General features: G+C 58.3%; 57 protein-coding genes and 4 tRNA genes (1 of these 61 only partly in view). 33 read left to right on the top strand and 28 right to left on the bottom strand.

The features are described 5' to 3' along the window. The 4 genes in view from ACOWVD_RS07780 to ACOWVD_RS07765 are tightly spaced (at most 54 nt apart) and all read right to left on the bottom strand, a layout consistent with a single transcriptional unit that may run on beyond the window. A protein-coding gene (locus ACOWVD_RS07780) for an Ldh family oxidoreductase (RefSeq protein ID WP_004927988.1) crosses the window boundary here: on the bottom strand, positions 1 to 572 show its 5' portion. 442 nt of this gene lie to the left of the window's left edge; only the first 572 of its 1,014 coding nucleotides appear in the window; its start codon is at positions 570 to 572; its stop codon lies beyond the left edge, outside the window. A 19-nt stretch (positions 573 to 591) separates the two neighbouring features. Then, positions 592 to 2,157 carry an APC family permease gene (locus ACOWVD_RS07775; protein ID WP_421105568.1) on the bottom strand — a complete coding sequence of 522 codons (1,566 nt, stop codon included), beginning with the start codon at positions 2,155 to 2,157 and terminating at the stop codon, positions 592 to 594. A gap of 44 nt (positions 2,158 to 2,201) precedes the next feature. Next, positions 2,202 to 3,818, bottom strand: coding sequence for an aldehyde dehydrogenase (NADP(+)) (locus tag ACOWVD_RS07770; RefSeq protein ID WP_421105567.1), 1,617 nt, complete (start codon positions 3,816 to 3,818; stop codon positions 2,202 to 2,204). Positions 3,819 to 3,872: 54 nt separating this feature from the next. Further along, positions 3,873 to 4,793, bottom strand: coding sequence for a dihydrodipicolinate synthase family protein (locus tag ACOWVD_RS07765; protein WP_197799804.1), 921 nt, complete (start codon positions 4,791 to 4,793; stop codon positions 3,873 to 3,875). 29 nt (positions 4,794 to 4,822) lie between these two features. On the opposite strand from ACOWVD_RS07765, the gene ACOWVD_RS07760 reads away from it, so the two are divergent. Further along, complete coding sequence (locus ACOWVD_RS07760; RefSeq protein WP_154612852.1) at positions 4,823 to 4,969, top strand: hypothetical protein; 147 nt, start codon at positions 4,823 to 4,825, stop codon at positions 4,967 to 4,969. A gap of 31 nt (positions 4,970 to 5,000) precedes the next feature. Here the strand turns inward: ACOWVD_RS07760 and ACOWVD_RS07755 are convergent, their stop codons facing one another. Next, positions 5,001 to 5,855 carry an AraC family transcriptional regulator gene (locus ACOWVD_RS07755; protein ID WP_031300114.1) on the bottom strand — a complete coding sequence of 285 codons (855 nt, stop codon included), beginning with the start codon at positions 5,853 to 5,855 and terminating at the stop codon, positions 5,001 to 5,003. Positions 5,856 to 6,244: 389 nt separating this feature from the next. On the opposite strand from ACOWVD_RS07755, the gene ACOWVD_RS07750 reads away from it, so the two are divergent. From ACOWVD_RS07750 to ACOWVD_RS07735, 4 genes are read left to right on the top strand one after another with little or no spacing between them, the layout of a single operon-like run. After that, positions 6,245 to 7,192, top strand: a complete 948-nt coding sequence (locus ACOWVD_RS07750) for a 4-hydroxyproline epimerase (RefSeq protein WP_049239696.1) — start codon at positions 6,245 to 6,247, stop codon at positions 7,190 to 7,192. After that, positions 7,192 to 8,316 (top strand): FAD-dependent oxidoreductase, encoded by a 1,125-nt coding sequence (locus tag ACOWVD_RS07745; RefSeq protein ID WP_197763602.1) that lies wholly within the window; start codon positions 7,192 to 7,194, stop codon positions 8,314 to 8,316. The genes ACOWVD_RS07750 and ACOWVD_RS07745 overlap by 1 nt, the downstream gene beginning before the upstream one ends. Next, positions 8,313 to 8,573 carry a (2Fe-2S)-binding protein gene (locus ACOWVD_RS07740; protein ID WP_004927966.1) on the top strand — a complete coding sequence of 87 codons (261 nt, stop codon included), beginning with the start codon at positions 8,313 to 8,315 and terminating at the stop codon, positions 8,571 to 8,573. Before ACOWVD_RS07745 ends, ACOWVD_RS07740 begins: the two co-directional genes overlap by 4 nt. Further along, positions 8,566 to 9,834: an FAD-dependent oxidoreductase gene (locus ACOWVD_RS07735; protein ID WP_015377400.1), complete on the top strand. Its 1,269-nt coding sequence runs from the start codon at positions 8,566 to 8,568 to the stop codon at positions 9,832 to 9,834. The genes ACOWVD_RS07740 and ACOWVD_RS07735 overlap by 8 nt, the downstream gene beginning before the upstream one ends. Before the next feature lie 40 nt (positions 9,835 to 9,874). Here the strand turns inward: ACOWVD_RS07735 and ACOWVD_RS07730 are convergent, their stop codons facing one another. Further along, positions 9,875 to 10,234: a hypothetical protein gene (locus ACOWVD_RS07730; protein ID WP_015377401.1), complete on the bottom strand. Its 360-nt coding sequence runs from the start codon at positions 10,232 to 10,234 to the stop codon at positions 9,875 to 9,877. A 544-nt stretch (positions 10,235 to 10,778) separates the two neighbouring features. Here ACOWVD_RS07730 and ACOWVD_RS07725 point away from each other — a divergent pair. Together ACOWVD_RS07725 and ACOWVD_RS07720 are read left to right on the top strand one after the other, a co-directional pair. Beyond that, entirely contained in the window at positions 10,779 to 11,093 is a 315-nt protein-coding gene (locus ACOWVD_RS07725; protein WP_033633390.1) for a hypothetical protein, read from the top strand. Between the two features lie 171 nt (positions 11,094 to 11,264). After that, positions 11,265 to 11,696, top strand: coding sequence for a hypothetical protein (locus ACOWVD_RS07720; RefSeq protein WP_028128013.1), 432 nt, complete (start codon positions 11,265 to 11,267; stop codon positions 11,694 to 11,696). A gap of 17 nt (positions 11,697 to 11,713) precedes the next feature. Here ACOWVD_RS07720 and ACOWVD_RS07715 read toward each other — a convergent pair whose 3' ends face one another. Together ACOWVD_RS07715 and ACOWVD_RS07710 are read right to left on the bottom strand one after the other, a co-directional pair. Continuing rightward, positions 11,714 to 12,055, bottom strand: a complete 342-nt coding sequence (locus tag ACOWVD_RS07715; protein ID WP_004927953.1) for a GlpM family protein — start codon at positions 12,053 to 12,055, stop codon at positions 11,714 to 11,716. Between the two features lie 123 nt (positions 12,056 to 12,178). Continuing rightward, positions 12,179 to 12,403, bottom strand: coding sequence for a DUF2594 family protein (locus ACOWVD_RS07710; RefSeq protein WP_004927950.1), 225 nt, complete (start codon positions 12,401 to 12,403; stop codon positions 12,179 to 12,181). A 704-nt stretch (positions 12,404 to 13,107) separates the two neighbouring features. Between ACOWVD_RS07710 and uvrY the strand changes: the two genes are divergently transcribed. The 6 genes from uvrY to ACOWVD_RS07680 all read left to right on the top strand — a co-directional run bounded on the left by uvrY (position 13,108) and on the right by ACOWVD_RS07680 (position 17,299). Further along, the gene (gene uvrY, locus ACOWVD_RS07705; protein ID WP_004927947.1) at positions 13,108 to 13,764 is read left to right on the top strand and encodes a UvrY/SirA/GacA family response regulator transcription factor; all 657 of its coding nucleotides are present in this window, start codon (positions 13,108 to 13,110) and stop codon (positions 13,762 to 13,764) included. Next, on the top strand, positions 13,757 to 15,589 hold the full coding sequence (gene uvrC / locus ACOWVD_RS07700; protein WP_004927940.1) for an excinuclease ABC subunit UvrC: 1,833 nt from the start codon (positions 13,757 to 13,759) through the stop codon (positions 15,587 to 15,589). The genes uvrY and uvrC overlap by 8 nt, the downstream gene beginning before the upstream one ends. Before the next feature lie 58 nt (positions 15,590 to 15,647). Further along, positions 15,648 to 16,196: a CDP-diacylglycerol--glycerol-3-phosphate 3-phosphatidyltransferase gene (gene pgsA / locus ACOWVD_RS07695; RefSeq protein WP_004927937.1), complete on the top strand. Its 549-nt coding sequence runs from the start codon at positions 15,648 to 15,650 to the stop codon at positions 16,194 to 16,196. A gap of 144 nt (positions 16,197 to 16,340) precedes the next feature. Then, positions 16,341 to 16,416: transfer RNA gene (locus ACOWVD_RS07690), tRNA-Gly, on the top strand. Positions 16,417 to 17,129: 713 nt separating this feature from the next. Continuing rightward, positions 17,130 to 17,203, top strand: a tRNA-Cys gene (locus ACOWVD_RS07685). Between the two features lie 10 nt (positions 17,204 to 17,213). Next, a tRNA-Leu gene (locus ACOWVD_RS07680) sits at positions 17,214 to 17,299 on the top strand. 165 nt (positions 17,300 to 17,464) lie between these two features. Here the strand turns inward: ACOWVD_RS07680 and ACOWVD_RS07675 are convergent. Further along, complete coding sequence (locus tag ACOWVD_RS07675) at positions 17,465 to 18,805, bottom strand: anaerobic C4-dicarboxylate transporter (RefSeq protein ID WP_004927934.1); 1,341 nt, start codon at positions 18,803 to 18,805, stop codon at positions 17,465 to 17,467. A gap of 237 nt (positions 18,806 to 19,042) precedes the next feature. On the opposite strand from ACOWVD_RS07675, the gene ACOWVD_RS07670 reads away from it, so the two are divergent. The 3 genes from ACOWVD_RS07670 (at position 19,043) to ACOWVD_RS07660 (ending at position 20,436) form a co-directional block, all read left to right on the top strand. Continuing rightward, the gene (locus ACOWVD_RS07670; protein ID WP_004927931.1) at positions 19,043 to 19,495 is read left to right on the top strand and encodes a PaaI family thioesterase; all 453 of its coding nucleotides are present in this window, start codon (positions 19,043 to 19,045) and stop codon (positions 19,493 to 19,495) included. A 142-nt stretch (positions 19,496 to 19,637) separates the two neighbouring features. Beyond that, positions 19,638 to 19,919, top strand: a complete 282-nt coding sequence (locus tag ACOWVD_RS07665) for a hypothetical protein (RefSeq protein WP_004927927.1) — start codon at positions 19,638 to 19,640, stop codon at positions 19,917 to 19,919. Beyond that, on the top strand, positions 19,885 to 20,436 hold the full coding sequence (locus ACOWVD_RS07660) for a hypothetical protein (RefSeq protein ID WP_421105566.1): 552 nt from the start codon (positions 19,885 to 19,887) through the stop codon (positions 20,434 to 20,436). Before ACOWVD_RS07665 ends, ACOWVD_RS07660 begins: the two co-directional genes overlap by 35 nt. A gap of 58 nt (positions 20,437 to 20,494) precedes the next feature. Here ACOWVD_RS07660 and ACOWVD_RS07655 read toward each other — a convergent pair whose 3' ends face one another. The 6 genes from ACOWVD_RS07655 to ACOWVD_RS07630 form a co-directional block, all read right to left on the bottom strand. Then, entirely contained in the window at positions 20,495 to 20,764 is a 270-nt protein-coding gene (locus ACOWVD_RS07655) for a hypothetical protein (protein ID WP_131164381.1), read from the bottom strand. Between the two features lie 96 nt (positions 20,765 to 20,860). Beyond that, positions 20,861 to 20,998 (bottom strand): hypothetical protein, encoded by a 138-nt coding sequence (locus tag ACOWVD_RS07650; protein WP_162138956.1) that lies wholly within the window; start codon positions 20,996 to 20,998, stop codon positions 20,861 to 20,863. A gap of 135 nt (positions 20,999 to 21,133) precedes the next feature. Further along, entirely contained in the window at positions 21,134 to 22,636 is a 1,503-nt protein-coding gene (gene proP, locus ACOWVD_RS07645) for a glycine betaine/L-proline transporter ProP (protein WP_015377406.1), read from the bottom strand. 414 nt (positions 22,637 to 23,050) lie between these two features. Continuing rightward, positions 23,051 to 24,418 (bottom strand): TolC family protein, encoded by a 1,368-nt coding sequence (locus ACOWVD_RS07640; protein ID WP_049241786.1) that lies wholly within the window; start codon positions 24,416 to 24,418, stop codon positions 23,051 to 23,053. Between the two features lie 3 nt (positions 24,419 to 24,421). Further along, positions 24,422 to 26,359 carry a MacB family efflux pump subunit gene (locus ACOWVD_RS07635; protein WP_164095233.1) on the bottom strand — a complete coding sequence of 646 codons (1,938 nt, stop codon included), beginning with the start codon at positions 26,357 to 26,359 and terminating at the stop codon, positions 24,422 to 24,424. After that, positions 26,356 to 27,561, bottom strand: a complete 1,206-nt coding sequence (locus ACOWVD_RS07630; RefSeq protein ID WP_080356240.1) for an efflux RND transporter periplasmic adaptor subunit — start codon at positions 27,559 to 27,561, stop codon at positions 26,356 to 26,358. Before ACOWVD_RS07630 ends, ACOWVD_RS07635 begins: the two co-directional genes overlap by 4 nt. Before the next feature lie 216 nt (positions 27,562 to 27,777). Between ACOWVD_RS07630 and cho the strand changes: the two genes are divergently transcribed. From cho to ACOWVD_RS07605, 5 genes are all read left to right on the top strand, one after another. Then, a complete protein-coding gene (gene cho / locus ACOWVD_RS07625) occupies positions 27,778 to 28,626 on the top strand; it encodes an excinuclease Cho (protein ID WP_421105565.1) in 849 nt (282 codons plus the stop codon). A 112-nt stretch (positions 28,627 to 28,738) separates the two neighbouring features. Then, a tRNA-OTHER gene (locus ACOWVD_RS07620) sits at positions 28,739 to 28,835 on the top strand. 185 nt (positions 28,836 to 29,020) lie between these two features. Next, positions 29,021 to 29,320, top strand: a complete 300-nt coding sequence (locus tag ACOWVD_RS07615; protein ID WP_016928230.1) for a sigma-S stabilization anti-adapter protein IraP — start codon at positions 29,021 to 29,023, stop codon at positions 29,318 to 29,320. A gap of 123 nt (positions 29,321 to 29,443) precedes the next feature. Further along, positions 29,444 to 29,947: a YlaC family protein gene (locus ACOWVD_RS07610; protein WP_047026308.1), complete on the top strand. Its 504-nt coding sequence runs from the start codon at positions 29,444 to 29,446 to the stop codon at positions 29,945 to 29,947. A 69-nt stretch (positions 29,948 to 30,016) separates the two neighbouring features. Next, positions 30,017 to 30,148 carry a hypothetical protein gene (locus tag ACOWVD_RS07605; protein WP_015377413.1) on the top strand — a complete coding sequence of 44 codons (132 nt, stop codon included), beginning with the start codon at positions 30,017 to 30,019 and terminating at the stop codon, positions 30,146 to 30,148. Between the two features lie 62 nt (positions 30,149 to 30,210). Here the strand turns inward: ACOWVD_RS07605 and ACOWVD_RS07600 are convergent, their stop codons facing one another. From ACOWVD_RS07600 to mdoC, 4 genes are all read right to left on the bottom strand, one after another. Continuing rightward, entirely contained in the window at positions 30,211 to 30,339 is a 129-nt protein-coding gene (locus ACOWVD_RS07600; protein WP_016928228.1) for a hypothetical protein, read from the bottom strand. A 240-nt stretch (positions 30,340 to 30,579) separates the two neighbouring features. Then, positions 30,580 to 32,301, bottom strand: a complete 1,722-nt coding sequence (locus ACOWVD_RS07595) for a potassium/proton antiporter (RefSeq protein ID WP_015377414.1) — start codon at positions 32,299 to 32,301, stop codon at positions 30,580 to 30,582. Positions 32,302 to 32,583: 282 nt separating this feature from the next. Next, entirely contained in the window at positions 32,584 to 32,808 is a 225-nt protein-coding gene (locus ACOWVD_RS07590; protein ID WP_049241777.1) for a hypothetical protein, read from the bottom strand. A gap of 302 nt (positions 32,809 to 33,110) precedes the next feature. Then, a complete protein-coding gene (mdoC, locus tag ACOWVD_RS07585) occupies positions 33,111 to 34,241 on the bottom strand; it encodes a glucans biosynthesis protein MdoC (protein WP_033633375.1) in 1,131 nt (376 codons plus the stop codon). A 259-nt stretch (positions 34,242 to 34,500) separates the two neighbouring features. On the opposite strand from mdoC, the gene mdoG reads away from it, so the two are divergent. From mdoG to ACOWVD_RS07570, 3 genes are all read left to right on the top strand, one after another. Further along, positions 34,501 to 36,069, top strand: a complete 1,569-nt coding sequence (gene mdoG / locus ACOWVD_RS07580; protein ID WP_004927882.1) for a glucans biosynthesis protein MdoG — start codon at positions 34,501 to 34,503, stop codon at positions 36,067 to 36,069. Continuing rightward, positions 36,062 to 38,620 carry a glucans biosynthesis glucosyltransferase MdoH gene (mdoH, locus tag ACOWVD_RS07575; RefSeq protein WP_164095231.1) on the top strand — a complete coding sequence of 853 codons (2,559 nt, stop codon included), beginning with the start codon at positions 36,062 to 36,064 and terminating at the stop codon, positions 38,618 to 38,620. The genes mdoG and mdoH overlap by 8 nt, the downstream gene beginning before the upstream one ends. A gap of 163 nt (positions 38,621 to 38,783) precedes the next feature. Beyond that, a complete protein-coding gene (locus tag ACOWVD_RS07570) occupies positions 38,784 to 39,029 on the top strand; it encodes a YceK/YidQ family lipoprotein (RefSeq protein ID WP_015377417.1) in 246 nt (81 codons plus the stop codon). Positions 39,030 to 39,035: 6 nt separating this feature from the next. Here ACOWVD_RS07570 and ACOWVD_RS07565 read toward each other — a convergent pair whose 3' ends face one another. Next, entirely contained in the window at positions 39,036 to 39,581 is a 546-nt protein-coding gene (locus ACOWVD_RS07565) for a GNAT family N-acetyltransferase (protein WP_049241772.1), read from the bottom strand. A gap of 33 nt (positions 39,582 to 39,614) precedes the next feature. Next, the gene (locus tag ACOWVD_RS07560) at positions 39,615 to 39,992 is read right to left on the bottom strand and encodes a MysB family protein (protein WP_004927872.1); all 378 of its coding nucleotides are present in this window, start codon (positions 39,990 to 39,992) and stop codon (positions 39,615 to 39,617) included. Positions 39,993 to 40,201: 209 nt separating this feature from the next. On the opposite strand from ACOWVD_RS07560, the gene leuA reads away from it, so the two are divergent. Next, entirely contained in the window at positions 40,202 to 41,890 is a 1,689-nt protein-coding gene (gene leuA / locus ACOWVD_RS07555) for a 2-isopropylmalate synthase (protein WP_049241770.1), read from the top strand. Here leuA and ACOWVD_RS07550 read toward each other — a convergent pair. Continuing rightward, positions 41,841 to 42,641, bottom strand: coding sequence for an AraC family transcriptional regulator (locus tag ACOWVD_RS07550; protein WP_015377421.1), 801 nt, complete (start codon positions 42,639 to 42,641; stop codon positions 41,841 to 41,843). The genes leuA and ACOWVD_RS07550 overlap by 50 nt on opposite strands. Positions 42,642 to 42,776: 135 nt before the next feature. Between ACOWVD_RS07550 and ACOWVD_RS07545 the strand changes: the two genes are divergently transcribed. From ACOWVD_RS07545 to ACOWVD_RS07530, 4 genes are read left to right on the top strand one after another with little or no spacing between them, the layout of a single operon-like run. Next, positions 42,777 to 43,094: an ArsR/SmtB family transcription factor gene (locus tag ACOWVD_RS07545; RefSeq protein WP_004927863.1), complete on the top strand. Its 318-nt coding sequence runs from the start codon at positions 42,777 to 42,779 to the stop codon at positions 43,092 to 43,094. Further along, positions 43,084 to 43,518: a YeeE/YedE family protein gene (locus ACOWVD_RS07540; protein ID WP_197763598.1), complete on the top strand. Its 435-nt coding sequence runs from the start codon at positions 43,084 to 43,086 to the stop codon at positions 43,516 to 43,518. Before ACOWVD_RS07545 ends, ACOWVD_RS07540 begins: the two co-directional genes overlap by 11 nt. Positions 43,519 to 43,520: 2 nt before the next feature. After that, a complete protein-coding gene (locus tag ACOWVD_RS07535) occupies positions 43,521 to 43,949 on the top strand; it encodes a YeeE/YedE family protein (protein WP_164095229.1) in 429 nt (142 codons plus the stop codon). Then, positions 43,940 to 44,338: a VOC family protein gene (locus ACOWVD_RS07530; protein ID WP_421105564.1), complete on the top strand. Its 399-nt coding sequence runs from the start codon at positions 43,940 to 43,942 to the stop codon at positions 44,336 to 44,338. Before ACOWVD_RS07535 ends, ACOWVD_RS07530 begins: the two co-directional genes overlap by 10 nt. 49 nt (positions 44,339 to 44,387) lie before the next feature. Here the strand turns inward: ACOWVD_RS07530 and ACOWVD_RS07525 are convergent, their stop codons facing one another. The 4 genes from ACOWVD_RS07525 to ACOWVD_RS07510 all read right to left on the bottom strand — a co-directional run bounded on the left by ACOWVD_RS07525 (position 44,388) and on the right by ACOWVD_RS07510 (position 49,161). Next, positions 44,388 to 45,941 (bottom strand): peptide MFS transporter, encoded by a 1,554-nt coding sequence (locus ACOWVD_RS07525; RefSeq protein ID WP_033633366.1) that lies wholly within the window; start codon positions 45,939 to 45,941, stop codon positions 44,388 to 44,390. A gap of 475 nt (positions 45,942 to 46,416) precedes the next feature. Then, the gene (mdtG, locus tag ACOWVD_RS07520; protein ID WP_004927846.1) at positions 46,417 to 47,655 is read right to left on the bottom strand and encodes a multidrug efflux MFS transporter MdtG; all 1,239 of its coding nucleotides are present in this window, start codon (positions 47,653 to 47,655) and stop codon (positions 46,417 to 46,419) included. A 199-nt stretch (positions 47,656 to 47,854) separates the two neighbouring features. Beyond that, entirely contained in the window at positions 47,855 to 48,139 is a 285-nt protein-coding gene (locus ACOWVD_RS07515; protein ID WP_049241761.1) for a YciI family protein, read from the bottom strand. A 101-nt stretch (positions 48,140 to 48,240) separates the two neighbouring features. After that, entirely contained in the window at positions 48,241 to 49,161 is a 921-nt protein-coding gene (locus tag ACOWVD_RS07510; protein WP_015377426.1) for a Kdo(2)-lipid IV(A) acyltransferase, read from the bottom strand. 261 nt (positions 49,162 to 49,422) lie between these two features. On the opposite strand from ACOWVD_RS07510, the gene ACOWVD_RS07505 reads away from it, so the two are divergent. Together ACOWVD_RS07505 and ACOWVD_RS07500 are read left to right on the top strand one after the other, a co-directional pair. Next, positions 49,423 to 49,581, top strand: a complete 159-nt coding sequence (locus tag ACOWVD_RS07505) for a hypothetical protein (protein WP_015377427.1) — start codon at positions 49,423 to 49,425, stop codon at positions 49,579 to 49,581. Positions 49,582 to 49,699: 118 nt separating this feature from the next. Further along, positions 49,700 to 50,767 carry a rhodanese-related sulfurtransferase gene (locus ACOWVD_RS07500; protein WP_031300131.1) on the top strand — a complete coding sequence of 356 codons (1,068 nt, stop codon included), beginning with the start codon at positions 49,700 to 49,702 and terminating at the stop codon, positions 50,765 to 50,767. A gap of 44 nt (positions 50,768 to 50,811) precedes the next feature. Here the strand turns inward: ACOWVD_RS07500 and ACOWVD_RS07495 are convergent, their stop codons facing one another. Together ACOWVD_RS07495 and ACOWVD_RS07490 are read right to left on the bottom strand one after the other, a co-directional pair. Then, positions 50,812 to 51,390 (bottom strand): YceI family protein, encoded by a 579-nt coding sequence (locus ACOWVD_RS07495; protein WP_015377429.1) that lies wholly within the window; start codon positions 51,388 to 51,390, stop codon positions 50,812 to 50,814. A 23-nt stretch (positions 51,391 to 51,413) separates the two neighbouring features. Beyond that, positions 51,414 to 51,968: a cytochrome b gene (locus ACOWVD_RS07490; RefSeq protein ID WP_004927830.1), complete on the bottom strand. Its 555-nt coding sequence runs from the start codon at positions 51,966 to 51,968 to the stop codon at positions 51,414 to 51,416. A 442-nt stretch (positions 51,969 to 52,410) separates the two neighbouring features. Here ACOWVD_RS07490 and ACOWVD_RS07485 point away from each other — a divergent pair, with 442 nt between their 5' ends. Further along, positions 52,411 to 53,469, top strand: coding sequence for an AI-2E family transporter (locus tag ACOWVD_RS07485; RefSeq protein ID WP_021504908.1), 1,059 nt, complete (start codon positions 52,411 to 52,413; stop codon positions 53,467 to 53,469). 593 nt (positions 53,470 to 54,062) lie between these two features. Beyond that, entirely contained in the window at positions 54,063 to 54,578 is a 516-nt protein-coding gene (locus ACOWVD_RS07480) for a DUF2778 domain-containing protein (RefSeq protein ID WP_239504290.1), read from the top strand. Positions 54,579 to 54,701 lie beyond the last annotated feature (123 nt).

Raw genomic sequence — 54,701 nt, 5'->3', positions numbered from 1 at the left:
AATTCGATTTCGCCGCGCGCTGCCGCGCTGGTGGCCATGTCGAACAAAAACGGCGGCCGATCCGGACGCGGCCAGCCGAAGGCGATGGGGTTGGTGCCGAAGAGCGGTCGCGAACCGCCGGCCGGCGTCACCCAGGCGTGGCTGGGCGTGCAGGCCAAGGCCACCAACCCCTGCTCGGTCAGCGGTTCGATATCGGCCCACAGCGCGGAGAAATGCACGCAGCGGTTGATCGCCAGCGCGGCGACACCGTTGGTGCGCACTTTCTCGATAAAGGCCGGCAGAGCGGTGCGGTAGGCCAGCAGGGAAAACGCACCGCCGGCGTCGGCGCGCAAGATGGCCGGCGCCTGGTCGAGCAATCTGGGCATCGCATCGGCAGAAACCTTGCCTGCCCGCAGCGATCGCACGCAGCCCAACAGCCGGTACAGCCCGTGAGAAGCGCAGCCGTCGCGTTCGCCCTGGGTGACATTTTGCGCCACCGCCTCGGCATGCGCCTGATTGAAACCGTTGCTGCGCAGCGTACGCAACGCCAGTTGATAAGCCTGTTCCAGCGACAGCACATGCATGGATGTCATTTCGATGTCCTCCCTGGGTTCATTCTTCTTCATCGCCGATAAAATTGGCCTGGGGTAAACAGGTATAGGCGCCCCAGTAGTAAATCGCCAGCGCAATCACCGCCATGGTGAGGGTGTCCCATGGATGAGCAATAGCGCCGATGCCGCCGAAGCTGCTGAAGTAGGAAAGCCCGATCACCAGCGCATAGAAGACGATCAGCCACAGCGAGGACCAAATTTGCTGCCTGAGGCTAACGGCGTGGGTCGGCACCTGATTCTTGAACAGGATGTAGATGAAGAACATCAGGATCTGCAAGCCGAGCAGCCAGGAGACGGTGTCCCAGCCGGACCAGAAGACGATCAGCGCCGAAATGATAAACGACAGCGGGCCGAGCACGCAGAAACCGCGGACCCGGAACGGACGCGGCATATCGGGCGCATTGCGCCGCAGCCCGGCGGCGGTGACCGGGGCGATGGCGTAGCTCAGCACCAGTGCGGCGGACACCACGCCGATCAGTTTTTCCCAGGATGGGAACGGCAGCGTCCAGAATACCGAGAGAGCGAAGGTCAGCCACAGCGCCGGGCGAGGAATACCTGACTCGCCATCCACCCGGGTGAACAGTTTGAAGAAGGTGCCGGCGCGCGCCCAACCGTAGATCACGCGGGGCGTGGCGTTCATATAGATATTGCCGGTGCCGCTCGGCGAAACGATCGCGTCGCTGACCACCAGAAACGCCAGCCATCCCATGCCCAGCGTGATGGCGATGTCGCGGAACGGCAGGGAGAACTGTTGGCTGATGCCGGCCCAGCCGCCGCTCAGCATCTCGCTGGGGATGCTGCCGAGAAACGCTATCTGCAGCAGCACATAGATGATGGTGGACAGCACCACCGACAGGATCAGCGCGATGGGAATGGTGCGCTGCGGCCGTTGCACCTCGCTGGCGACCGAAATGATCGGCGTCAGGCCGAGGTAGGCGAAGATGATGCCGCCGGCGGAAATGGCGGCCTCAACGCCGGCGGAACCGAAGGGAGCAAAGCCCTGGCTGTGCAGGTTTTCCGGTTTGAAAAAGCTGAACAACACCACGATCACCAACAGCGGCACCAGAAACTTCAGCACGCTGATCAGGTTATTGGATTTGGCGAAGGTTTTGACGCTGTAATAGTTGAGCGCGAAGAAAAAGCACAGCAGCGCCAGCTGCACCAGCCAGCCGATCGCGGTTGGATCGCCGGAACCCGGCTGACTGAGGAACGGGAACCAGGCGGCGGCGTACTGCCGGGCGGCGACGACTTCGATGGCGATCAGGCTGGAGAAGGCGATCAGCGTGATAAACCCCAGCAGATAACCCATCAGTTCGCCGTGCGAGAATACCGGATAGCGAATGATGCCGCCGGCGCGCGGCAGGGCGGCACCCAGCTCGCAGTAGACGATGCCGAGCAGCAGCACCGCCAGGCCGCCGATCAGCCAGGAATAGATGCCGGCCGGGCCGGCGATGGAGGAGACATGGCTGGCGGCGAACAGCCAACCGGAGCCGAAGATGGCGCCCAGACCGATGAACGTCAGGTCGGTGAGCGTAAGCTGCTTCTTGAATTTGCCTTGGGTTGTCATGGTATTACCCTTTTGTTATTGAATGGCAGGCAGATGCGGCCGGGCTAATTTGGGGCAGGTGAAACCAGGGGGGCTCGGGTGTAAACGCCGTTCACCAGCCGCAGCAGGTTGAGCGGGTTGGCGTCCTGCAGCGCCGGCGGCAACAGCGCCGCAGGGGTGTTTTGCAAACAAACCGGCCGCAGGAAACGCTCGATGGCCAGCGTGCCTACCGAGGTGCCGCGTGCGTCGCTGGTGGCCGGGTAAGGGCCGCCGTGCACCATGGCGTCGCACACTTCCACCCCGGTCGGATACCCGTTGAACAGCACCCGACCGGCTTTGCGCGCCAACAGTGTCGTCAGCCCGGCGGCTACATCGAGATCGTCGTCGTCCGCCAGCAGCGTGGCGGTCAACTGGCCTTGCAATGCCGCCAGCGTCGCATGCAGCTGCGCTTCGTTATCCACCGCCACCAGGATGCTGACCGGGCCGAAGACCTCTTGTTGCAGCAGCGGGTCAGCCTGCAGCAACAGCGCCTCTTCCGCCTGATAAAGCTGCGCCGCCGCCCGAAGCATGGGCGTTTCGCTTCGGCCTGCGAGACGCCGCATACCTGGATGGGCATCGAGGACCGCCAGCCCGTGACGGTAGTGCTCCAGCGTGCCGGCATTCAGCATCGGCTGCGGCTCGGCGGCGTTGACCAGGGCGCTCATCGTTTCGGTTAACCGATCGAAGGCGGTGCCGCGCAGCGCGACGATTACGCCGGGCTTGGTGCAGAACTGACCGCAGCCGAGTGTGAAGGAAGAGACCAGTTCCTGCGCAATGCGCTGCCCGCGCCGCGCCAACGCCTTGGGCAGGATCACTACCGGATTGATGCTCGACATTTCTGCGAAGACCGGGATAGGTTGAGGGCGTTGCATCGCCAGATCGAAGAGCGCCCGGCCGCCTTGCAGCGAGCCGGTGAATCCCACTGCCTGAATCGCCGGATGTTGTACCAAATCGGCCCCCACGCGGTTGCCGAAGATCATGTTGAAGACGCCGGCGGGCATCCTTGTGCGTTCCCGAGCGCGTTCGATCGCCTGAGCGGTCAGCTCGGCGGTAATCATATGACCGCTGTGCGCCTTGAACACGACCGGGCAGCCGGCGGCGAGCGCGGCGGCGGTATCACCGCCCGCGGTGGAAAACGCCAGCGGAAAGTTGCTGGCGCCGAAGACCGCCACCGGGCCGAGCGCCGTGCGATATTGCCGCAGATCGGGGCGCGGCAGGGGGGAACGCTGTGGCAGCGCGCAGTCGATGCGCACGCCCTCGACGTCGCCGCGCCGCAGCAGCGTGGCGAACAGCCGCATCTGGCCGCTGGTTCTGGCGCGTTCGCCGCTCAACCGCGCAGGCGGCAAGGCCGTTTCCTGCATGGCGAAGGTGAAGAAAACATCATCCAATGCGTCTAACTCTTCGGCGATGGCGTCGAGAAAGTTCGCGCGTTGCTCTGCACTGAGCTGTGAATAGGGCGCAAAGGCTGCTGCGGCGGCTTCTGCGGCGGCGGCGGTTTCTGCCGCCGTGGCCTGGTGGAAGCGGTAGCCGGTTGGCTGACCGTCGTCGGCGCGCAGGCTACACAGCGACGCTTCCCCTTCGGCGAGGCGTTGGCCGCCGATAAATTGTTGGCCGCTGATGGCGGCGTAGCGATCGTTGGGCATCGGTTCCCCCGGTAGATAAAGCATGATGCCCGGCATGGCCGGGCGGTGAAGGCGTCACAGGCCGACGTTCGGCAGCGCAGGGCGGGTGGCCAGCGCTTTATCGATCACGGTGTTGATCTCGGTGAGCGTTTCTCCCTGCAGCGCCAGGCGAGGAGGGCGAGTGACAGCGCTGCCGCGGCCGACCCGCTGTTCGCAGAGTTTGATGCACTGCACCAGATCGGGGCGGGCATCGAGGTGCAGCAGCGGCATAAACCAGCTGTATAGCGCCAACGCTTCCTCATAGCGTTTTTCCTTCGCCAGCCGGAACAGGGTTTCCCCTTCGCGCGGGAAGGCATTGGACATGCCGGAGATCCAGCCTTGCGCGCCGACGGCGATGCTTTCCAGCACCACATCGTCCAATCCGGCGAACAGCACGAAGCGATCGCCGACTTCATTGCGCAGGTCGATAAAGCGGCGGGTATCGCCCGACGAGTCTTTGAAGCACACGATGTTCTCGCAGTCGACCAGCGAGGTCAGAATGTCGGGCGTGACGTCATTTTTGTAAATGGGAGGGTTGTTGTAGACCATTATCGGCAGATCGGTCGCGCCAGCGACGCTGCGGAAGTGCGCGGCGGTTTCGTGCGGTTTGGCGGAGTAGACCAGCGCCGGCATCACCATAATTCCGTCGACGCCGGCCTTTTGCGCTTCACGCGCCATGTTCTGCGCGAAGGCGGTGGTGAACTCGGCGATGCCGGCGATCACCGGCACTTTACCGTCGGCGGCGTCTTTCGCCACCTCGATCACCGCCAGCTTTTCCTGCACTGTCATCGAGGTATTTTCACCGACGGTGCCGCACACCACCAGGCCGGAGACGCCGTCGCGCACCAGGTTTTTGATCACCGTATGGGTGGCGTCGAGATCCAGAGAGAAATCGTTGCGAAATTGGGTCGTCACCGCCGGGAATACGCCGCTCCAGCTTAGGGTTTTATGGCTCATCGTGTTTGTCCTGTCGTCCGAAAGTGTTAATGAAAAGTGAATCTTTGGTAAGGCTCACCGACAGATTGACCGGTATTGCGCAGGGAGGCTTGACGCTTTTCGCCGATTGCCGCGACGAAATTGGCACAATAGCGGCGGAAAGCGGGCGTGAAAAATCGGGCGTCGGTACGCCGTGAGAAGAGAGGGTTAACGGGGTAAATCAGCGCGTTAAGCGGAAAGCGTCAGGCGAAAATCGCGCGGCGTGGAGCCGGTCATCGCTTTGAACTGACGGCTGAAGGCGCTGTGATCGGTATAGCCGCACTGCAGCGCGATGTCCGTGATCGGCAGATCGCCGGCCAGGAGTTCCGTGGCCTTTTCCAGCCGCACTTTGTGGATCATCTGGCGCGGGGTGAGGTGGAAGATACGTTTGCAGTAGCGTTCGATCTGCGCCACCGATAACCCGGTCAGCGCCGTCAGCTCTTCAAGCGCGATCGGTCTGGCGTAGTGGCGGCGGATATGCACGTCGATCGCCGCCAGCCGCTGGTAGGCCGGATGATTGGCTCTGGCCTCCTGCAGATCGTGAGAAATACCCGCCATACCGATGATTTTTCCCTGCGCGTCATACAGCGCCAGCTTTTGCGTCAGGCACCAGCCGGTTTCTCGGCCGTTGTACAGGTGCATTTCCAGCTGATCCTGGATCAACACGCCGTGGCGTAATACCCGCAGATCCTGCTCGGTATAGCCGGATCCGAGCTGAGCGGGAAAAACGTCGGCGGAGGTTTTGCCCAGCAGCGGCGTCACGGTTTTGAAACCGCAGCGCCTGGCCAGCGTCAGGTTGGCCAGCAGGTAGCGAGCCTGAGCGTCTTTGATAAAGAACACCACGTTGGGGATCGCGTTCAGCAACGGCGCGATCAGCGCCAGCGTATTCAGCAGATCGCGCAGGTTGTTCGGGCGCTGCTGCGCCAGTCCGTCGCACAGGCGCGACAGATGTTCGACGGCAAAAACGTCCTCCTGCTCCGGCAGCCCCACAAGCGAAGGCGGCGAGAGAGAAACCGGAGGCGGGTAGTCTGAAGTGGATCGCATAACAGTCCCTTTTCGGTCGTTAGCCGGAAAAACAGGCGGGCCAGGTTGGCGCTTTCGCATCAATATTAACTTTTTTGTAACGAAGCAAGCGCTATTTCCGGCGGGCTGCCAAATATGCGGATTGCCGCATACTTTTGCCGGACGGTGTTTGGCGGTTGCTTGAAAACTGCGGCGTTTCTCGCTACACAAGGGTTTAGCATGAAAATAACGACATGATAAATAAGTCATTATTATGACAACCGTTAAACTCATACCCGCGACGCGTCAGGCCTGACGTTTGTCACTGTGCTGATTTCTTCATTCGCTGCGCCGAAATGCATCAAGCCGTCATGCTCACATTCGTTCAGGCTAATGCCATTGGTAACATCTCATTAACCCAGGAGACGCCGATGGCACTTTCTGCGCATATCACCGCTTTGCGGGCGATCGATTCTCATACCGGCGGAGAGCCGACCCGCCTGATCGTGGAAGGTTTTCCCGATCTCGGCGAGGGTAGCATGGCGGAACGGCGGGCGCGTTTCGCACAACATTATGACGATTGGCGCTGCGCGGTGATGCTCGAACCGCGTGGCAATGACGTGCTGGTGGGGGCGTTGCTGTGCCGCCCCTGCTCGCCACAGGCCACCGCCGGGGTGATCTTCTTTAACAACAGCGGCTATCTGGGCATGTGCGGGCACGGCACTATCGGGCTGATCGCTTCGCTGGCTCATTTGGGGCGCATTCACGCCGGGCGCCACCTGATCGAGACCCCGGTCGGCCCGGTAAGCGCCACGCTGCATGATGACGGCAGCGTCACGGTGGAGAACGTGTCGGCTTATCGCTACCGCCGCCAGGTGCGGCTTGAGGTTGCCGGTCACGGGCCGGTGACGGGTGACATCGCCTGGGGGGGCAACTGGTTTTTCCTGATCGGCGAGTCACCGTTGCCCATCGATAAACACAATCTGGAGGCCTTGACCGCGTTCACCTGGGCGGTGCGACAAACGTTGGAACAGGCGGGCATCCGCGGTGAAGACGGCGGAGCGATAGACCATATCGAACTGTTCGGTGACGATCCGCAGGCCGACAGCCGCAGCTTCGTGCTGTGCCCCGGCAAAGCCTATGACCGTTCTCCGTGCGGTACCGGCACCAGCGCCAAACTGGCGTGTCTGGCGGCGGACGGCAAACTGCCGCCGGACACGCAGTGGCGGCAGGCCAGCGTGATCGGCAGCGAATTCCAGGCCTATTATCGTTGGAACGGCGATCGCATTGCTCCCTTTATTCGCGGGCAGGCCTATGTGTGCGCCGATAGCCAACTGCTGCTCGACGAACGCGATCCCTTCGTCTGGGGGATACGCTGATGGGCGCCGAGCGGGGAGCCGATGTCATCGTGGTCGGTGCCGGTATCATCGGCGCCGCTTGCGCCTGGCGGCTGGCGCGGGAAGGGTATCGTGTCTCGGTGGTGGACGATCGCCGCGCCGGCGCCACCGCCGCCGGTATGGGGCATCTGGTTTGCATGGACGATAATCCTGCCGAGCTGGCGTTGAGCGCTTATTCGCTGCGGTTGTGGCGCGAAGTGACGGGGCGCATGCCGGAAACCTGCGCCTGGCGTGGTTGCGGTACGCTGTGGTTGGCGGATCAAGCGGATGAAATGGCCATCGCCGAGCAAAAGCAGGCGCGGCTGGCGGAGCAGGGCGTGGCCGCGGAACTGCTGACGGCAGAGCAGATCGCCGTCATGGAGCCGATGCTGCGGCACGGCCTGGCCGGCGGACTGCGGGTGCCGGGCGACGGCATTCTGTATGCGCCGCTCGCGGCTCGCTGGCTGTTGGCCGACGGTGGTGCGGCAATTGACGTGGTGCATGGTGAAGCGACAGCGTTGGAAGAGGAAGCCGTGCGGCTGGCGGACGGCAGGCGTCTGGCAGCGCCGGTGGTGGTCCTGGCCTGCGGCCTTAGGGCCAATAGCCTATTACCGCAGACTTTGCTTCACGCCAAGAAGGGCCAACTGGCGATCACCGATCGCTACCCGCGGCGGGTGCGGCATCAACTGGTGGAGCTGGGGTATGGCGCCAGCGCGCATGCCAGTAACGGCACGTCGGTGGCTTTCAATGTGCAGGCGCGGCCCACCGGACAATGGCTGATCGGCTCTTCCCGCCAGTTCGACGCCGTTGATTCGGCGTTGGACATGCCACTGTTGGCGGCAATGCTTACGCGTGCACAGTATTTCTTGCCCGCACTGGCGCAGATGAACATCATTCGCTGCTGGACCGGGTTGCGCGCCGCCTCTGCCGACGGGCTGCCGCTGTTGGGCGTGCATCCGCGGCATTCCTGGCTGTGGCTGGCGCTGGGGCATGAGGGATTGGGCGTCACGACTGCGCTCGGCAGCGCTGCGCTGATTACTGCGCAAATTGGCCGGCAAACGCCGGAGATTGACGATTCCCCGTATTTGGCTGCGCGGGCGTTTGCCGCCGAGGAGTTGCCTGTATGAATGAAAGACAAAATACGATCGCGTTGAGCATCGATGGAGAACACCGGCGGGTGCCGGTTGGTCTCAGCGTTGCTGCGGCGCTCAGCCTGTGCGGCGACGATCGTTGTCGGTTATCTGTTTCACACCAACCGCGTGCTCCCTTTTGTGGCATGGGCGTTTGTCAGGAGTGCCGGGTGACCATTAACGGCCTGCGTCGCCTGGCGTGCCAAACGCTGTGCCAAGCCGGCATGCGCATAGAGAGGAACGATGATGAGTAACTTCAGTTGTGAGGTGCTGATCGTCGGTGCCGGGCCGGCCGGCATGGCGGCGGCGCTGGCCGCTGCGGAAAGTGGTGGCCAGGTGCGAATGATTGATGATAATCCGCATCCCGGCGGGCAAATCTGGCGCGACGGGATGCAGGTGGCTTTACCTGAAACGGCGAACCGCTATCGGCAGGCGGTGGCGGCGCGGGAAAATATTGCGCTGCAGTCTGGCTGCAAGCTGGTGGCGCAGTGTGGCGCTAACCGATTGGCATATGAAGACGCCGAGGGCTGCGGCGTGATTCGCTATCAAAAGCTGATTTTATGCAATGGCGCGCGTGAATTGTTGTTGCCGTTTCCCGGCTGGACGCTGCCGGGGGTGACCGGCGCCGGTGGTCTACAGGCGCAAATCAAGCAGGGGTTGGCGATCCGCGGCGAGCGAGTGGTGATCGCCGGCAGTGGTCCGCTGCTGTTGGCGGTGGCCGACAGCGTGAAACAGGCCGGTGGAGAGGTGGTCATGTTGGCGGAGCAGGCGCCGCTTTGGCGGTTGGCGGCGTTTGCCGGCGGCCTGTGGCGCTGGCCGGCCAAGCTGCGTCAGGCGTTTTCTCTGATGCCGCATCGTTACCGTGCCGGTAGCCGGGTGCAGGCGGCGTTGGGGCAAGCACGTTTAACCTCGGTGCGTGTCAATAACGGCGGGCGGGAAAGAACGATCGCCTGTGACAGGTTGGCCTGCGGTTTTGGTCTGGTGGCGAACATTGAGTTGGCGATGCTGCTGGGGTGTCGGATAGAGCATGACGCCGTAGCGGTGAATCATTGGCAGCAAACCAGCCAGGTGCAAATTTTTGCTGCCGGGGAGTGTACCGGCATCGGCGGCAGTGAATTGGCGCTCACTGAAGGCGCCATTGCAGGTTATGCCGCCACCGGGCAGCGGGAAAAGGCAGAGCGCCTGGCGGCGCAGCGGCGGCGGTGGCGGCGTTTCGCCACGGCGGCGGCAAGTGCCTTCGCACTCGATGAGCGCTTGAATTCGCTGGCCAATCCGCAAACGTTACTGTGCCGCTGCGAAGACGTTACGTTGGAACAGGTACGCCATCAGCCGGATTGGAACACGGCTAAGATGAACAGCCGCTGTGGTATGGGGGCATGCCAGGGTAAAGTCTGCGCAACGGCGGCGAGGCAGCTTTTGGGCTGGCCTTTGCCGTCGCCGCGTGTGCCTTTAACGCCGGTCAGGACAGAAACGCTGGTTGCGCTGGGGCTGAACCGATGTGATGACGATGGTTGAATGGGTTAGCGGCATCTCGCCCCAGGCAAACGCCGCCACATTACCATTGCGGCCAATAGTAGGTTTTCTCCCGCCAGCCTTTGCCGTACATACAGGCTTCGATGGTGGCGTCTCGGGCGGACTGATTGCGATCGGTCTGCACTGTTTTAATCGACGGCTCCTTGTCGTAGCGGTATCCCGATGGACAGTCTTTCTTATTCTTCTCGCAAGGAATGTATTTGTTTTCGTAGCTGAACTCCACGTCCCGCACCACGTCCGGGGGGAAGCGATCGTATCCGCGGCTGCGGCATTCGGCATATTCGGCATTCCGGGTACTCTCAACCGCGCCAGGCCTTTCCCATTGGGTGCAGGCGGTCAACATCAATAACGGCAAAACAATCAAACAACGGAAATTCTTCATGGTGTCCCTAACTCTTTCTCTATCCTGAGGCTCGCAGCCTAGGAATGTTCCTAACTGACGAGGTGGGAAAGTGTAATAAACTGGCGGAACAATTGGAAATGATAATGGTTATTGTTTAGGTGTGATTGAGGAAGTGCCGCGTTGAGAGAGGATGTGGTGCATTGAGGGCAGTCTGTAAGGATCCGCGACCTCACGGCGAGGGCTGGACGATGTGGCATTGATTTTATTCATTCTCTTTATGCCGCAATGATCCGACCGCAATTGCATCGTTTTAATGAGGGAAATAATATGCAGGCTAAGTATTTTCTTATCCGGTATGACTATTATTTTTATTTAGGATATTTACCCATGCCAAGGATTTAATGCTCAGTATTAATACCTTATTTTTTTATTTCTGTTTTTTTATTGGGGTTTTATTTTCAGGTTTTTTCTGGGGAAGACTTTTTAGTTACAGGGAATTCATTTGCATTTTAAATTTGGATTTTTTAAATTCATTTTAGAGGAAGGATAACCGTACGAGACAGAGTCAAAAAAGGAGTTTATTTTGTCTGGGATAAAGAAAACGCCTGAAAGTCATGACGGTTTACCTTCACCATCAGAGGATTATGATACTTTTAAGCACCTCTCCGATGTTGGCGCCGTGTTGGGATATGGGCGAACCCGCTTTTATCAGTGGTGCCGTGGGCGCGGATTTCTAACCCCGATGAACGTTCCGTCCCATGAAATGATCAGCCTGGGATATATGGTGGCGGTGTTATCAGAGACCGGTCATACCCGGGTTTATGTCACGCAGGATGGTTTCAGTTACGTCAGTGGTGCTTTTGCGGCAGATATCCAACGTGGCATGATCAAGTTTTAAATCTGCAAGAATCGCCTTTATTTCAATGGCTTTAATGCGGAATCTTCTTATCCCTGCAGGTCCGTGATAGGAGTGGGAAGTTATCCGATTTTTTCGTCTCTGCGGTATGAAGGCTACTGGAGACAGCTATTCTCTTGCTACGATAAGCATTATTTTCTTCAGGAGCCAAGGATGAAGCATTACGCCGCGTTGTTATTTGCCTCTGCACTGCTGACGGGGTGTGCGACTCAAGCCGTACCGCCGCAACAGGCTGAGTTGCCCCCCCCAAGCCGTCTGATGCTCTATCAGAATATCCCGGATACGCCTTACGCTACGGTGGTCGTGGTGCGCGACAGCGGAATGCTGGCGGGCAGCTGCCGCACTGGCGTCTATGTGAATGGGGAGTTTGCCGCTTCACTCGAGGCAAAAGAAAAAGCAGAGTTTCGCGTGCCGCCAGGCAATATTTCGGTCAGTATCGGGCAAGATATGATCGAGAACTCTCTATGTATTTGGCGTGAAACCAGCGGCAGCGTGCCGATGACGCTGCGCGCCGGTGAAAGCCGCTATCTGCGCATCGCCGGCGATCGGCAGCGAGGCTTCGTGTTGCAGGCAGGGCGGCCGTAACAGCCCAGGCAAGGGCGTTAACGCCCTTGCCACCATCCCCACAGCGTAATTAATAGCCACGCCGCCGCAATCCAGCACAGTACCGCCGCCCCCAGCGCTAACGACAGCCGCAGGCTGTTAATCAGGAAATACAGCGAAATCAAATATACCAGGTAGGGCAATACCGCCCACATGCCGAAAATCAGCGTCGTTTTCAGTGCCGCAATTGAACGTTCGCTGCCGACAATGTAATGCGCAATCAGGGCGAAAGTGGGAAAGAGCGGGACTAAACCGGCGATATAATAGTTGCGCGTTTTGGCCAGCAGGCCGATTAGAACCACGACCAGCGCGCCGATCAGCGCTTTGACAAGGATGCCCATAACGGTCTCGGGTGTGGGGGAGAAAGTCAACACACTGCCCGAAAGCACGTGCAAGATCAATGGAGTGTGGCGCAGCGTGGTGAAAAGCAGACCCACAAGAAGTGCGGGTCTGGGGCGCAACGCTTACTGACGGTAAGCGTGCTTGATTTGCTGAATGCTGTTCTTGAAGATTTCTGCCTGAGTCGGATCTTCAATCTGCGCGATGAAACGTTCCATGTTGATGATGACTTTCCCGGCGTCGGCCTGGCCGATCGATTTCAAGATCAGCGTCAGCGTAGCTTTGAGGCAGGCAACCTCAGTCGCCAAGATTTCCGGGTTTGCAGACGTAGTGAAATCAACGTTGCTCATTTTCTCTCCTGATTTTTTGAGGCCGTAGCCTGATACAAGCTGCTTTGGCGCACCGCGCACGGGCTAAAAAGTAGCCCCGGGCGCGGCGGCGAATTTAACTGGGCGCGGAGTATAGCATAGCATGAGTCTGTCATCTGCACCGGGCTTGCTCAGGTCACGCGGGTGGGCAACGTTCGCTCATTGCCTGTCTGAATCATCTAGTCTCGGCAAGTTATTTCGAGGTGGTTAACAAGTATTTTTCCGGTACGTTATTGTTGAACAATCGGGGTTATTATAATTATTGGGGGCGGAGGCGCCGATTTTACCGGCGTTTGCCGGGAATAATAGTTTCGACCGAGGGTTGCCGGACCCACGTTGGCCGCAGATTTTGTTACGCCTTTAAATATCAAATGATTACAAACAGCCAACAGCCGTGTTAATATTATTCATGTCGTGATTGCTTACACAGATTTCTCCCTCGCGGCATGATTGTCGCGCTATCCTGTGTCAGACGCAGCGCGACGAAATTATTTTCGTCGCCAGATCTTTTCCGACGTGACGATTTATCGGCGGCATAGACGGCTAAAATTGAAAAATCAGCTCTGCTCCGCAAAGTTATTCGGAAGTATGTATTAATCTGTATTCATTCTTGTCTGAAAAACAAGTAATATCTCTGGCGAAAACAGAGGCCGATTGCGTTACTCCCTTTTTTTGGAGATTTTTCCTTGATTAGCGTTCTTCTTGTTGATGACCACGAACTGGTGCGCGCAGGGATACGACGCATTCTTGAAGATATCAAAGGTATAAAAGTTGTCGGTGAGGCTCAGTGCGGTGAAGACGCCGTAAAATGGTGCCGTGGCAACGCTGTCGATATCGTACTGATGGACATGAATATGCCGGGCATTGGCGGGCTGGAAGCCACGCGCAAGATTGTGCGTTATGCACCCGACGTCAAAGTCATCATGTTGACCATCCATACTGAAAATCCTTTGCCCGCGAAGGTGATGCAGGCGGGTGCCGCCGGTTACCTGAGCAAGGGCGCCGCGCCGCAGGAAGTGATTAACGCCTTGCGTTCCGTGCATGCCGGGCAGCGCTATATCGCGTCTGATATCGCACAGCAGATGGCCCTGAGTCAGTTGGAACCGCAGGCTGAAACGCCGTTCAGCTGCTTGTCTGAACGCGAGTTACAGATCATGTTGATGATCACCAAAGGCAAAAAAGTGAATGAGATCTCGGAGCAACTGAGTCTCAGCCCGAAAACGGTGAACAGCTACCGTTACCGCATGTTCAGCAAACTGAATATCAGCGGCGACGTCGAATTGACTCACCTGGCCATCCGACATGGATTGTTCAATGCGGAGACGTTGTTAAGCAGTGAATGACCGTTTTGATGCCAAAGCCTTCCTGAGTACCGTCACCAGCCAGCCCGGCGTCTACCGTATGTATGACGCCACGGGTACGGTGATCTACGTCGGTAAAGCCAAAGACCTGAAAAAGCGTCTCGCCAGCTATTTTCGGCAGCAGGTCAGCAGCCGTAAAACCGAAACGCTGGTTAAAAATATCGCGCAAATAGACGTAACGGTTACCCACACCGAGACAGAAGCGCTGCTGTTGGAACATAACTACATTAAATTGTACCAACCGCGATATAATGTTCTTTTGCGAGACGATAAATCTTATCCGCTGATTTTTCTCAGTGCGGATACCCATCCCCGATTGGCGGTGCATCGCGGCGCCAAACACGCCAAAGGCGAATATTTCGGGCCTTTCCCCAACTCTTACGCCGTGCGTGAAACGCTGGCGCTGCTGCAGAAACTGTTCCCAATCCGCCAGTGCGAAAACAGCGTGTATCGCAACCGTTCGCGTCCGTGCCTGCAGTATCAGATCGGCCGCTGTCTGGGGCCTTGTGTTGCCGGCCTGGTGAGCGAAGAAGAGTACCGGCAGCAGGTGGACTACGTGCGGCTGTTTCTTTCTGGCAAAGATCAGCAGGTATTGCACCAGCTGATTGAGCGTATGGAAGAAGCCAGCAAACTGCTTAATTTCGAAGAGGCGGCGCGCATTCGCGATCAAATTCAGGCCGTGCGCCGCGTCACCGAACGGCAGTTCGTGTCGGGCGACAGCGACGATCTGGACGTGATCGGCGTGGCGTTCGATGCCGGTATGGCGTGCCTGCACGTGCTGTTCATCCGTCAGGGCAAGGTGCTGGGCAGCCGCAGCTATTTCCCTAAAGTGCCGGGCGGCACGGATATGGGCGAGGTGGTGCAGACCTTTGTCGGCCAGTTCTATCTGCAAGGCAGCCAGGCGCGTACGCTGCCCGGCGAGATCCTGCTGGATTTCAGCCTGCCGGAAAAAGACCTGCTTGCGGAATCGCTCTCCGAGTTGGCGGGGCGCAAGATCCAAATTCAAAGCAAACCGCGCGGCGATCGCGCCCGTTATCTGAAACTGGCGCGCACCAACGCGGCAACGGCGTTGACCACCAAGCTGTCGCAACAGTCGACGATCCATCAGCGGCTGGCGGAATTGGCCAAAGTGCTGAACCTGACGGAAATCAACCGTATGGAGTGCTTCGATATCAGCCATACCATGGGTGAGCAGACCGTGGCTTCGTGCGTGGTGTTCGACGGAAACGGCCCCGTGCGAGCGGAGTATCGGCGTTACAATATCAGCGGCATCACTCCTGGCGATGACTACGCGGCGATGACGCAGGTGCTGAAGCGCCGTTACGGCAAAGCGCTGGAAGAGAAAAAGATCCCGGATGTCATCTTCATCGACGGCGGTAAAGGGCAGCTCGGCATGGCGATCGACGTATTCAAATCGCTGAATGTTACCTGGGACAAGAATAAGCCGCTGCTGATCGGCATCGCCAAAGGCGCCGACCGTAAGGCAGGGTTAGAAACGTTGTTCTTTGTGCCGGAAGGTGAAGGGATTTCTCTGCCGCCGGATTCGCCGGCTCTGCATGTGATCCAACACATCCGCGACGATTCGCACAATCATGCCATTACCGGTCACCGACAGAGAAGGGCGAAAGTCAGAAATACCAGCGCATTGGAGCTGATTGAAGGCGTAGGGCCGAAACGGCGCCAGGTGCTGTTGAAGTATATGGGCGGACTGCAACCTTTGTTGAACGCCAGCGTGGAGGAAATTGCAAAAGTGCCGGGTATTTCACAAGCATTGGCAGAAAAGATCTACAATGCATTGAAACACTGAGGGCAATGTAGCAACATACTCTTAATTTCCACTCTAGCCAGATAGTTACCGTAGCATTATGCAATTGAATATACCGACTTGGCTTACCCTGTTTCGCGTAGTTCTGATCCCATTCTTTGTGCTGGCGTTTTATCTGCCGTTCAACTGGGCTCCGATGGTTTGCGCCGTTATCTTTGTGTTTGCCGCCGTCACCGACTGGTTTGACGGCTTCCTGGCACGTCGCTGGAAACAAACGACGCGCTTCGGGGCGTTTTTGGATCCGGTCGCGGACAAAGTGATGGTGGCGGTGGCGCTGGTGCTGGTGGCGGAGCACTACCACAGCTGGTGGATCACGCTGCCGGCGGCCACCATGATCGCCCGTGAAATCATTATTTCGTCGCTGCGCGAGTGGATGGCGGAAATTGGCAAACGCAGCAGCGTGGCGGTGTCCTGGATCGGCAAAGTGAAAACCATGGCGCAGATGATGTCGCTGGTGGGCTTGCTGTGGCGGCCGGATCGTTCCGTAGAGTATGTGGCGATTGGCTTGTTGTATATCGCGGCTGTGCTGACTTTCTGGTCGATGTTCCAATATTTGAACGCGGCACGCAACGATTTGCTGGAACCGTGATCGATACGCTGCAAAAAGCGGCAAACGATCGTGGTGTGCCAACAATTTTATTGACTCATCACGTCAGGTAAGTAGAATGCATCGCATCAGACGACAACGATGAATTGCCGAAAGATAGCAAAGAAATCAGTCAGTTCTGGTAATGCGGGAATAGCTCAGTTGGTAGAGCGCAACCTTGCCAAGGTTGAGGTCGCGAGTTCGAGCCTCGTTTCCCGCTCCAAACATTAGCATGTTGAATCCCCGTGATTCGGCAGGTAAGAAAAAGGGGCTTCGGCCCCTTTTTCGTTTTCTATTCCTTTGCCGTCCGGCGAAATCTTTCTTCATCTTCCTGCATCGATTCTTGTCCCTATATCTCCTGCCATTTTCATACCGCAGGTTGCCTCCTGAAAACAGGCACATTTGATTGGACATCGTGTCGATGCTCTGTGGGGTATTGATGCCGGCCCATCGTGCGGCGTACAACCCGATGTGAGTCTCCAGCTCTGCAGTTGCGTTGACCGTTCAGGGCGGCGGCACCGAAGATTGCGCGATGTCCCCATGATGATGCTTTGCCCGGTACCCTATGATCATAAGCAAATGAAAAGCCGGGGAGGGCGCGGGTAAGCGATTCCTGTCGAGAAAAAAGATCCGATTTGCCCGTGAATCCCTGAGCCAATGCATATAAAATCAACATTCCGCTTGCCTTTCCGTTGGCATTGTGAACAGTGCGCCCACAAAATAAGCAGTTGAAAGCGTTAGAGAACTTTTTGCTATTTCGGGGGGTTGCCAAGGTGGGGGGTTTAGTCCATAATGCAGTCCATCGATTCGGCGGTAACGAAATAAATTACTTAAGAATCAGATGATTAAGATGAGCGACTTCAACGTCGCGGTTGAAAAGAATAAAACGAAGTGGGTGAATCACCGGCTTTGGCCTGAAAAGGCAAACAGAATAAAGGCGCGTTAACAAAGCGGTTATGTAGCGGATTGCAAATCCGTCCAGTCCGGTTCGACTCCGGAACGCGCCTCCAACTTTCCCGAGCCCGGGTGGTGAAATCGGTAGACACAAGGGATTTAAAATCCCTCGGCTTATGGCTGTGCGGGTTCAAGTCCCGCCCCGGGTACCAGGGAACAAAAATACCGAATAATCAAAGCAATAAGTAGTAATGTCGTAGACCGCCGAGAGGCGGTTTTTTTGTGCCTGAAATTCGCATTACGCCTGCATTTTTTCCTTTCTTGTCATATGCCGCTACCCTGCCTGCAGGGAGCCCCGCAGGGCTCCACAGTACAGATCATAAGAAACCGAACGCCGCAGCGAGGATCCAGCCGAAGACGCAGGAGACGCTGACGCCGATCAGGCCGGGCAGAATAAAGCTGTGGTTGATCACGAAGCGGCCGATGCGGGTGGTGCCGGAGCGATCGAACTGGATTGCCGCCAGATCGCTGGGGTAGGTTGGCAGAATGTAATAGCCGTAACAGGCCGGCGCCGAAGCGACGATATAGGCGGGGTTAACCCCGATCGCCAGCGCCACCGGCACCAGCGCCGCCAGCGCGGCGGCCTGCGAGTTGACGAATTTCGACACCAGCAGCAGGATCAGCGCATAGGCCCAAGGGTACTCTTTCACCAACACACCCAGTGTGGCCTCGATCTGCGCCAGGTGCGCGCCGAACATGGTTTCCGCCATCCAGGCGACGCCATACACCGCCACGATGGCGATCATGCCGGAACGGAACACCTCGTTTTTAGAGATAGACGCCGGGTTGGTGCGGGTGATGATAACGATCAACGCCCCGGCCATCAGCATGCACATCTGGATCACCAGAACCATGGAGAGCGGCTTGCCGCCGAAGCTGGGCCGCAGGCCGGAAAAGGCCCCCAGCACCGCCACCAGGGCGATGGTGGCGAGGAAAATCCACATGGCGATCCAGTTGCTGCGCGGCAATACCCGATCCAGCAGGGTAGCGGCGTCGCCGTAGACATAGCGATGGTTCTCCGGCACGGAGATGAACTTCTGGAACTCCGGGTCTTTGTCCAGGTCTTTGCCGCGGAACCAGCTGAAGATGCCGATCGCCAGAATGCCGCACAGCGTCGAAGGGATGGTGATAGACAGCAGATCGAGGAATTCCAGGTGGCGGCCATTGAAGGTGTAGCTGCTGAGCATTGCCACCAGTGACACCACCGCCACCGAGACCGGGCTGGCGATAATGCCCATCTGCGCGCCGATCGAACTGGCCGCCATCGGCCGTTCCGGGCGGATATTATTTTTTATCGCCACGTCATAGATGATCGGCAAGATGGTGTACACCACATGGCCGGTGCCGCACAGGATAGTGAGAATACAGGTGACGAAGGGGGCGATGATCGAGACATAACGCGGGTTGCGCCGCAGCATCCGCTCGGCGATCTGCAGCATGACGTCCAACCCGCCTGAGGCCTGCAGGGTGGCGGAGGCCGCCACCACCGCGATGATCACCAGCATCACGTCTACCGGCGGTTTGCCGGGCTGCAGGTGAAAGCCAAACACCAGGATCATCAAACCGATACCGCCCAGTAACCCCAGCGCAATACCGCCCTTACGCGCCCCATACAGCAGGCATGCCAATATAACCGCTAATTGCAGAAAGAAATCCATGATAGATACGCCTTAATAATGTTGAACTTAACTGCGTTAAGTTTCCGGCGGTGTTTACAGTAGAAAGTTGTTTTAAATCTAAAGGCTCTGAAAAATTGTGGTTATTAGCTCTAAAGAGTGATGACGGTCACGTTCAGAGAATCTGAAGAGCAGGCGGCTGACGACATCAGCACGAAAAAGCAAGTTAAGAGGTCAGACCTCTCCTATATAACCGGTTTACCACCAGAGGAGAGAGCAATGGATCCGACAAAAATGACCGGACTGGCGTTATTACAGGCTGCGATGGCTGGCAAGATCCCACCGGCCTCGATCGCTGAAACCGTGCCCATGAAACCGGTCGCGGTGGAAGAGGGGTATATCCGCATCGCGGCGCGGGCCGACGGGCGCCATCTGAATCCACTGGGGGGCGTACATGGCGGTTTCGCCGCCACGGTTTTGGACTCGGTGACCGGTTGCGCGGTGCACAGTACGCTGGGCGCGGGGATTGGCTATGGCACCGTCGATCTGCAGGTTAAAATGTTGCGCCCTGTGCCGAAGGAAACTGATCTGATCGCCGAGGGGCGTCTGGTCTATGCGGCGAAGAACGTCGCTTTCGCTGAAGGCACGCTCAAAACGGCGGAAGGGAAGCTGCTGGCTTCGGCAACCGCCACTTGTTTTATTATTCGCCCCACCGAACAAGCACCGCAATAACCTGCTTTTTTATCGGGCTTCGGGCTATCAACCCGGAGCCGGATGCATTTATCTTCAGCTGCATGCCTTGCTGCGCTACGATGGCAGGCGCGATACGCCATTGTGGTCTAGTATTCTTGGGTGAAAATTTATCGGGGTGATTATGCAGCCGTATAAAGAGGTTGAGTTTGATCATGAGCTTTGTCTGGCGATCGGCAAAGCCGTATTAGACGTGGTGGCGCAGGGGGAAGAAACCAGCGCTCCGGCGGTGATGAACGCGATTGAGCGGTCGGTGGCGCAGGGTCTGAATGACGACGAAACCGCCATCGCCGACGACGCCCTGGATGTGATGGCTCGTCTCATCCACGGTTTCAGATTCATTAATCTCGCGGGTGAAGAGGATACTCCCCATGCATTGGTTGAATTTCAAGCGCTACAAGAGTGACGTTGCCAAACAGGCCGTGCCGCCGCATTTGAATGCGGCTGAGTTTGCGCGGCATTACGCCGACAAGCCGCAAGCCGATACGGAAGAGTACCTTTCGTTGAGCGGGGAGATGTGCTGGGATGCGGTGGTGCTTTGCGCTCACCGTTCAGGCGCGCTCAGCAAGGCGAAATACAAGCAGCTGTGGCTGACGGTGTTCGATAAGCAATATAAACATTTCGTCAGCCCTGATGATACCGAGATCCGCACCATGGCGGATATGCTGCGCGCGCCGCAGGGATGTTTTATCGGTATATTTTCCATGCGCGACGCGGCGGCGCCCCGATTGCTGCATGCCATGATCGGCACCGGTGCGGGATTTGCCGCGGGCAATAAAAATCTTTGCATCGGCGTGGGCGGCGTGGTCGGTTGGGAAAATCTCAATCTGGCGCGCGATCTGCGCTGGCAGCCGGAAGGCGGTTTTTTACGCCAGGGTGACAACGAAGTGCTGCGCATTTTTTATCGGCCTTTCCCCGCCTGAACCACCGGCCGCAGGCTTTTTAGGATAAAAAAACCGCCGCCCGGCGGTTTTTTGTTGCTTACTTAAACCCGCCGTTGCGTATGAACTCGAGACCGGCGGTGGTGATCCGCGTTTGGTGCGGATCGATATCATAGTTGTTCTCGTCGATGTCGCTCATCACATAGGCTTGTATCAGCCCCTTGGTTTTAAGATAGGCGAAGGGATCGGCGAAGGCGTGCGGGCTGGTGGCGTCCTGCTTCCACAGTTCGTAGGTTTTTTCATCCAGCGTGCCGGGGTGATTGACGGCCAGGCGGGTCAGGATCTGATTGTAGAACTCATAGTCGGTCATGATGTGGTCCTCTTTATCGCGAGCGACAGTCTCGGAAAATGGCGTAACGTCTATCAATCATAGCCGAAGTTTCCCACCGCCTGCGGCGGCGTCGGGTTAGCCGCGTTGGCTTTCAATCCAGTGAAACAGACGTGAAATGCTGAAGGTGATATCGCCAATGTTGAAAAGCGCGCCGAGCCACAGGGTCAGCATCACCAGGATGCCGATGATGATGGGAAGGTCCATTTTGCTCATGATCATGTTCTTCATCAATAAAGAGTGTGCGGCAAAGCGTACCACCAATCCTGATTGTCATAAAAATGCGCTGCGCATTATTTCTTTTGAAATCAAAGCAAAAAAGCCACCCAAACGGGTGGCTTTCAGCGGCGATCAGTCCAGCTTGGGGTGCTGGTCTATCAGGATCTGCTTTTTCTTTTCCAGCTCGGCGATCTGCGCGTTGATGTCCTCGACTTTCTGTTCGATGTTGTCGTAGGTCTCCTGCAGCAGTTCTTTCGCTTCGGTACGGTCAGAAGCGGCCGGCGTCGCGCCGCGCAGCGGCTTGTTGGCGGTCTCTTTCATGTACAGACCGGTGATAAGACCGATCACCGCCACAACCATCAGGTAGTAGGCCGGCATGTACAGGTTGCCGGTCGCTTCGACCAGCCAGGCAGCGACGGTCGGTGTTGCACCGGCGATCAGTACCGAAATGTTGAACGAAATCGCCAGCGCGCTGTAGCGGATGTGCGTCGGGAACATTGCCGGCAGAATCGAGGCCATCACCCCGGTGAAGGAGTTGAGCAGCACCGCCAGCACCAGCAGACCGACGAAGATCAGGCCGATGACGTTGCTGTTGATCAAAATGAAGCACGGGATCGCCAGCGCCAACAGGCCGATGCTGCCGCCGATGATGAACGGCTTACGACCGATACGGTCGCTGGTCAGGCCGATCACCGGCTGCACGAACAGCATGCCGATCATGATGGCGATGATGATCAGAACGCCGTGATCCTCCGAGTAGTGCAGGTTATGCGACAGGTAACTCGGCATGTAGGTCAACAGCATGTAATAGGTCACGTTGGTGGAAATCACGATACCGACGCACACCAGCAAACTTTTCCAGTGTTTGGCCGCGATCTCTTTGAACGAGGTTTTCGGCGGATTTTCGATGGCGTTGCGATCCTCTTTCTCCATCTTATCCACGTGCTGCTGGAACGCCGGGGTTTCTTCCAGCGCATGGCGCAGATAGAGACCGATCAGGCCCAGCGGGGCGGCGATGAAGAACGGAATGCGCCAGCCCCAGTCGAGGAAGTTGGCTTCGCCGACGATGCTGGAGATCAGCACCACTACGCCTGCACCCATCACAAAGCCGGCGATGGAGCCGAAATCCAGCCAGCTTCCCATAAACCCGCGTTTGCGGTCCGGCGAGTATTCGGCGACGAAGATCGCCGCGCCGGAATATTCACCGCCGACGGAGAAGCCCTGCGCCAGTTTGGCCAGCAGCAGCAGGATCGGGGCCCAGATGCCGATCGACGCATAGGACGGGATCAGGCCGATACAGAAGGTGCTGACCGCCATGATGATAATGGTGACCGAGAGAACTTTTTGCCGGCCGAACTTGTCGCCCATAGCGCCGAAGAACAGGCCGCCGAGCGGACGCACCAGGAAGGGCACGGAGAAGGTCGCCAGCGCGGCGATCATTTGTACGCCGGGAGAGGCGCCGGGGAAGAAGACCTGGCCAAGCGCATAGGCGACAAAGCCGTATACGCCGAAGTCGAACCACTCCATCGCGTTGCCCAGGGCCGCCGCGGTGATCGCCTTCTTGAGTTTGCTGTCATCGATGATGGTGATGTCGTTAATGTGCATCGGTTTATGTCGTTTTTTTCTTAACTTCATATAATCATCCCTTAATGAATTATTCGTTGTTCGTGAAAGCGTCATCTCCGTTCACTGTTGTTTTCGAGTTATCAAATCGGCTAATCGAATCGCGATTCAAAACGATTCATTATCCACATTTAAGTTGGGATGTGGATCACAAAATATCGTCGTTTATGCCAAGGTTATGTCATTTAGGTGACTAATTATTTTGCATCTATAGCTTAACGTTATATCTTGCGGCGATCAAATTCAGCAGTTTAACTTAAGTATTTGCACCGATTTGGTGCGAGAATAGTCTAATAATTGTGCTATTTGACGGTTTTTCGTCTGATTGACGATGTTTCAAGTATAGAGAGTACGGGAGATAAAACAGGAAAAATTGATGTGTTCACCGCTAAAAAAACGCCTGGCCAACTGGCCAGGCGTTTTGGATTAGGGCGCCGACGAACCGCCGAACTCCAGATAGATTTTCGCCAGGTTCTGGTACTGCGCGAAGCGGTTTTCATCCACCGCCAGTTCCGCCTGACGGCGTTGTTCCTGAGCGTTCAGCCAGTCGGTAATGGTGACGGCGCCCTGTCGGTAACGCACTTCGTTCAACCGCTCCGATTTACGCGCCAACGCCAATGAGGCGCGCAACTGCGTCTCCTGCGCCAGCAGCTGCGTGCGCAGTGACAGCGCATTGTTCACATCGCCCATCGCTTTGTACAGCGCCTGTTTGAACGCCAGCACCTGCTGTTCATAGTCGTTGCGGGCGATCTTGATCTCCACGCCCATTTGCCGCCACTGCAGGAACGGCAGCGTCAGGCCGGCGCCGAGGCTGCCCGTCGGGTTGCGCAGGAATTCCAGCAGCGCGCTGCTGCTGGCGCCCAGCGAGCCGGTCAGGCTGAACGCGGGATAGTATTGCAGCCGTTTCTCGTCGACGTTGGCCAGGGCGGCGCGCAACCGCAGTTCTTTAGCGCTGAGATCCGGGCGGCGGCTCAAGACGCTGGCGGGAATGCCGGTGTTGATCTGCGGCATCGCCGCCGTCGGCAGGCGTGCGGGCGCGATGGCGGCCTGGCCCGAAGGCGCACCCAGCAGCACCGCCTGTTCGTTCAGCGCCTGTTGGCGTTCGTGCTGCAACGCCAGCAGTCGGCTTTCCTGCGTCAGCAAGCTTTGCTCCGCGTTCACCACGTCCAGCGCCGAGATGCTGCCGGCGCGGTAGCGGGCGTTGGCCAGCCGCAGGGTTTCTTTGGCGTAGGCGATGCTCGCCCGGCTGACGTCGATCTGCTGATTGAGGAAGCCGATGCGCCAGTAATTCGTGGCAGCGTCGGCCAGCAGCGTCAGACGCGCCGTTTGCAGATCCTGCTCGGAAGCCTGGCTGGCCCACTCGGCGGCGTCGCGCTGGCGCGCCAGTTTACCCCATAGATCGACTTCATAGCTGGTGGTGAGCGACGCGTTGCTGGTTTTATTCCACGCGGAGGACTCGGACAGCGGGCGATTAATGCTGCTGCCTAATGAGGCGCTGACGTCAGGCGCGGTGCTGATGCCGACGCGTTCCGCCTCGAGCCGCGCGCGGTAGACGCGCAGCACGGCGGCGGCCAGATCGTTGTTGCTGGCCATCACCTGTTGCAGCCAGCGCTCAAGTTCAGGATCGTGGAAATCACGCCAGTCGAACGGCGTCGGCGTGGCGTTTTCGGCGGCGTGCTGCCACCCTGCAGGATAGTTGATCTGCGGCGCCCGGTAGTCGCTTTTCAGGGCGTTGCCGCAGCCTGCGGTGAGCAGGGCGGCGAGGCTTAACGCCAGGGGAGAGAGAATTTTCATGGGTTACTCGCTGGCCAATGAAACGACCGGATCCATCCTTGCCGCTTTACGGGCGGGGAGATAACCGAAGATCATGCCGATTAAGGTTGAACAGAAAAACGCCGTCGCGGCGGCTTGCCAGGAATAGATGGCGGTGAACATGCCGCCCGCCAGCGTGGTGAACAGCGAACCGGCGGCGAACGACAGCGCGATGCCCAAAATGCCGCCGATCAGACAGACCAGCACCGCCTCGATCATGAACTGTTGCATGATATCGCCGCGCCGCGCGCCGACCGCCATGCGCACGCCGATCTCGTGGGTGCGCTCGGTTACCGAGACCAGCATGATGTTCATCACGCCCAGGCTGCCGATCACCAGCGAGATCGAGGCCACCATCAGGATCAGCAGGCTGAGCGTCATCGAGGTGCGTTCGATCGATTTACGGAACTGATCGCGGTTGAACGTCATGAAATCCTTGACGCCATGGCGTTGGGTCAGCAACTGCGTGATGGCGCTGACGGCGGCTTCGCTGGCGACGTCGTCCTTCAGGCGCACGGTGATGCCGCCGAGCGTGGTCTTGCCGACCATACGGTACATCACCGTGCTGTAGGGCATCCAGACGCTGATGCGGTTAGGCGCATAGTTGCGTTCGCTTTTGGCGACGCCGACCACCCGCGCCGGCACCGAGCCGAGAAACACGATCTGGCCGAGCGGCTCGACGCCAAAATCGCCGAACAGCGCCTGGCGCGCGTTATCGTCGATGATCACTTCCTGCAGCGCGTTGCGATCGTCGCGGAAGGTGGCGCCTTGCACCAGCGTGATGCCGTTGACGCGGAAATAGTCGCGCCCGACGCCGGTGATCGAGGCGGTGGCGGATTTGCTGCGAAAACGGATGCTGTCGGACGCGCTGACCTCCGGGCTGACGCTGTCGACGAAGCTTTGTTGTGCCAGCGCGTCGGCATCGGCCGGCACCAGGGTGCGGATGCTGTCGATGGCGTCGTCGAAGAAGTCGCGCCCCGGATAGATGCTCACCACGTTGGTGCCGAGCCCCTTGATATTCTCCAGCGTGCGCTGCTTGGCGCCTTCGCCCAGCGCCACCACCGTAACCACGGCGGCGATGCCGAAGATAATGCCGGTCATGGTCAGCGCGGTGCGCAGGCGGTGGGCGTTCATCGCTTTTAGCGCCATGTGCAGCGATTCGCGGGTGCGGTCAATCAGGCTTTGCCAGCCGCTTTGCCGACTGCGGTTCGGCGGCGGCAGCGCGGCGGCGGGCGCCGATTGGCGGCCGCTGTCAGCGATGATCTCGCCGTCTCGCAGCTCGATGACGCGGTGCGCATGCTGCGCCACGTTCATATCGTGGGTCACGATCACCACGGTGTGGCCGCGCTGATTCAGCTCGCTCAGGATCGCCAGCACTTCCTGGCCGGATTGGGTGTCCAGCGCGCCGGTCGGTTCGTCCGCCAGGATAATTTCGCCGCCGTTGATCAGCGAGCGGGCGATGCTGACGCGCTGCTGCTGGCCGCCGGAAAGCTGGCCGGGCTTGTGGTCTTCGCGGCCCTCCAGGCCTAACCGCGCCAGCAGTTGCGCCGCCCGCAGCCGCCGCTGATCGCGCCGGGCGTTGGCGTAGATGGCTGGAATTTCGACGTTGCCCAGCGCGCTGAGATCGGGCATCAGGTGGTAACGCTGGAAGATAAAGCCGATATGCTCGCGGCGCAGGCGGGCCAGTTCGTCCGGCGACAGGTGGGCGGCGTTCTGGCCGCTGATGTAGTAGTCGCCGCGATCCGGCACGTCGAGGCAGCCCATGATGTTCATCAGCGTCGATTTGCCGGAACCCGAGGCGCCGATGATCGCCACCAGCTCGCCGGCGGCGATGGTCAAATCGATGTCTTTCAACACCGTCAGCGCCTGACCGCCGTTGGTGTAGGTTCGACTGATGCCTTTTAGCTCGATGATCGCGTTCACAGGAAGATGCCATCCTCAGCCGACTTGGCGGCGGGCTGCGACAGCACCACGGTTTCACCGGCTTTCAGGCCGCTGAGGATCTGAATATCGACGTTGTTGGTGATGCCGGTGGTCACTTCGCGCGTTTCCAGCCGCTGATCCTGAGTCAGCACCTGCACCTGCTGCACTTTCCCTTCGGTTTTATGCACCGCCTGGATCGGCACCAGCAGGGTGTTCTTCGCGTCGTCGAGCAGTAAGGAAACCTGCGCGGTCATGGCGATGCGCAGGCGGTTCTCCGGGTTGGGCACGTCCAGCAGCGCGTTGTAATAAACCGAGGCGTTCGAGGTGCCGGAACCAGACGCGGAGCTGGTGCCGGCGAGCGAGTCGTCTTTCATCACCGATTCCGGCGCCAGCTCGATGGTGCGCAGCGTGGCGTCGTACCGTTTATCCGGATCGGAGAAAATCGTGAAGTACGCCTTTTGCCCCGGTGAAATGCGGGTGATGTCGGCTTCGGAGATCTGCGCCTTGATGGTCATCATATCCAACCGCGCCAGTTTGACGATGGTCGGCGCGCTTTGGCTGGAGTTGACCGTTTGCCCCTGCTGCGTCACCACGGCGATGACGATGCCGTCCATCGGCGCGACCACGCGGGTATAGCCCAGATCGATTTTTTTCTTGTCGACTTCGATCTGCGATTGCACCAACTGCGCATTGAGCGCCTGCAGATCGGCGCGAGTGGTGGCGAGTGAGGCTTCGGCGGTTTCGAAGTCTTCCCGCGAACTGGCTTCGTCGTTCAGCATGCGGCGCTGGCGTTTGAAACGCGACTCCGCCTGTTTCAGCAAGGCCTGTTTGGCTAACATATTGGCTTTGACTACGTTCAGCGCCGCCTCGGCGTTGCGCAGATCGTTGCGCTGTTGCTGATCGTCGATGTCGGCGATCGGTTGCCCTTTGGTGACGCGATCGCCCAGCTTGACCTTCAGCGATTTGACTTCGCCGGAGACGCGGGCGCCGACGTTGACGCGTTCGATGGCATCCAGCCGCCCGGTGGCCAGCACGGCGTTTTCGATATCGCCCAGGCGGGCCGGCGCGGTAACGTAATCCTGCTGCGGCGGGCGTTGCCAAAAGATGGCCAGCGCGACGGCGACGGCGATGAAAACGATGGCGGCGATCAACGCCAGACGGCGGGAGGGGAGTTTCAGTGATGACATACCCAGGTTTTCCATAACGATAAAAGCGGCGGTTCCAGTCTGCCATCATGGCAGCGCCAGCTTGAACTGGCGCTAAACGTGAGGCGCTTTCCCGCTGGAAAGGGGATAGTAAAGGCTTTCCCGTTAAAGATCACGGTGAGTTATTATCCGCCGGGTGTGCAACCGGCTGCAGGGCGCGTTATACTGGCTAAAAAACCAGTATTCATTCATCAGCAGGATAATGCCACCGCCATGATGCCAAACCGCCTCGAGCCGGAACTCGACATTTATCAATACCCGGAGCACCTGCGTGCCTGCCTGGCGCCGTTGCCCAAAGGGCCGGGCGTGTATGTGTTTCACGGTCAAAGCGAGAGTCTGCCGCTTTACATCGGTAAAAGCGTCAATATACGCAGCCGGGTGATGGCGCACTTCCGCGCGCAGGAGGAGGCAAAAATGCTGCGCCAAACCCGACGCATCAGCTTTATCGAGACCGCCGGTGAGTTGGGCGCATTGCTGCTGGAGGCGCAGTTGATCAAACAACAACAGCCGCTGTTCAACAAACGTCTGCGGCGCTCGAAACAGCTGTGCGCGCTGCGCTTGCAGGCAGATGTGGTGACGATTGCTCGCGCCAAAGAGATCGACTTCGCCGTCACGCCCGATCTCTACGGGCTGTTTGCCAATCGCCACGCCGCGCTGGAAAAGCTGCGCGCCATCGCCGACGAGCATCGTTTATGTTACGGCAAGCTGGGGATCGACAAGCTGCCGGCTGGGCGAGCCTGCTTCCGCTATAGCCTGCGCAAGTGCGCCGGCGCCTGCTGCGGCGTGGAGTCGGCGCAGGAACATGCGCTGCGGCTCAGCGCGGCGCTTGAACAGCTACGCATCGCCTGTTGGCCGTTCGCCGGGCGCGTGGCGCTGGAGGAGCAGGGCGAGACGCTGCGTCAGTACCATGTGATCCACAATTGGTTTTATCTGGGCTCGGTCGGCAATCTGGCGCAGGCGCAGCGGCTCCAGAGTGCGGCCAGCCATTTTGATAGCGATGGCTACAAGATTTTGTGCAAGCCGCTCATGGCCGGCGATTATCGGATTATTGAGCTGCCGTAATGCCATAACACTATCGATAACCTAAGACTTATCTGTAAATTCAGGGCATTATGCTAAAAAAGCTTGAGTCCATAATGTTGTTATGGATAATGGCACCCCGAAGCGAAGGAACGCGCTATTAACTCAGTTGGCAGAGTGATTGGTTTTATAATGGCTTGTTTTGGCTTGAAAATTGATAGACGCGGGTTCGAGTCCTGCATAGCGCGCCAGCTTTCTTTCCTTCATCTCACCGCGCTTATCGTAAAGCGCACCCGGGTTGATTTGCACTATCGGCTCCTCGTTGGGATTTTCGGGTGTGCTTTACCGTAACCGCTGGCTTTCCTTCCTCTTTCTCTTTCGATCCTTTGCTAAACTGTAATCAGGCAGGCTTGCTGCCCGGCAACAGGAGGTCGATATGTCTCACTCCGAGCAACTGCAGGAGCTCTTGCAACGCGTCGCCGCCCTTGAGGCGAGAGAGAAAGCGCTGAGCGCCGCGTCCAACGCTTACCAGGCGATTATCACCACCATGTTGGGCAATATGGAGAAGACCGAGCGTGACCGGATCATCGCGATGATCGATCAGGCCCATGAAATCGCTTACGCCCGCGCCATTCAACGCAGCAACGAACCGCAAAAGCAGAAGATCAAACAGGCCGACGATGTGGCCCAGCGTATGTTCATGTTTGCACAAGGCAAGGCTGCCCAACCGCGCTGAAGCCGAACTATAACAGTTGCCGCCATTAAGTTGGCTAACTGATCTACCCGGCGAAACTGTACTTGTGTTACTTTTAGCGGTGAGATTTGATGGCAATGCTGTTTCCAGCATAAGGTTGTAACGATGGACGCGATTAAAAGCATCTTGGTTAAAGAGATTGAACAGATCAATCGGCGCGAAGGGCGGGACGGCAAGCCGCGCTTCAACAGCGAATTCGCCCGCACTCACCGCTATCTGTGCCTTGCCATGTTCGCCGGTTATTTCGCGGTGATCGCCGTGATGTATCAGGTGCCGTACATGGGGATGTATGCCTTCCTGGGCTTCACCGCCTTCGTGCTGTTCATGTTCGCCATGCTGCTGATCGAGATCCGGCCGGTGTACCGCTTCGAGGACATCGGGGTGCTGGATCTGCGAGTTTGCTACAACGGCGAGTGGTACTTCACCCGCGCGCTGTCGCCTTATGCGGTGCAGCAACTGCTGGATGAGCCATCTATCGGCGCCGCGCTGAAACAGAAGATGCGGGTTATCATCGGTAACAAGGGCGAAATCGACTTCTACGACGTGTACGACATGGCCTACGGAAAAAAGCCGCAGGATGAGCCGTCTCAGTTGGCGGCGGCGAACTGAAAGGTTTCCGGCCGGCGGCTTGTCGATTATACTCAGCGTTTGAACGCGAAGCAGAATGAGGATCAAGCGATGAGTGATGATATTTTCGATTTTGATATCGATGCCGAACTGGCGAAAGCCGAAGAAAAAGCGGCGCAGAAGGTAAAAGAGGTCCCCGAGTTCCTCGAAGACGAAGCGGACTGCGAAGGTTGCAAGATCTGATTGCCTGCCCCATAAAAAAAACCGCCGCGGCGGTTTTTTTTATGTCTGAGCGTCGCGCGGCGTCAATCCAGCACGAATCCCCAGATCAGGAACGCCGCCACCAGAATCAGGCAAAGCGCGGACACCGTCACCAGTATTTTCCCCAGAATGTCTTTTTCTTGTTCCTGCTGCGTCACGTTGAAATTATCCAATTAAAAGTCTATGGACCAAACCGGCGATGCCGAGATCGAGCGCCGCTACGCCCAGCGCCATGATCACTATCACCGAAAGAAATCGAGTCTTGCCGTTCACTTCCCTAATCCCTATCGGCGCCGTTATATCAAAGGGATATAATTTGGCGGCGCCGTACTGCATACATCGTGATAGAGATTAAGAGCGTTCTTAAGGCCAGAAGTTCCCTCATCTGATAGGCCGGCGCCTGAGCGGCAGCGTTAGTCGGTCACGATCCGCACGCCTATCTTGCTGACTTGATTGCCGTCCATTTCGGCGATGGTCCAGGTCAGACCGTCCCATTCCACCTGGTCGCCGATCACCGGTTCACCGCCGATCAGCTGAATGACGAACTGCCCCAGCGTCTGCTGCTCGTCGACGTCGTCTTGCAGATTGAGACCATAAACCTGCGAGATGTCGCTTAAACGGGCGTCGGATTGCAGGATAAAGTCGCCGAAGAAGCGTTCGTCGAGCGTCACGGCCGGCGCCTGGCTGAACAGCTTGCCGAGGATCGGCAGATCGTGCTCATGGCCGATGACGCACAGAATATCGTTCTCCCGCAGCCGGGTACTGCCGCTAGGATGGAGCAGCTCTTTGCCACGGAACAGGGCGGCGATGCGGGTATTGGGCGGCATTTTCAGCTCACGCAGCGCCGCGCCGACGCACCAGTTTTCCGCCGAAAGCTGATACACGAACTGTTCCCACTGGTTCTCCGGGTGCACGTCCAGCCCAACGCGGGAGATCGGCGTCAGCGCCGGCGGCACGATCACCTTGGCTTTTTTGGCGGCGAATGACAGTGTGGTGCCCTGCAGCAGCAGGGAGACCAGCACCACGAAGAACGCCACGTTGAAGAACAGCTGGGCGTTGGGCAGCCCGGCCATCATCGGGAACACCGCCAGGATCACCGGCACCGCGCCGCGCAGGCCGACCCAGGAAATAAAGCCGCGCTCGCGCAGGGTAAAGCTGCGGAACGGCAGCAGGCCGATAAACACCGACAGCGGGCGGGCGAACAGGATCATCCACAGCGACAGCAGCAGGGCAGGGATGGCGATCGGCAGCAGCTCGTGCGGGTTAAGCAGCAGCCCGAGCACCAGGAACATGCCGATCTGGCTGAGCCAGGCGAGGCCATCGAAGGTTTGTACGATGCCGTGACGGTTGCGGATCGGCCGGTTGCCCAGCAGCAGGCCGCACAGATACACCGCCAGAATGCCGCTGCCGTCCAGCGCGGTGGTCAGCGCGAAAATAAGAATACCGCCGCTTACCGCCAGCAGCGGATAGAGGCCGTCCGCCAGTTTGATGTGGTTGATCAGCGTCAGGAGCAGCCAGCCGCCGCCCAGACCGAAGACGATGCCCATGCCGAACTGCTGCATCAGATGCAGCGGGAAGGTCCAGCTCAGTGCGGTTTCCCCGGCGGCGATCATCGCAATCAGCGTGATAGTGAGAAACACCGCCATCGGATCGTTGCTGCCGGATTCGATCTCCAGCGTGGCGCTGACGCGTTCGTTCAAACCTTTGCCCCCCAAAAGAGAGAAGACCGCGGCGGCGTCTGTGGAACCGATGATGGCGCCGATCAGCAGCCCCTGCAGCAGATCGAGATTGAACAGCCAGGCGGCGGCCATGCCGGTCAGGCCGGCGGTGATCACTACGCCGACGGTGGCGAGAGAGAGTGCCGGCCACAGGGCGACGCGGAAAGAGCTGACCCGGGTACGCATGCCGCCGTCGAGCAGGATCACCGCCAACGCGAGGTTGCTGACCAGATAAGCGACCGGGTAATTGCTGAAGACGATGCCGCCGGGGCCATCGACGCCGGCCAGCATGCCGATCGCCAGGAAGATCACCAGGATCGGAATGCCGAGCCGGGAAGAAAATGAGCTGAGCAGAATGCTTGCCCCCACCAGCACGGCACCGATGACGAACAAACTGTTAATGGTGCTGGCATCCAAAATATTGCTCTCCTGAGGCTGGGAATAGGGGGCACTGCGCGTGTGCCGATGATAACGTGTTTAGTGGGTAAAACGCCAAGGCTGATTGTGAAAACAATTGATCAATTATTGCCCGTTGGTACGTTTGAACTAAGAAAGTGAGGGGAAGAGGGGAAATTCTGCCTTTTATCCAACATTATCAGGCTGCTGTATTTCGGTTTTGGCAACAATGCCGGGTTTGCACAGTGGGAAAAACCATTAAGCCCGCGCAGGCAGGCTTAATGGTTTGCAGGCGCGGCAGGATTAATGATCGAGCGATTCCAGCGCCCGTTTGATCAGCTCGGTGGCCAGCTTGCTTTCCGCTTCAGAAATGCCGTCGAGATTGAAGTTGGAAAGCTCAGCGACCAAAACGCTGCGTTCTTTGCCGCTGATCGAAGCGTCCAGCGCGGACAGCAACCTGCCGAGGATCTTCAGCAGGGTGGCGTTTTCCGCTATGGCTTCTTGAGCCGGGATGTTCTTATCGGTCATTCAAAATCCTCTCTGTCGTGACGGAAGGGAGATGCAGCTAACGCCATCGAATAAATTAAACGATCGCGCAGCCCTTCGGGGGTGCTGAGCCCAATCACTACCGTAAGGCAGGGATCCGGATTTCTACTTATGCATTGCAGTTATAACGGCTAGGTTATCTATGCAGCCGTATCACTTTGCCCGAACGGGCGACGTCAGGCTGAGCAATGCGTGCTCTGCATGCAAACGACCAGTATAGGCTTTTTACGCGGCGGCAATATGACAGAATCCCCCTGCAAACGGTCGGGTTTACAGGGGCAAGGTTATTGCGGTTTGCCGGAGAACAGGAAGCGCAGCGCCGGAATGCGCTTGTGCAGTTCATATAGCGCGAAGGCCAGGGAGAACACAAACAGCAGGCCCAGCAAGAATCCCAACAGGTTGTTGCCGATATACGGCGTCACGAAAGCGCCATATATCAGGGTTAACGGATGGTGCACCAGATATATAAACAGCGAGGCGTTGACCAGATAGGTGATGCGTGGCGAGTGATAATTCAGCAGGTTATGCCCGAAAGAGAACACGACGTTGGTCATCAGGATCCCCATTAGGGTTTTGATCACCACTTCCAGCTCGAACATATAGCTGCTGTGCGCCAACAGCTTTTGGTTCAGCATATATGCGATAAACAGCAGCAGCGAACCTAGCAGCGCCAGCGGCGAGCGGCGCAGAAAAATCTCCTTAAGCCACACATACTTAAACGCATAGGCGCCGAGGAGGAAGAACGGCAGGTAGAACATCGTCTCCATCACCACGAAATTGAACAGGCCGTTGGATAATAGCTGCGGGGCGAAAATTAAAATAATGCGGTGCGCGGCCGAGTAGCATACCGCATAAATAAAGAAATACAGTGAGATGTTTCCTAATCCACGCATTCTGTTTATTAGCGTTGGAATATGTTCACGGGTTTGACGCTTGATTTTACGGAACAGATAAAAACAGGCGCAGGTTAACAATGACAGCGTCAATAAGAACCACAGATGAGAAACCAATTCCCAAACTGTTACATTTATTTTCTGATAGAGAGAAAATTCATCCCAGCCGTTTAATTTGTCGGTGAAATATTTCAGCATGAAAAACTGCGGCACCGTGATCAGCGGGATGGAGCTCAACAGCGGGATCGCCACCCGCTCCAGCCTGACCTTCAGCCACTGGTGGCGCTCGTAGCGCTCGTAAAGCATGTAGGAGAAGTAGCCGGATATCACGAAGAACACCTGCATGCGGAAGGCGTGGATGAAGTCGTTCAGCACCGTGAGCGAGAAGGAGGGCGAAGCGCTGTTCACCGCCCAGGCGTGGCTGGAATAAATCAGGGAGAGGTGAAACGGAATGCCGAGCAACATCAAATAGGCTCTGATGGAGTCGAGGAAAAACTCGCGCTGTTTGCTGCCTTTAGTCATAGATTACCGCTGGTGATTTAATCGAGAGTTCATTAACACGCTTAATAAGTCGTCAAACGTTAAATTGTTATCCGGAACCCTACTATAGCCCCCCGCATTTTTCCATAGCGTCTTGTTGCGCGGCTTGCTACGCTGGTGTTCCATCAGCTGCTTAAACAATGAGCCGTAAACATGAACCATCCATTTATCATGTTGTCGGAAAGCTGAGTAATCCATTAATATGGATTTAAATGCTTTGAGCACACGAATAGGGGGGGATGTGCTAGTTAATATATTATCCGGACAACCACGCGCCGCGAGCGTTCGTTGGTTAGGTGCGACCGTATTGTTCACGCTGTTCAGTTCGCCGGCTTGGGCCTTTTCTATTGATGATGTCGCCAAGCAGGCGCAGGATCTGGCGGCGAAAGGTTTCGAAGCCCCGAAGAGCAACCTTCCTTCTCAGTTCCGCGAGATGAAGTTCGCAGACTATCAGCAAATTCAGTTCAATCACGATAAAGCCTATTGGAGCAAGCTGAAAACCCCTTTCAAGCTTGAGTTTTATCATCAGGGGATGTACTTCGATACGCCGGTGAAAATCAACGAAGTCACCTCCACCAGCGTAAAACAGATCAAGTACAGCCCGGATTACTTCAACTTCGGTTCGGTCAAACACGACCCTGAATCGGTGAAAAACCTCGGCTTTGCCGGTTTTAAGGTGCTTTATCCGATCAACAGCGCCGACAAAAACGATGAGATCATGAGCCTGCTGGGCGCGAGCTATTTCCGCGTGGTGGGTAAAGGACAGGTTTACGGGCTTTCCGCTCGCGGCCTGGCTATCGACACCGCTTTGCCGTCCGGCGAAGAGTTCCCGCGTTTCCGCGAATTCTGGGTTGAGCGTCCGAAGCAGGGCGACAAGCACCTGGTGATCTATGCGTTGCTGGATTCCCCGCGCGCCACCGGCGCTTACCGTTTCACGGTGATCCCGGGCCGCGACACCACCGTGGACGTCGAGTCTAAAGTGTTCCTGCGCGACAAGGTGGGTAAACTGGGCCTGGCGCCGCTGACCAGCATGTACCTGTTCGGGCCGAACCAGCCGTCGCCGACGCTGAACTACCGCCCGGCGTTGCACGATTCCAACGGTCTGTCTATCCACGCCGGCAACGGCGAGTGGATCTGGCGTCCGCTGAACAATCCTAAACACCTGTCCGTCAGCACCTATACCGTCGAGAATCCGAAAGGCTTCGGTCTGCTGCAGCGCGGCCGCAACTTCAAGGATTACGAAGATCTGGACGATCGCTACGATCTGCGCCCGAGCGCCTGGATCGAACCGAAGGGCGACTGGGGCAAAGGCAAGGTCGAACTGGTGGAGATCCCGACGGCGGATGAAACCAACGACAACATCGTCGCGTTCTGGACGCCGGATACCTTGCCGGAAGCCAAAAAGCCGCTGACGCTGAGCTACCGTTTGAACTTCACCCGCGATGAAGACAAACTGCATTCGCAAGATATCGCCTATGTGGCCCGTACCATGCGTTCGACCGGCGACGTGAAGCAGTCCAACCTGATCCGCGAGCCAGACGGCAGCGTGGCCTTCCTGGTTGACTTCGTTGGCCCGGTGCTGAAAGGGCTGGACGCCAATACCCCGGTCGCTTCTCAGATCAGCATCGGCGACAACGGTGAGATGGTAGAAAACAACGTCCGCTATAACCCAGTGACCAAAGGCTGGCGCCTGACGGTGCGTCTGAAAGTGAAAGACGACAAGAAGCCGGTAGAAATGCGTGCGGCGCTGGTCAATGGCGATAAGACTCTGTCGGAAACCTGGAGCTATCAGCTACCTGCCAATGAATAAGCCTACTCAACCCGCCCAGGATTATCTTGCGGCGCTGCCTCTGACCGCCGAGCGGTCGGAGGCGCTCAACCCTCAAACGGCGGATGGCGCTCAGGCACTGGAGGCGCTCCATCGGCAGATGGGCGCCGCCGACGCCAACGTTAATAGCCTGTCGGCGGATGACGTGGCGCTGGCCTCGGTCAAACCGCGTATCGAAAACGCCTGGCCGGATGCGGTCAGCGATGACGACTTTGATACCGACGCCGAAGGGCGCGCCATTCTGAAGGCGACGCCGCCGATCAAACGCACCACCATGTTCCCGGAAGCCTGGCGCACCAACCCGGTGGCGCGCTTCTGGGATTCTCTGCTGGGGCGGTCGCCGCACAATCGGCACGCCACCAAAGAGGAGGCCGAGGCCGAGAACCGCTGGCGTACCGTCGGCTCCATGCGCCGCTATGTGCTGCTGGTGCTGATGCTGGTGCAAACCGGCATCGCCACCTGGTACATGAAAACCATCTTGCCTTACCAGGGCTGGGCGCTGATCGATCCTATCGCCATGCTGGATCAGGATCTGATGCAGTCGGTGTTGCAACTGCTGCCGTATGTGCTGCAAACCGGCATTCTGATCCTGTTCGCCGTCCTGTTCTGCTGGGTCTCGGCCGGTTTCTGGACCGCGCTGATGGGCTTCCTGCAGCTGCTGATCGGCAAGGACAAATACAGCATTTCCTCCACCATCAAGGGCGATGAGCCGATTAACCCGGCGCACCGCACTGCGCTGATCATGCCGATCTGCAACGAAGACGTCGAACGCGTGTTCGCCGGCCTGCGTGCGACCTATGAGTCCGTCGCTGCGACCGGTCAGCTGAAACACTTCGATATCTACGTGCTGAGCGACAGCTACGATCCGGACATCTGCGTGGCCGAGCAAAAGGCGTGGATGGAGCTGTGCCGCGATGTCGATGGCCACGGCCGCATCTTCTATCGCCGCCGCCGCCGCCGCGTCAAACGCAAGAGTGGCAACATCGACGACTTCTGCCGCCGCTGGGGCGGTGAGTACAGCTACATGGTGATCCTGGATGCCGACAGCGTGATGAGCGGCGAATGCCTCACCGGGCTGGTGCGCCTGATGGAAGCCAACCCGAACGCCGGCATCATCCAGTCGGCGCCGAAGGCGTCCGGTATGGATACCCTGTATGCGCGCGTGCAGCAGTTCGCCACCCGCGTTTACGGGCCGTTGTTCACCGCCGGCCTGCATTTCTGGCAGTTGGGCGAGTCGCACTACTGGGGGCACAACGCCATCATCCGCGTGAAGCCGTTTATCGAGCACTGTGCGCTGGCGCCGCTGCCGGGCGAGGGCTCTTTCGCCGGGTCTATCCTGTCGCACGACTTCGTTGAAGCGGCGCTGATGCGCCGCGCTGGCTGGGGCGTGTGGATCGCTTACGATCTGCCGGGCAGTTATGAAGAGCTGCCGCCAAACCTGCTGGACGAGCTGAAGCGCGACCGTCGCTGGTGTCACGGCAACCTGATGAACTTCCGCCTGTTCCTGGTGAAAGGCATGCACCCGGTGCACCGCGCGGTGTTCCTTACCGGTGTCATGTCCTACCTGTCGGCGCCGCTGTGGTTTATGTTCCTGGCGCTTTCCACCGCATTGCAGGTGGTGCATACGCTGATGGAGCCGCAATACTTCCTGCAGCCACGGCAGCTGTTCCCGGTCTGGCCGCAGTGGCGGCCCGAGCTGGCGATAGCGCTGTTCTCCACCACGCTGGTGCTGCTGTTCCTGCCGAAGTTGCTCAGTATTGTGCTGATCTGGGCCAAGGGCGCGAAAGAATACGGCGGGGCGTTCCGTCTGTTCATTTCGATGCTGATGGAAATGCTGTTCTCGGTGCTGCTGGCGCCGGTGCGCATGCTGTTCCATACCGTGTTCGTGGTGAGCGCCTTCCTTGGTTGGGAAGTGGTGTGGAATTCGCCGCAGCGTGACGATGACGACACGCCGTGGGGCGAAGCGTTCCGCCGCCATGGCTCGCAGATGTTGCTGGGCCTGGTGTGGGCCGGCGGCATGGCGTGGCTGGATCTGCGCTTCCTGTGGTGGTTGGCGCCGATCGTGTTCTCGCTGATCCTGTCGCCGTTTGTGTCTGTGTTGTCGAGCCGCGCAACGCTGGGCATGAAAAGCAAACGCGCCAAGCTGTTCCTGATCCCGGAAGAGTACAATCCGCCGCGTGAGCTGTTGGCGACGGAAGAATATCTGCATCTCAACCGCAACCGCGCGCTGACCAACGGCTTTATGCATGCGGTGGTCAATCCATCCTTCAATGCGCTGGCGACGGCGTTGGCGACGGCGCGTCACCATCTGCGCGCGACGCTCGATCGCAATCGTGAGGAGCGGGTGAACGAAGCGCTGCAGTTGGGGCCTGAGAAGCTGGTGAAGGGCAAACGTCTGGAGCTGCTGAGCGATCCGGTCACGCTGGCTCGTTTGCATCAGCGCGTCTGGCTGTTGCCGGAAGGCGCCGCCTGGCGTGAGCATTATCAGCAGTTGCCGCACAACCCGCTGGCGCACCCTACGGGCCGGCGTTAATTGCTAATCGGCAACGCTCAGACGGGGAATGCGCATGGCGCATTCCCCGTTTTTTTTACCTTTCGCTTACGTGCGCCGGTGCCGGTGGAGAAAGAGAACTGTGATAGACTGCGGCCGATGCGTTGTTCACTCGCGAAACAACCCCTTGCTCAGAGTCAATGTCGTGAAGCTCTCTTCCTATCTTCGGCTGGCCTGCGTGGCGGCCGGTGTGATGGCACTCACCGGCTGCGGCAGCATTATCAGCCGCACCGTGCCCGGTGCGGGGCATGGCCACCAGTACTATCCCGGCGTGCAGTGGGATCTGCGTGACACGCCCTGGCGCTACGTCACGGTGATAGACGTCCCGCTGTCGATGGTGGTGGACACCTTTATGCTGCCGTTTGATGCGCAGCATGGCCCCTACGAGTAATTTCGTTTAGCGGGTGGCGAACACCACCAGCTGATAGCTTTGCTGCCCGCAATGGAAAGGCGCCAGCGCCGTCATCCCCAACCCTTGCACGTGAGCGGCCAACGAATGCGGATTGTCGTCGTCGATAAACAACGCGCCTACGTCATAGTCATGGCAGGTATGCGCTTTGACCGCGGCGTAGAGGCGCTTCAGCACGCCTTTGCCGCGCCAGGCGGCGGCGAGGCAGACCGGGCCGTAGAGAAACACCCGCTGCTCACTCAGCGGCCGTCCGGCGAAGGATTGCGTGGCGAGCGTCACCAGCATCGCCTCCACCACCGGCGGGCGCGGTTGCACGTCGGCGGGCATCAGGCAAACAAACCCCGCCAGTTGGTTCTCCTGTTCGGCCACCCATATGCCGATGCCGCGGTTGATCGCCGCCAGCTGCGCCTCATTCATGCGCGATACGATAAATCCCTGCCGTTTTTGGCGCTCGTCGAGCGCTTCCGGCACGTTTTCCCCCTGTAGCTGCAAAATGGCGGGGTAGTCGGTAGGGCGGGCCCGGCGAATAATCATGCGGCCTCCTTGGCGATGAAAGCGTGGTGCGGGTTAACGTTCATCCCACTCATCGGCTGCGGCCTGGCCTTCTTCGGTATCCAGCGGCGGTTCGAGCTGAAAGTCGCCTTCCTCCCATTCGTAAAGGGTGTTTTCATCTATCCACTCGGCGGTAATTTCCACCTCGTCGTAGTCACCGTCGAAGATCGCCTGCGCCGCCGCACCGCTGCGCAGCGTCAGACATTCTACCGCCTCGCCTTCTTCTTCGAAGAACTCCGCCTGCCACATCGTGTCGCCATCCTGCATCACGTACTTTTGCAGATTGAACTGCTGGGGCACCGGCGGTTCGTCACCGCTGCCGCCTTCGGCGGTGTCGATAAACTCTTCGCGTGCGGCCTCGATGGCTTCTTCCAGGGTTGCATACAGGCTCATGTTCGCCTCCGTTGACAATGAGAGTAAAGCGTCCGGCGCATTGCCGGTGCGGTGGGGGAAACGTCAAAACTAATTGTTGTCTCACTGGCGCAGGATGCAAATTTTTTTGTTGTCCGCTGTGCGACGATGGTTGTCCGCAAAGCGGGAGAAGAGGAGGCGATGGCGGGAAATAATGACGCGATCGTTCACTCTGGCGTCAGGAGAAGCCCATGTTAATCGACCCTTCAAGCAAATACCGACCTTTCCCGCCGGTGGCGTTGCCGGACCGCCAATGGCCTGCGCGTACGCTGCGGCAGGCACCGCGCTGGTGCTCCAGCGATCTGCGCGACGGCAACCAGGCGCTGGCGGAGCCGATGGATAACGCGCGCAAGCGCGAATTCTATCAATTGTTGTTGCAGTGTGGTTTCAAAGAGATCGAGGTGGCGTTCCCTTCGGCGTCGCAAACGGATTTCGACTTTGTACGCACGCTGATTGACGAGCGGCTGATCCCGGACGACGTCACGATCCAGGTGCTGACGCAGTCACGTGACGATCTGATCGATCGCACCTTCGAGGCGCTGCAGGGGGCGCCGCGGGCTATCGTGCATCTGTATAACGCCACGGCGCCGATGTTTCGCGACATCGTGTTCCGCCAGGATAAGGCGGCGACCGTGGCGCTGGCGGTGAACGGCGCGCGGCGCATTCGCCGGCAGTGCGAGGCGCAGCCCGATACCGCCTGGTGCTTCGAATATTCGCCGGAAACCTTCTGTTTTACTGAGTTAGAATTTGCGCTGGAGATCTGCGAAGCGGTGGCGGAGGTTTGGCAGCCGGGGCCGCAGCGGCCGATGATCATCAACCTGCCGGCGACGGTGGAAGTGAGCACGCCCAACGTGTATGCCGATCAGATCGAATGGTTCTGCCGTCACTTCAGCCGTCGCGCCGATGTGGCGATCAGCGTGCATCCGCATAACGATCGCGGCACCGGCGTGGCCTGTGCGGAGCTGGCCTTGCTGGCCGGCGCCGATCGGGTCGAAGGCTGCCTGTTCGGCAACGGAGAGCGCACCGGCAACGTCGATCTGGTCACGCTGGCGTTGAATCTCTATACCCAGGGCGTGGCGCCGGGTCTCGACTTCAGCCGCCTGAAGCAGGTGGTGGAGGTGGTGGAGCAGTGCAATCAGCTGCCGGTGCATCCTCGCCATCCTTATGCCGGCGAGTTGGTGTTTACCGCCTTCTCCGGTTCGCATCAGGATGCGATCAAGAAAGGTTTCGCCGCACAGCGGCAGCGGCAAGATGGCCGCTGGCAGGTGCCATACCTGCCGCTCGATCCCGCCGATGTCGGTTGCAGCTATGAGGCGGTGATCCGGGTCAACAGCCAGTCCGGCAAAAGCGGCGCCGCCTGGCTGTTGGAGCAGAATCATGGGCTGGCGTTGCCGCGTGGTTTGCAGATTGATTTCAGCCAGGTGGTGCAGCGCGCGACCGACGATAGCGGCAAAGAAATGAGCGGCGCGCAGCTGTGGCGCTTATTCCGCGATACTTACGGGCTGGTGGAGCAGCCGCGTTTGCAGCTGTTAAGCTACCAGACGGAAAGCCATGGCGCAGAGGCATACAGCTTCAACGCGCGAGTTGCCTGCGAGGGAGAGCCGCTGCGCCTGCAGGGGGCCGGCAACGGTCTGCTGTCCAGCGCGGTGGATGCGCTGCGTCAGCGCTTCGGCTTGCCGCTGGCGATCGAGGATTACCACGAGCATACGTTGGGGCATCAGAGCGATAGCCGAGCGGTGGCCTATATTCGCTGTACGCTGCCGCAAGGTGAGGCGACTTATGGCGTTGGCATCGACGTCGACTCCGCCAGCGCCTCGCTGCAGGCGCTGTTCAACGTCGCCGGGCGCTATCTGGCGCCAACGTCGGCGCAGTCCGGCTGAAATAGTCGCTGGGTGCTACTCCCAGCAGCCTGCGGAACATGGCGCTGAACGCGCTGGGGCTGTCATAGCCGAGATCCAGCGCCACTTCCAACACCGAGCGGCCGGTCGCCAGCGCGTTTAATGCCGCCAGCAAACGGGCGCGTCGCACCCAGTCGCTAAAATGTAGCCCGGTTTCTCGCAGGAAGCGTCGCGACAGGGTGCGTCCGCTGACGCTGAGATGAGCGGCAGCCTGTTCCAGCGTCCAGGGCTGCGCCAGCGTGGCCTGGATATGGCGGCACAGGGCGAGCAACGAGGCTTCGCGAGGTTCCGGCAGATGCAGCGGCAGGATCGGCAGCATTCGCAACTCATCCAGAATCAGTTCCATCACGCGCTCATCGCGCCCGCCGCTGGGGTAACCGGGCGCAATCTCCATCGCACAGATAATCAACTCGCGCAGCAGCGGGGAAACCTGCACTACCTGGCATTGGGCCGGCAGATCGGCGCGCGCCAACGGATCGACGAACAACGTCCTGGCCGCCACCTGGCCGGTGATACGCAGGCTGTGCACCACTTTCGCCGGCACCCAGACGCCGCGGCCGGGCGGCACCACCCAGCTGCCGAGCCGGGTCGTGACCTGCACCACGCCGCTCAGGCTGTGGATCAGCTGCGCGCAGTTATGGTAGTGGTCCGGCTCGCTGTCGCCGTGGCGATAATCCCTGGCTAATGGCTGGACAGGCCGATCGGGCGGCAGAACGTCGTGAAAAAACAGCATCGTAAGCAGGCTCCGCGCGGCAAAAGTGGGAGGACAGCATGCCATGCGTCGCTGTTTCACACCAGTCTGTGGCGCGGCACGGTAAAATGGTTTATAAAATTATATTATATGATTTTATAAATTGATGGAGAGGCAATGGATATTGATGCGATGCGCAAGGCGGCGGCGCAGGCCGGTGCGATGCTGCGTACCCTGGGCAACGAAGATCGGCTGCTGCTGCTGTGCCGGCTCAGTCAGGGCGAGATGGCGGTGAGCGAACTGGCGCAGGCGCTGGATATCCGCCAGCCGACGCTGTCCCAACAGCTTGGCGTGCTGCGCGAGGAGGGGTTGGTCTCCACCCGGCGAGCCGGCAAGCAGATTTACTATGCGGTGGCCGATGCCAAAGCGCTGGCGCTGCTCGCGACCCTGTATCAACTGTATTGCCCACAGCCGGAGAACCGCGATGACCATTGACTGGCAGCACTTCACGCCGTATTCCGCGTTGGCGGGCGGGGCCATTATCGGCGGCGCGGTAGCGCTGCTGCTGTTGTTCAACGGCCGGATCGCCGGTATCAGTGGCATTACCGGCGGTTTATTGAGCGCGGGCGGCCGGAAGCGGGGCTGGCGCGCCGCATTTATTGGCGGGTTGCTGCTCTCCCCCTGGCTATATGCTGCCGCTGCGACGTTGCCATCCGGTGAGATCTCGGTTGGCAACGGCTGGCTGGCGGCCGCAGGGCTGTTGGTGGGCTTGGGTACTCGATTGGGCAGCGGTTGCACCAGCGGGCACGGCGTGTGCGGCGTCGCGCGGTTGGCGCCGCGTTCACTGGCCGCCACGGCGTTGTTTATGCTGCTGGGCTTTATGACCGTGTGGCTGATGCGCCACACGTCGGGGGGGTGAAAATGCTTAAAACGCTGTTGGCGCTGCTGAGCGGCGTCATTTTCGGTCTGGGGTTAATTATTGCCGGCATGGCCAATCCGGCCAAGGTGTTGGCGTTTCTCGACGTTACCGGCCAGTGGGATCCCTCGTTGGCGCTGGTGATGGCTGGGGCGATCGCGGTGGCGGCGCCGGCCTTCCTGTGGGCGCGGCGACGCGAACGGAGCCTGTTGGGGGAAACGTTGCAGATCCCGGCCGCCGGGCGTGTGGATCGCCGTTTACTGGCGGGCAGCGCGCTGTTCGGCATCGGCTGGGGCATCGCGGGGATTTGCCCTGGCCCCGCCTGGGTGTTGGCCGGGGCGGAGATAAGTCGGGTATGGCCGTTCCTGTTGGCGATGCTGGCGGGTATGGCGCTGTATGAAATTATCATGAGGCGGAGGCGTGCATGTCGATAGCCAAAGCGGTGTTGCGCATCGCGCGCCCGACAGATCGGTTGCAAGAGATTGCCGCGCTGTATTGCCGTGGGCTGGGGTTCGAAAGGCTGGGCGAGTTTGTCGATCATCTGGGCTTTGACGGCATTATGATCGGGCATCCGCAGCATGCTTACCATCTGGAGTTTACGCAGCATCGTGGGGTGCAGGTTGGACAAGCGCCGACGCAGGATCACCTGCTGGTGTTTTATCTGCCGGATGAGAACGAATGGCGAGCCGCGTGTGAGCGGATGCGGGCGGCGGGGTTCTTGGCGGTCACCGCCTATAACCCCTATTGGGATCGGGCGGGGCAAACCTTTGAAGATCCTGATGGCTACCGGGTGGTATTGCAACACCAGGCCTGGCAGGCATAAAAAAACCGGCGCATCGAGCGCCGGTTTGCGAGATAAAACGGTTTATCCGTCAGGCGCTGGTCGCCGGCTTTTGTGCGCTCTTGGACTGGGTATTTTCCAGCATGCGGCGAATCGGCACGATCAGCACGATAAGCACGGCGGCGCAGATCAGCAACGCGACTGAGCAGCGGGCGAACAGATCCGGCAGCATATCCAGTTGGTCGGCCTTGACGTGACCGCCGATCAGACCGGCCGCCAGGTTGCCCAGCGCACTGGCGCAGAACCACAGCCCCATCATCTGACCGCGCATTCTCTCCGGCGCCAGCAGCGTCATGGTGGCCAGCCCGATCGGGCTCAGGCACAGCTCACCCAGCGTCAGCATCAGGATACTGCCCACCAGCCACATCGGCGATACGCCGGCGCCGCCGTTGCTCAGCACATTCTGCGCGGCCAACATCATCAGGCCGAAACCGCCGGCGGCGCACAGGATGCCGATCACGAACTTGGTGATGCTGCTCGGACGCACGTTATTGCGTGCCAGCGCAGGCCAGGCCCAGCTGAACACCGGCGCCAGCAGGATGATGAACAGGGCGTTGATCGACTGGAACCACACCGCCGGGATCTCGAAGCCGCCAATCATGCGATTGGTGTAATCGTTGGCGAACAGGTTGAACGAGGTCGGTTTTTGCTCAAACGCCGACCAGAAGAACGCAGCGGAGATCAGCAGGATGAAGCACACCAGCAGGCGTGCGCGCTCTTTGCGGCTCAGGCCGGCAAAGGCGAACAGATAGATGAAGTACAGGGTGACCGACGCAGCGATCACGTACACCAGCACGCTGGCCACTTCGACCGGATTGATGACGATGGTGCCCTGAGCGATCAGCACGATGACGGCCACCAGGATGACCGCCAGCGCCAGCAACCAGGCGCCGACGCCTTTTTTCTTCGCTACCGGGCTGTTCCAGGTGGAGTCCAGGCCCACTTCGCGGTCATAGCGTTTCATCGCCGGGACGGCGAACACCCGGAAGATCACCAGCGCCACCAGCATCCCGATACCGCCGATGCCGAAGCCCCAGTGCCAACCGTGTGACTTGATCAGCCAACCGGAGATCAGCGGAGCGATGAACGAGCCGATGTTGATGCCCATGTAGAACAGCGAGAAACCGCCATCGCGGCGCGCATCGCCTTTCTTGTACAGCGTGCCGACCATCACCGAGATACAGGTCTTGAACAGGCCGGAACCGAGCACGATGAACATCAGGCCGATGAAGAACAGGTTGGTGCCCATCACCGCGGACAGGGCGATCGACAGGTGGCCGAGCGCGATCAGGATCGAACCGTACCAGACGGCCTTGCGTTGGCCGAGCCAGTTGTCCGCCAGCCAGCCGCCCGGCAGTGCCGCCAGGTACATGCTGCCGGCGAAGATGCCGACGATCGCCGAGGCGTTCTCGCGCGCGAGACCCAGACCGCCGTCGTACACGGTGGCGGCCATAAACAGGATCAGCAGCGGACGGATGCCGTAGAACGAGAAACGCTCCCACATTTCGGTGAAGAACAGAGAACCCAGCGGATAGGGATGGCCGAAGAAGGTCCGGCTTTCTGACTTATTGACAGAGGATTGCATAACGATTTCCCAATAAAAGGCGCTGCAAGGCTGCAGCCCGTACTGTGGTATGTATGTGTATTTAATAAAGGCGATCCGCCCAATGCGGATTACCCGACAAACACCGTGGCTGCAACGCTGATAAACCGTGGAAAGCGTGCTGACCTTTTCTTCACTTGGCCGATGCTTCACATCTGGCGTGATATTATTTAACCATTTGATAACTGGTCGTTGGTTTTGTCTAGTACCTGTATCCCATTTTTTAGACGAAAAGTCGACAAGCATCTCCTTTTCTGGTTTTTATGTTGGTTGTGACAGGAATATGATTGACAGCGGGTTTTATGTGCTGAAAGTTATTTTTTTGTTGATAAACAAAACGTTGAGATAAAAAAGTTCTGGGTGGGACGAAAATTCGCCGGCCCGAAGGAGGCATTATTAAAAGTGGGGGAAATGCGCCGTTGATCCGGCAAACGGAGGAAGCTGGCGATAAATGCAGCTATTGTTCTTCCTGCAGCGTGTCTTCCCGCAAATAGCCCGGCCGCCGCCGCAGGCACCACCAGGAATAACCGGCGTTGAACAGCACCACTAAAGCGGTGACGGCGAAGACCGCGCGAAAACCGTAGCCGGCGGAGACCGCAGCGCCGAGCAGCGGACCGCTGACGTTGCCGACGTCGCGGAACGACTGGTTGTAGCTGAAGATTCGGCCGGCTACCTGATTGGTGCAGTTGTAAATCAACAGCGTCTGTACCGCCGGCAGCAGCGCGCCGTCGGCCGCCCCCAGCAGAAAACGCAGCACCCCAAGCTGCCACGGCGTTTGCACGAACGCCATCGGGATCAGCAGCAGCACCGAGACGATCAGCATAAACACCAGAATGCGCTCCGGGCCGATGCGATCGCCCAGCTTGCCCAACCGTGGGGCGCTCATCAAGGCCGCGACGCCGGGCACCGAGGCAATCAGCCCGCTGATAAACGCCAGGTTATGGGTGGCGCCGGCCAGATCGCGCACATACAGCGTCAGGATCGGCGCGATCGAGCCGGTGGCGATCTGGATGATCATGGTGGTCACGAACAGGCTGAGCACCAGCTTCGGGTTCTTCAGCGAGGCGAACACCTGTTTTGCGTGCAACATGTCGCGCTTTTGCACCGGGGTGAATTGCTCTTTGACATACAGCAGCGTCAGCACGAAGCAGACGAACAGCACCGCGGCGGTGATATAAAACACCGGGCGCAGCCCGTACAGATCGGCCAACAGGCCACCGATCAGCGGGCCGACCAGCGCGCCGCCGACGCCGCCGGTAGACAGGGTGCCGAGCGCCCAGCCGCTGCGGTTGCGCGGCACCTGGGTGGCGATCAGCGCGTTGGCGTTGGGGATGAACCCGCCGAGCAGCCCCAACACCGCGCGCAGCGCGAGAAATTGCCAGACCGTTTGCGCCATGCCCATCAGCACCATGACGATCGCCATGCCCAGGGCGGAGCGCAGCAGCATCAGTTTACGGCCGCGTCGGTCGGCCAGGGCGCCCCAAAACGGCGCGGCGATAGCGGAAAACAGGAAGGTGATGCTGAACAGCAGGCCGGACCACATGTTGAGCGCCTGATGGCCGGTTACGCCCAGCGTCTCTACGTACAGCGGAAGAAACGGCATCACCAGGCTGAAGGCGGCGCCGGTGAGAAAACACCCGACCCAGGCGACGAAAAGGTTGCGTTTCCAGTTAACGGGTTCTGCTGCCGAAGCCATAAATGTCCACTGTCGAAGGGTGACGCGCTTTGCCGGCGGCATGATGAAGGGGCAAAACGTGAAAGTTAGCCTGATAAGTATGCGCCGCCTGCGTGGCAACGGCAAACCAGAGGACGGAAATAGGGTGAAAAATGAAATAAAGTTTTAAAAATGGCGTTTAAACCTTATTCCGCGCTTAGCGCGCGGAATTTACAGCGTTTTATAAGCCGGCCAGCGCCTCGAAACCGGCGGCGGTGGTGGTCGCGCTAAAGTCGATGACCTCGTAGTGGGCCACGGCGTTGAACGGATCTTCGGCCAGGATGGCGTCCAGCTGCGCACGCTCAATGCCCTTGGCCAGGATCACGCCGCCGGTGCGGGGATTCTTGCGGCCGGAAGCGACGAAGGTGCCGTCCTGAAAATATGTCTTAAGCCAGGCGATGTGCCCGTCAAGGTGGCTGTCGACGTCGGCGATCGGGCGATGGTAGGTCAGGCTGACAATGTACATAGCGGCTCCTGGGGTGTCGGCAAAGGCATTACCATCCCACCCTCGCCGGCGATTCTCAAGAGGCACGCAATAAAAAACCCGCCGGCGGCGGGTTGGTTTTATCAGTAAAGCGAAGGCTCGCCTTCCGGACGGGTCTTGAAGCGGCGATGCAGCCACATGTATTGGTCCGGCGCCATCAGGATCTCTTTTTCCACCACTTTATTCATGAAGGCGGCGGCGTCGAGTTCATTATCCAGCGGGAAGTTTTCCACCGCCGGCTGCATGATCAACTCATACCCTTTGCCGTCCGGCAGGCGACGCGGGGTGAACGGAATGATCGCCGGTTTACCCATTCGCACCAGCACATAGCTGCCGGTGGTGGTGGCGGCTTTGTCCACGGCGAACAGCGGCACGAAAACGCTGCTGCGCGGGCCGTAGTCGTGATCCGGCGCATACCAGATGATATCGCCCTGTTTCAGGGCACGGATCATGCCTTTGACGTCCTTGCGATCCAGCATCGACTTGTTGGAACGCATGCGTCCCCAGGTTTGCAGCCAGTCCATCAGCTTGTTGTCGTGCGGGCGGTAAACGCCGATGCCCGGGTTGTGAATGCCGAAGATGCGCGCGCCCAGCTCCAGCGTCAAAAAGTGCAGGCCAATCAGCAGCACGCCCTGCTGGTTGTCGCGCGCTTTTTGGATATGCTCCAGGCCGCTGACCTTGAACCAGCGCTCGATGCGCCAGTTGGGCCAGAACCACGCCATGCCGGTTTCAAACAGCCCCATGCCGACCGATTCGAAATTCTTTACCACCAGCGCATCGCGTTCGGCCTGCGGCATGTCGGGAAAACAGAGCTCGAGGTTGCGTTGGGCGATAGCGACGCGCCGCTTGAGAAAGCGCATGGAAAATCGCCCAATCGAGGTGCCGAGCCAGTAGATGACGGGGTAAGGCAGCAACACCAGCAGATACAGCAAGCCGATGCCGACCCAGGTCAGCCAGTAGCGCGGGTGCAATAAGGAGCGATTGAAAGTAGGAACTTGAGTCATGGGTTCTCTGTTTGAATACGGTTGTTTAAGTGTAATGACAGCGTCATCGCACGGTCTGGCAGCCGGGTGAACTCGGCGGCAAGGTTCGTTTCTGCCGTTTGTTTGCGACTATTGTGGCATTTTTCTGGCGATCCGGGAAAACACAACGCATTAAAATCCCTTTTGGGGCGTTAAATATGCATCGAACGCCGAATTTTTCCACAATCTTTCCTGCCAAAGATAATGGCGATATTATTGTCGGTAATTGTTTAGAGGGTAAATATGTTGGCATCATGGATCAGTGCGGGGCTGCTGGTGTTGGGTGCGGCGGTCGGCAGCGTCGGCGCACATCTGCAGATGAACGCGATATTGGCGCTTGCCGGCGTAATGATGGCGCTCGGTATGGTGGCCTCCGCGTTTACCGAAGGCGGCGGGCGCTGAACGGGGCGCTGCGCCAGGGCTGCGCGGCGGCGGTTTTTCGGGTATGATGTGCGCCGCGCGTGGGCCTGCTGGCTGCGCGCGGTAATCAGTCATCTCCCGAAAGACAGGAAAGTACACCATGCCAGTGTTACATAACCGAATTTCTAATGAGGAACTGAAGGCGCGCATGCTGGCGGAAACCGAGCCGCGCACCACAGTTTCTTTTTACAAATACTTCTCCATCGACGATCCCAGGGCGTTTCGCGACAGCCTGTACGTTCAGTTTGAAAAGCTGAAGGTGTTTGGCCGCATCTACGTGGCGAAAGAGGGCATCAACGCGCAGATCAGCGTGCCGCAGCATAACTTCGACGCGTTCAAAGCCGCGCTGTTCGCCTCGCACCCGGCGCTGGATCAGGTACGCCTGAATATCGCGCTCGAAGACGACGGCAAATCCTTCTGGGTGCTGCGCCTCAAGGTGCGTGAGCGTATCGTGGCCGACGGCATCGATGACGAAAGTTTCGATCCGAGCAACGTCGGCGAGTATCTACAGGCCGAGCGCGTCAATCAGATGATCGACGATCCGAATACGGTATTTGTCGATATGCGCAACCACTATGAGTACGAAGTCGGCCACTTCGAAAACGCCATCGAGGTGCCGTCGGATACCTTCCGCGATCAGTTGCCGATGGCGGTGGAGATGCTGCAGGACAGCAAAGACAAGAATATCGTCATGTACTGCACCGGCGGCATTCGCTGTGAAAAAGCCAGCGCCTATATGCTGCACAACGGTTTTAAAAACATCTACCACGTGGAAGGCGGGATCATCGAATACACCCGCAAAGCGAAAGAACAGGGGTTGCCGCTGAAGTTTATCGGCAAAAACTTCGTGTTCGATGAGCGCATGGGCGAGCGCATCTCCGACGATGTGATCGCCAACTGCCACCAGTGCGGAGCGCCGTGCGACACTCATACCAACTGCAAGAACGACGGCTGCCATCTGCTGTTCATTCAGTGCCCGAGCTGCGCCGCCAAGTTTGAAGGATGCTGCAGCGAGATTTGCCGCGAAGAGCTGAAGCTGCCGCGCGAAGAGCAGCGCGCGCGCCGTGCCGGCCGTGAAAATGGCGTCAAGATCTTCAATAAGTCGAAAGGCTTGCTGCAGACCACGATGCACATTCCGGCACCGGAAGAAGAAGGCCCAGCCCGCTGAGCCTGAGGAAATGAGAAGCCCGGCCGCCAAGCCGGGCTTTTTTTTTATTTCTCGCGCACGCCTTCTACGGAGATGATCAGCTCAACGTCTTGCGACGCCGGGCCCAGATCGGTGGTGATGCCGAAATCTTTCAGCTTGATCTTGCCGTTGGCTTCAAAGCCGGCGCGGTAGCCGCCCCACGGATCGTTGCCCTGGCCAATCAGTTTGGCGTCCAGCGTAACCGGTTTGGTGACGCCGTTCAGCGTCAGGTTGCCGACCACCGCATAACCGTCGCCGTTTTTCTTCACTTCGGTGGATTCAAACTTGGCCTGCTTGTTCTTCTCCACGTTGAGGAATTCGGCGCTGCGCAGGTGCTTGTCGCGCTCGGCATGGTTGGTGTCGACGCTGGCGGTATTGATGGTCACGTTGACCTTGTCCTTCGAAGGATCTTTTTCGTCGAAGGTGAAGCCGCCGTCGAAGTCTTTAAAGCTGCCGTACAGCCAGCTGTAGCCCAGATGCTGGATGCGGAACTCGATAAAGGCGTGCTGGCCCTGTTTGTCGATCTTGTAGTCCGCCGCCAGTGCGGAACCGGCGCTCAGCAGCAGGGCGCCTGCGGTCAGGCCCAATACGGTCTTTTTCAACATAGCAATCTCCATAAATCCAAAGGTTAATCGGCGCTGCTACCCAGCATCCGTTTCAAAGTGACATCACGATCGATAAAGTGATGTTTAAGCGCGGCCAGCCCGTGCAGTACCGAGAGCACTACCACGGCCCAGGCCAGGTAAAGGTGTATGGCGCCGGCGGTGTCGGCCTGTTCCGCCATGCCGGTCACGGTGGCGGGCACGTCGAACCAGCCGAATACGCTGATCGGTTGGCCGTCGGCGGTGGAGATCAGATAGCCGCTGATCAGAATGCCGAACAGCACGGCGTACAGCGCCAGATGCGCGAGGATGGCGCTGACGCGAGTGAGGCGGCCATAGCTGGCCAGCGGCTTGGGTGGCGGTGAGACAAAGCGCCAGATCACGCGGATCACCATCACGATGAACAGCAGCGTGCCGATGCTTTTGTGGATCTCCGGCGCCTGGTGGTACCAGACGTCGTAATAGCCCAGCGTGACCATCCACAGGCCGAGCGCGAACATGCCGTACACCGTCAACGCCACCAGCCAGTGGATCAACACTGACACATGGCCGAAACGATCGGCGGTATTTTTCCAGAGCATCCTGTTTCCTTCGATTACCGATTGGCTGGCTGCAATAATTAAACTTTAGGAAACATAAAATCAATAATAAATTTAACTATGTTACTTCTTAGAAATATTAGTCAGTGAATTTGTTTGAGATGTTCGTGAACCTTCAGATAAATCGTTGAAGATGATATTGTTTCTCTCGCCCGGTGATTGTGCTAGTTGTTGAAAATTAGGCTTATTATCTATTAATGTCAGCTTTTGTCATTTTACGTAAACCTCGCGTGAGTTGCCCGGTGAGATTATTTGTTGGCAAAGGTTATGCCTATTTTTTGCGGCACAGAGCAGGGCGGAAAGATTAACGTTGTCGAACGGTTTTGCTAAATCCCCTGCGGTGCAGCGGCGGATTTTGCTACCATTAGCGCCAAGAGACGGCCCCATGAGGCCGGTTAACCCAGTGAAATAACAAGGAAACGTCATGGGCCGAACCCGCGTGACCGACAGCAGCCTGCGTCTGGCCGTCCTGCTGGCGATGTTGGTGATCATTTTGGCCGGGGTGAAAGCCGCCGCCGACATCGTGGTGCCGTTTTTGCTGGCGGTATTTCTCGCTATGGTGTTGAACCCGCTGGTGGCGATGCTGGAACGCAAGCGGGTGCCGCGTATCGTCGGGGTGACGCTGCTGCTGACGGCGGTGATCGTGGTCGTGATGCTGTTTATCGGCATGCTGGGTGCTTCGCTGAACGAATTCGCCCGCTCGCTGCCGCAGTACCGCGGCATGATGATCGAGAAGCTGCGCGAGCTGCAGCATTACGCCGATCGCTTCAATATCAGCCTCTCCAGCGAAGCGATGCTGCAGTATGTCGATCCCAGCGCGGCGATGAATCTGGTCACCCGCATGCTGGGGCACCTGTCTGGCGCCATGACCAACGTCTTCCTGCTGCTGATGACCGTGGTGTTTATGCTGTTCGAAGTGCAGCTGCTGCCTTACAAGCTGCAGCAGGCGCTGGATAAGCCGAACGAGGGGCTCGCCGCGATGCGGCGGGCGCTGGACGGCGTGACGCGCTATCTGGTGATTAAAACCATCATCAGCCTGGCCACCGGGGTGATCGTCTGGATCTTCCTGGCGGCGGTCGGCGTGCGTTTTGCCTTTATCTGGGGGCTGCTGGCGTTTCTGCTCAACTATATTCCCAATATCGGCTCGGTGTTGGCCGCCATTCCGCCGCTGATTCAGGCGCTGCTGTTCAACGGATTGGGGGATGCGCTGGTGGTGGCGGGCGGCTTTATCGCTGTCAACATGGTGATCGGCAATATCCTCGAGCCGCGCGTGATGGGGCGCGGGCTGGGGCTGTCGACGCTGGTGGTGTTCCTGTCGCTGATCTTCTGGGGCTGGCTGCTCGGCCCGGTGGGCATGTTGCTGTCGGTGCCGCTGACGATCGTGGCGCGCATCGCGCTGGAGACCACCGAGGGCGGCTATCGGCTGGCGGTTATCCTGGGGGACGGCCGCCCGCCGCGCCAGCCTCCGGCGGCGCCGGAGTGAGGCGAGTTTTATTGCCACGTTGGGGCGCGTGTTGTTAAGGCGTTTTGAATAGGCCACCCAATGGTGGCTTGACGCTTCTACTGTTAGTGCATACTGAGAACATTGGCTATTCAGCAAAAAAACTACAACCACTTAAACCACTTTACATAGGCGACACAAACGACAATGGCCCAGATGAGGGTGAGATAAAAACCAAAGTTTGGGAACACTGAAACAAAAATGACCCCGCCGACCATAATGAGTACGATAGGGATTAGGTAAGCGAATGAGTTACCCAGCCATTCAATCAACCACTTCATTTTGTGAGCACCCAAAGTTCAGAAAGATTTTCTATTTTACTCCTAAAGACTATATGGGTAACAACAGGAATATCACTTCGGCAAGTTAGTGGCATCCAAGGGTTCGTAAAATTTATCTTTATCCATATAATTTTCAATATATATAATGCGGTAGTGATTAATGACAGGAATTACGGATGATATAGCTAGTGAAATACTTTTACGAGAACAGTGATAACTGTTGTACATACCAAGAAAAGCGGTAGAGTACATAAATGTACCAAGCATAAGGATATGTGCATGTTGATAATGAGGATGAGTTACAACGATCTTTCAAAAAACGGAGGAGAAGCGAAGCTCCACGTCTATGGGCTAGGTACTTTCCCCGTTTTTTCTGGTAGGCAGCCGTACACAAATGATCCCAACTGTACCTACATTGAGAACAGTGCAATACCTGTTGGTCGTTATTGGGTGGTTGACAGACCGAGAGGTAGTCTAGCCAATCAAGTCCGTTCGTGGGTACTTGACCAGTACACAGGAAACGATCATAGCGACTGGTTAGCTCTGTTCAGTGCTCAAACAATGAGTGACAGCATGTTTGTAAATAAGATCGCACGTGGTAGTTTTAGATTGCATCCGCTCAGACCCGATGGCCGCGGTTATAGTGAAGGGTGCATTACGTTTGTGAGTCGTCTGGAGTTTTACAAGGTCCGTCGCTTCATCCTTGGAATGAAGCTTATTAGAGTTCCTGGGGCACGCAGTACGTTGATGACCTATGGTTTTGTTGATGTGCAAGGGGAGAGCAAGTTTGAAAAATGCATCGCTCGTTAAGAATATAATACTGTATATTGCATGTTTCATTACTGCTTTCTGTTTCTCTCGCCATGGGATGCCACTGTATGGCTTAACGTCACTCATCATCGATACCTCTCAACAACTCTTTGGCAGGTATCA

Source organism: Serratia sp. SA088 (assembly GCF_049065515.1).
Lineage (GTDB): Bacteria > Pseudomonadota > Gammaproteobacteria > Enterobacterales > Enterobacteriaceae > Serratia > Serratia nematodiphila.
Note: the sequence above shows the minus strand (reverse complement) of the source record. Positions and strands in the feature narration are given on the sequence as shown.

Excerpts from the sequence above, each read along its gene's own strand:
- ACOWVD_RS07775 (WP_421105568.1), bottom strand. The coding sequence starts at position 2,157 with ATGACAACCCAAGGCAAATTCAAGAAGCAGCTTACGCTCACCGACCTG.
- ACOWVD_RS07770 (WP_421105567.1), bottom strand. The coding sequence starts at position 3,818 with ATGCCCAACGATCGCTACGCCGCCATCAGCGGCCAACAATTTATCGGC.
- ACOWVD_RS07765 (WP_197799804.1), bottom strand. The coding sequence starts at position 4,793 with ATGAGCCATAAAACCCTAAGCTGGAGCGGCGTATTCCCGGCGGTGACG.
- ACOWVD_RS07760 (WP_154612852.1), top strand. The coding sequence starts at position 4,823 with ATGAAAAGTGAATCTTTGGTAAGGCTCACCGACAGATTGACCGGTATT.
- ACOWVD_RS07755 (WP_031300114.1), bottom strand. The coding sequence starts at position 5,855 with ATGCGATCCACTTCAGACTACCCGCCTCCGGTTTCTCTCTCGCCGCCT.
- ACOWVD_RS07750 (WP_049239696.1), top strand. The coding sequence starts at position 6,245 with ATGGCACTTTCTGCGCATATCACCGCTTTGCGGGCGATCGATTCTCAT.
- ACOWVD_RS07745 (WP_197763602.1), top strand. The coding sequence starts at position 7,192 with ATGGGCGCCGAGCGGGGAGCCGATGTCATCGTGGTCGGTGCCGGTATC.
- ACOWVD_RS07740 (WP_004927966.1), top strand. The coding sequence starts at position 8,313 with ATGAATGAAAGACAAAATACGATCGCGTTGAGCATCGATGGAGAACAC.
- ACOWVD_RS07735 (WP_015377400.1), top strand. The coding sequence starts at position 8,566 with ATGAGTAACTTCAGTTGTGAGGTGCTGATCGTCGGTGCCGGGCCGGCC.
- ACOWVD_RS07730 (WP_015377401.1), bottom strand. The coding sequence starts at position 10,234 with ATGAAGAATTTCCGTTGTTTGATTGTTTTGCCGTTATTGATGTTGACC.
- ACOWVD_RS07720 (WP_028128013.1), top strand. The coding sequence starts at position 11,265 with ATGAAGCATTACGCCGCGTTGTTATTTGCCTCTGCACTGCTGACGGGG.
- ACOWVD_RS07715 (WP_004927953.1), bottom strand. The coding sequence starts at position 12,055 with ATGGGCATCCTTGTCAAAGCGCTGATCGGCGCGCTGGTCGTGGTTCTA.
- ACOWVD_RS07710 (WP_004927950.1), bottom strand. The coding sequence starts at position 12,403 with ATGAGCAACGTTGATTTCACTACGTCTGCAAACCCGGAAATCTTGGCG.
- pgsA (WP_004927937.1), top strand. The coding sequence starts at position 15,648 with ATGCAATTGAATATACCGACTTGGCTTACCCTGTTTCGCGTAGTTCTG.
- ACOWVD_RS07675 (WP_004927934.1), bottom strand. The coding sequence starts at position 18,805 with ATGGATTTCTTTCTGCAATTAGCGGTTATATTGGCATGCCTGCTGTAT.
- ACOWVD_RS07670 (WP_004927931.1), top strand. The coding sequence starts at position 19,043 with ATGGATCCGACAAAAATGACCGGACTGGCGTTATTACAGGCTGCGATG.
- ACOWVD_RS07665 (WP_004927927.1), top strand. The coding sequence starts at position 19,638 with ATGCAGCCGTATAAAGAGGTTGAGTTTGATCATGAGCTTTGTCTGGCG.
- ACOWVD_RS07660 (WP_421105566.1), top strand. The coding sequence starts at position 19,885 with ATGCATTGGTTGAATTTCAAGCGCTACAAGAGTGACGTTGCCAAACAG.
- ACOWVD_RS07655 (WP_131164381.1), bottom strand. The coding sequence starts at position 20,764 with ATGACCGACTATGAGTTCTACAATCAGATCCTGACCCGCCTGGCCGTC.
- ACOWVD_RS07650 (WP_162138956.1), bottom strand. The coding sequence starts at position 20,998 with ATGAGCAAAATGGACCTTCCCATCATCATCGGCATCCTGGTGATGCTG.
- proP (WP_015377406.1), bottom strand. The coding sequence starts at position 22,636 with ATGAAGTTAAGAAAAAAACGACATAAACCGATGCACATTAACGACATC.
- ACOWVD_RS07640 (WP_049241786.1), bottom strand. The coding sequence starts at position 24,418 with ATGAAAATTCTCTCTCCCCTGGCGTTAAGCCTCGCCGCCCTGCTCACC.
- ACOWVD_RS07630 (WP_080356240.1), bottom strand. The coding sequence starts at position 27,561 with ATGGAAAACCTGGGTATGTCATCACTGAAACTCCCCTCCCGCCGTCTG.
- cho (WP_421105565.1), top strand. The coding sequence starts at position 27,778 with ATGATGCCAAACCGCCTCGAGCCGGAACTCGACATTTATCAATACCCG.
- ACOWVD_RS07615 (WP_016928230.1), top strand. The coding sequence starts at position 29,021 with ATGTCTCACTCCGAGCAACTGCAGGAGCTCTTGCAACGCGTCGCCGCC.
- ACOWVD_RS07610 (WP_047026308.1), top strand. The coding sequence starts at position 29,444 with ATGGACGCGATTAAAAGCATCTTGGTTAAAGAGATTGAACAGATCAAT.
- ACOWVD_RS07605 (WP_015377413.1), top strand. The coding sequence starts at position 30,017 with ATGAGTGATGATATTTTCGATTTTGATATCGATGCCGAACTGGCGAAA.
- ACOWVD_RS07590 (WP_049241777.1), bottom strand. The coding sequence starts at position 32,808 with ATGACCGATAAGAACATCCCGGCTCAAGAAGCCATAGCGGAAAACGCC.
- mdoC (WP_033633375.1), bottom strand. The coding sequence starts at position 34,241 with ATGACTAAAGGCAGCAAACAGCGCGAGTTTTTCCTCGACTCCATCAGA.
- mdoH (WP_164095231.1), top strand. The coding sequence starts at position 36,062 with ATGAATAAGCCTACTCAACCCGCCCAGGATTATCTTGCGGCGCTGCCT.
- ACOWVD_RS07565 (WP_049241772.1), bottom strand. The coding sequence starts at position 39,581 with ATGATTATTCGCCGGGCCCGCCCTACCGACTACCCCGCCATTTTGCAG.
- ACOWVD_RS07560 (WP_004927872.1), bottom strand. The coding sequence starts at position 39,992 with ATGAGCCTGTATGCAACCCTGGAAGAAGCCATCGAGGCCGCACGCGAA.
- leuA (WP_049241770.1), top strand. The coding sequence starts at position 40,202 with ATGTTAATCGACCCTTCAAGCAAATACCGACCTTTCCCGCCGGTGGCG.
- ACOWVD_RS07550 (WP_015377421.1), bottom strand. The coding sequence starts at position 42,641 with ATGCTGTTTTTTCACGACGTTCTGCCGCCCGATCGGCCTGTCCAGCCA.
- ACOWVD_RS07545 (WP_004927863.1), top strand. The coding sequence starts at position 42,777 with ATGGATATTGATGCGATGCGCAAGGCGGCGGCGCAGGCCGGTGCGATG.
- ACOWVD_RS07540 (WP_197763598.1), top strand. The coding sequence starts at position 43,084 with ATGACCATTGACTGGCAGCACTTCACGCCGTATTCCGCGTTGGCGGGC.
- ACOWVD_RS07535 (WP_164095229.1), top strand. The coding sequence starts at position 43,521 with ATGCTTAAAACGCTGTTGGCGCTGCTGAGCGGCGTCATTTTCGGTCTG.
- ACOWVD_RS07530 (WP_421105564.1), top strand. The coding sequence starts at position 43,940 with ATGTCGATAGCCAAAGCGGTGTTGCGCATCGCGCGCCCGACAGATCGG.
- ACOWVD_RS07525 (WP_033633366.1), bottom strand. The coding sequence starts at position 45,941 with ATGCAATCCTCTGTCAATAAGTCAGAAAGCCGGACCTTCTTCGGCCAT.
- mdtG (WP_004927846.1), bottom strand. The coding sequence starts at position 47,655 with ATGGCTTCGGCAGCAGAACCCGTTAACTGGAAACGCAACCTTTTCGTC.
- ACOWVD_RS07515 (WP_049241761.1), bottom strand. The coding sequence starts at position 48,139 with ATGTACATTGTCAGCCTGACCTACCATCGCCCGATCGCCGACGTCGAC.
- ACOWVD_RS07510 (WP_015377426.1), bottom strand. The coding sequence starts at position 49,161 with ATGACTCAAGTTCCTACTTTCAATCGCTCCTTATTGCACCCGCGCTAC.
- ACOWVD_RS07505 (WP_015377427.1), top strand. The coding sequence starts at position 49,423 with ATGTTGGCATCATGGATCAGTGCGGGGCTGCTGGTGTTGGGTGCGGCG.
- ACOWVD_RS07500 (WP_031300131.1), top strand. The coding sequence starts at position 49,700 with ATGCCAGTGTTACATAACCGAATTTCTAATGAGGAACTGAAGGCGCGC.
- ACOWVD_RS07495 (WP_015377429.1), bottom strand. The coding sequence starts at position 51,390 with ATGTTGAAAAAGACCGTATTGGGCCTGACCGCAGGCGCCCTGCTGCTG.
- ACOWVD_RS07490 (WP_004927830.1), bottom strand. The coding sequence starts at position 51,968 with ATGCTCTGGAAAAATACCGCCGATCGTTTCGGCCATGTGTCAGTGTTG.
- ACOWVD_RS07485 (WP_021504908.1), top strand. The coding sequence starts at position 52,411 with ATGGGCCGAACCCGCGTGACCGACAGCAGCCTGCGTCTGGCCGTCCTG.
- ACOWVD_RS07480 (WP_239504290.1), top strand. The coding sequence starts at position 54,063 with ATGAGTTACAACGATCTTTCAAAAAACGGAGGAGAAGCGAAGCTCCAC.